The sequence below is a fragment of the Kordiimonas lacus genome, from assembly GCF_001550055.1.
Taxonomy (GTDB): domain Bacteria; phylum Pseudomonadota; class Alphaproteobacteria; order Sphingomonadales; family Kordiimonadaceae; genus Kordiimonas; species Kordiimonas lacus.
The window spans coordinates 1-57,671 of the sequence record NZ_LRUA01000004.1 but is presented as its reverse complement, the minus strand read 5'-3'; the positions used below and the strand labels follow the sequence as shown (position 1 = coordinate 57,671).

Below are 57,671 nucleotides of genomic sequence, written 5' to 3'. Positions count from 1 at the left end.
CCTCACCACCAAAGCGGCAGAATACATCTTGCGCCCGACGGCCTTCCATGACGCCATCGGCAAACTGCCTGAGGATAGCATCCCCCACCAGGTGTCCGTGCTTCAGGTTGATCCGCTTGAATTTATCAATATCCATCATGATCAACGAAACAGGCTCACTGAGACGGCGGGACCGCGCCAGCACTGTCTTGATCACCGTCATGAAGGCGCGCCTGTTCAGCGCGTGCGTCAGCGGGTCCATCATGGCCTGAATGCGAAGGTCCGCCTGAACCCGTTCTGCCGTTGAGACAATCATCGAAACCGTCAGCGCAAGCGCGAACAGCGTCCCTTCGATTTGCGTTATCGATGCAAGAGCCGATTGGTCACCCCCCGCCCCCGGAGCTGTCATCGACTGCAGAACGATACCGCGATACACATTGAAAGCAGCGTGGGCGAAAAATACGCCGGCAATGGTGCTTGTGCCGATGGTCTTGCGTTTGATGATGCCCTTATAAAGGCCGACCCGCCCACCAAGGGCCTGCACGACCGAAAGCGCAGCCCCGGTCGAAAAGACCGCCACAAAGAAAGAATACAGTGCCGCCCGGTTTTCCGGCGTGCCACCCTGCATCACGTTGTTCACCAGTATGATGATGGCAAAGACCATGATGAAGCCGGCGAGATACGTCAGACGCCGGGACCGTTCTTTCCAATAATCCGCTATGCCCAACCAGAACCACAGGTGCCCCATCAATATCAGGAGATCCCCAAGGAGAATCCCAAGCGGCTTGGATGGTCCCGCCGCCATCATGAAGATGACGACCCCCGCGGTTGCCATGCCCATGCCGACCGCAATCCGTCCCAAACCCGCAAAGCTGAAGTTAGCCACCCAATGTGCCGCCAGCACAAAGGTCGACACAGCCAAAATCAGGACTGTCACCAATGTCAATGACGATAGGTCTAGGGCCACATGATTCCCCCAATGTGATACCAGCTCGGGCAACACCTTATGCCATCAATACAAAAAATCAAATCCGCCTTTTCGGGGGTGGGTACTTTTCCGCCTGCGTGAGGCTTTTCAGATTCTTTTGGTTGACGACTTACTACAGCTGTAGTAATCAAACTTCTACACATGTAGTAGAAGGTCCGAGACATGACAGCGAACATTAAACTATCAGATCAACAATATCAGCTCGTCCAAGCACTCTGGAAGCTGGGTGAAGGCTCAGCCAAGGACGTGCAGGCGAAGCTGGATAATCTGGGCCTCGCACATACAACAGTCGGGACAATCTTGTCCCGGCTGGAGAAAAAAGGCGTTCTGGCTTCGGAAACCCGGGGCCGTGAACGTGTCTACAGACCGCTGATCAGCGAAGGCGATGTGAAGCGGTCCATGGTTTCATCGCTGGTATCCACCCTGTTCAAGGGCGACAGCAAAGCTCTCCTCGCGCATCTGGTCAATGAAGGGGAAATCGAAAAAACCGAACTGGACCAAATCAAGCAGTTGATCGATGGGGAGAACAGCTGATGTTTGATCTTTTCTTTGACATGCCGGCCCTGACGCTGGTGCTGAAATTCATGGTTGCCAGCAGCGTCCTTCTTGGCGCGGTCTGGCTGATGGAAAAAACACGACTGCTGAACACGCCTGATCTTGCAGATATGGCCTGGAAGCTGGCCATTGCAGGATCATTCGTCGCGCTTTTGCCCATCGGGGACTGGATATCCAAACCCATCACCATTCAGCATGAAAAGACATCCGCCCTGGTTGACGAATTCAACGAAGGGCGACCGCTCGCTGGCATGGTACCCATGATTGATCCCTTGCCACAGGATATACAAGGCGAACGCACGGCACTTCCTGCCCGCAGGCTGCCCCCATCTCAACAGGAAATGCTTGATCCTTTAGTTGAGCAGCCGCAGGAACAGCAATTGCCTGCGACCAACCAACCGTTGCAGACAAGCCAGCGCGCCCTGCCGCGTCAAACAACCCTTTGGGACTTCCTTGGCACCCTGCGCACCAAGGAGCTGGCGGCCCTGACATGGGCCATGCTGGCGGGCGTTGCCCTGCTGCTGCTCCTCGGCGGGTATGCATTCGCTATCAAGGGCCTTGGCAGCCGCCTGCGGGTCCCGCCAGAGCACGATTCCAATAAAGCACTGCGGGCAATCTGTACCGCAGCCGGCATCAAGCATGTGCCTTACCTTAGCCGGTCAAGCGACATCAAAAGCCCGGTATGCCTGCCCCGGCGTGAAATCTGTTTGCCTGACTGGGCCTTTGACGACCTGCCGGAAAGCGAACTCAACAGCTTGCTGGCTCATGAGGTTGCACACATGGTGCGCCGCGACCCGCATATGCTGATGATCATGCAGGCCTTGTCACGACTGTTTTTCTTTCAACCGCTATTCCTTCTGGCGCGCAAGCGGTTGTCTGACATCGCGGAACTTTCCGCTGATGAATGGGCAGCAACCCATTTGGCTGACGCTAAATCCGTTGCAGCCGCCCTCTACACCTGCGCCACAAAAATACATCAAACACGACAAATACAGTGGGGACTAGCAATGGCTGGTGACAAATCAATGTTAAAATTCAGGGTCGAGCGCCTTATTGGCGCTACCGGCCAACCGTTCAGAAAATCCGGCATGGCGGCCAAAGGTGCCGTAGCCACAGGCCTTCTGGCCATCACGCTGGGCCTGCCCAGCATCCAGTTCGCGGGCGCGCTTTCTGCCGAGATGCCGACATCCATTATGGCAAGCAGCACAGCCCACCCTGACACACCACCAAGCCCGGCGGAAATTGAGGCCGAGATGCGGCGCTCTATTGAAGAAGCAAGGGCCAAGGTGGCTGAGCGGGCGCGCGTGATGGCAAAAGAAGCCAAGGAAACGGGCCATCCGGACGCGCCAACTGAGGAACAGATCGCCGAAGAAATGCGCGTGGCCATTGCCCAGGCAGAGGCTCAAGTCTCGGAAGAAGCACGCCTGATCGCAGAAAGTGCAGAATCGTTCGGCCTTGAGATGTCTTCCCATGACGAGGATGGCCACGTACGGCGTCACATCACAGACGTAGACGGCAACGGCATGATGACCTGGAATGACGGCAAGCGCGAGATCAAGATCCGCTGGGATGGCGATTTCACCCTGACAGATAACGACGAGGCCATCGCGTCCATGGCAGAAGGCGCTATGCTGGACCTGCGCTCCAAATCCGGCGGCAAGACATACCGGGCACGCATTGAAAACCCGGGCGGCAAGCTGGAAACTACCTACTGGAAGAACGGCAAGAAAACCGGCTTCGACAAGGAAGGCGAAAAATGGCTGGCTGAAACCCTGCTGCTGCTTGTTCGGGAAGTGGGCCTGAATGCCGAAGCCCGGATTACCCGCATCATGAACACCAAAGGCACCAGCGGCGTCGTGAAAGAGATCGAGCAGATCGACAGCGACTATGTTGCCCGCGTGTATGCGTCCCATCTGGTGAATATGGCCGACCTTTCCAGGCGCGAGCTTAAAGACCTGGCCGACCGCTTTGCCAAAATGGACGGCGACTATGACATGCGCCTGGCCCTGTCACTGTTGCTTGATGAACCAGAGTTGGACAGAAGCGTGATGCCTAAGATCATGAAGGCCGCTCGCGCGATCGACAGCGACTATGAGCTTCGTCTGCTACTGACGCCTTACATCGCACGGTTCGGCGCTGACAATAAGACAATGGAAGACTTGATCGACGTCGCTCGTTCGATTGAAAGCGACTATGAAATGCGCCTCCTGCTGTCTTCGGCAGTCAGCGGTCAGTCGCTGAGCGATAACAATCTGGAGCGCCTTGCCAATGTGGCTGCGAGCGAGATGGAAAGCGACTATGAACTCCGCCTGCTGCTGAGCTCTTTCGTTGAGCAACTGGGCCAGTCACGCAAGGCGACAACCGTTGTTATCAAGGCAATCGCCAAGATCAGCAGCGACTATGAAAAGCGCCTGGCGCTTGGCTCCGTTGTTTCCCACGGCGCGTTTGACAACCAGAACTGGCTGGCCGCAATTGAAGCCGCTACCACAATCGATAGCGATTACGACAAGCGTCTGGTGCTAAGCGAAATCAAACCGCTGCTCCCTGAAGATAAGAAGATACAGGAAGCCTTCAGCAAAGCTGTCGCGGGCATCGATTCCGACTATGAGCGCAAACTGCTGTCGACCGGCGAAAAAAAGGTGGTGGCCGAAATCCGCGTGCGCGACCTGCCGTCAGGGAGCGAGGCTAGGGTCTCGCCAACTGGCCGCAGCGCTTCAGGCATCAGGGTAGCGACGCAGGTCGCCGTGTCTGACAAGGCCCTTGCTGTATCTCAAAAGACAAAGGTCATGGACGTCACCCCTTAAGCTGCGTTTGCCTTGGGCGCAAAGGCCGGCTGGCAGGGCAGCCTCTAGCCGGAAAAGTCCAGCACGGGCTATCAGGGCTCGCCAAACAGGTTTCCTCCCCTATATTTCATTTAGGGGAGGATTTTTTATGGCTCGTGTTCTCAAAATCACTGTCACCGTCGCGCTATTGGTGCTTCTGGTTGGCTATGTCGGCTTGCGCCTGATCGCAGCACCCATGGCCGACCGCACCATGAACAAACAGGTCGCACACCGGCCCTATAGCTTGAATGCTGACGCCGCAGTCCTCCACCAGTCGCTTCTGGTAATGGACTGGCACGCGGATACGCTTCTATGGGAACGCGATCTGCTGGCCCACAATGATCAGGGTCATGTAGACCTGCGGCGCCTGCAGGCAGGCAATGTTGGCCTGCAGATGTTCACCACAGTCACAAAAACGCCGCGCGGCCAAAACCTGAACGCAAACGACGCTTCAAGCGACAACATCACCCTGCTTGCCATTGGCCAGGGTTGGCCGATCAGGACATGGGGCAGCCTGCTGGAGCGAGCGCTTTATCAGGCTGAAAAGCTTGATAGCGCCATCGAGCGTTCCCGCGGTGGCATGATGTGGGTGCGAACGCAAGCCGAACTTCAGCAATATCTTGAAGCCCGCGCTACACAATCGTCCGGCGCGCCGCTTGGTGCCCTGTTGGGCACAGAAGGGGCCCATCCGCTGGAAGGGGACATTGCAAACATCGACCGGATGTACGATGCCGGCTTCCGCATGGTGGGCTTGGTGCACTTTTTCGACAACCAGCTCGGCGGTTCCTTGCATGGCACGGGGAAAGGCGGCCTTACAGACTTTGGCAAGCAGGTGGTTGAACGCCTGGAAGAACGCGAAATTATCATTGACCTAGCCCATTCATCTGAGCAGGTCGCCTGGGACACGCTCAAGATCGCGACGCGTCCAGTGGTGGTTTCCCACACCGGCTTTCGCGGGCACTGCAATACCCCGCGTAATTTCCCGGACAACCTGATGCAGGCGATTGCCAGCAAGGGTGGCCTGATTGCTGTCGGCTTCTGGGACAAGGCGGCCTGCGGTGACACACCTGATGATATTGCTGCAAGCATCGCCTACGGCATTGACCTTGTCGGCGCCGATCATGTGGTGCTGGGGTCCGATTGGGACGGCACGGTCAAGGCCATCACTGCCGCCGATACCGGGGCCATCACACAGGCCCTGATGAAACGTGGCGTTTCAGAAGATGTGATCCGCATGGTGATGGGCCAAAACAGTATTCAATTCCTGTCCGATTGGTTACCAAAAGTTCAATAAAATCAGCAATCTGGATAAAATTTTATCCATCTCTTCACAAAGGAAACGCCATCTGGCAATAAGTCCCCTGTAACCACAAAAAATCGTCGGATTCGGTTCAGGAGTACTTTATGATCAGCAGCATTTCATCTGGCCCTGCCCTGCAGCTAAATACAGCGGGCATCGCACCACAAAAGAATGGTGGCGGCGCCAAGCTGGATCTCAATGACGTACCTCAGAGCAAGGTAAAACTTGAAGCGCCGCACACCATCAATGGTAAAGGCCTCAAGATCGACATCAAAGTCTAAGGGGTTAGGCATATGTCGGGGAAACGGCGCGGCTCATGGCCTGCGCCGTTTTCTTTTGCCATTCAAACTCTGCGGGTGCTCAGCTGCGTTTGCCTTTTTGTACCGCCAGTTCCAGCGCAGACAGGAAACGGGAACGATCCTTTTGGGAAAAGCTTGCATTGAAGCCCCGATCCTCACCCATGTCCCGCAGCTGGGATTTGAGCTCGCGCATGGCCAGCGCCATGCCGATGTTATCTGTTGTAAACGGCTTGCCGTTATGGCCCAGAACCACTGCACCGGCTTCAATCAGCCGGGCGGCCAACTGGATATCGCCTGTGATGCAGATATCACCCGCTGCCGCATGCTCCACGATCCAGTCATCCGCGGCATCAAAAGCATCTCCCACGACCACTTTCTTGACATTGTCCCCCACAGGAAGACGCAGCCAGGCGTTGGAGACCAGATGAACCCTCATGTCATGCCGGTAGGAAACCTTGAGCACCTCTTCCTTCACGGGACAGGCATCCGCATCCACAAATATTTCCATGCACTCTTACTCTCTGCATTGGGTAAAGCCACCGGTGCGAATTAGCATGTTTCGCCCCAGCAAAACAATGCTATGACACTATGAACAATAAGATATGGAAAGGTTTCTCCATGAAAAAGCTGATCACCACTGCCTTCGCCGCATGCATGGCGCTGACCTTATCCGCCGCTGCACAAGAGGAAAATTCCCAGCCTTCCCAGCAGGACCAAACGGTTAGATCCATACAATATTTGCTGAAGCGCGCAGAATTGGTGCGCATGCTGTCCGCGCAGCACCTGATCTATATCGACGACAACCGCGACAAAGACGAGTTGCATCTGATGGACGACGCCGCACAGGTTATGGCCTTCAGTCTGGTTTGCCAGGATCCGTCATTCGACCCGGCAACATTGAACAAGATTGCCGCAGAAAGCACGCTGCAAATTGCCCTGAAGGTTGAAGGGTCTCCGATTGAAGAGGCCATCTCGGACGCGATGGGCGAGTTGCAGGGGAAAGACCGCATCACACTGATTGCCGATGTGTCATCAAATGTCTTGATGTTCAAGATCGGCCGTCGGCGCGGCTTGTTTGATGCGCTCCTGACCGATTTTGGTACCGCCCGCTTCTGCAAAGGCATGAGCAGCAACATGCGTGCCCGTTATCAAGGACTGGCCGCACACTTCAAAGAAATGCAGCCGGAAAAGTAGCAACGAACGCAATTGACAATCACTGGTTTTAATTTTACCCTTATTAGGTGAAGGAGTGGAGATGCAGTCCTGACGGTTGCAGCCTTCTGGGTTCCCGACACCCAGGCCCCGACCTTCCCTGGCACCATTTCAGCTCGAGGGGCCGCCCCGGCACCACTCTCTCCCAGAGTGGTGCCATTTTTATTTATATAGCTGCCAACATCGCTCTCGCATTGAACTGGTCTTTCAAGACCAGTATGCATAGGCAAAGCGAGGGACTGATGTATGAACAAATTTGAATTCTGGATTGACCGGGGCGGAACCTTCACAGACGTGGTAGCAAGCCACCCTGATGGTAGCCTTTCAAGCCATAAATATTTGTCCGAAAACCCCGGTCAGTATGACGATGCCGCTGTCCACGCCATGCGCGATATCATGGGCGTGGACACAGATGCACCCTTCCCCGCCTCTGACGTTCGTGCCATCAAGATGGGCACTACGGTTGCGACCAACGCACTCCTTGAGCGTGACGGCGAGCCCACCCTGCTTCTGATCACAAAGGGGTTCAGGGATGCGCTTCTGATCGGCCAACAACACCGGGCGGACCTCTTCGCCCTAAAGCCCGAGCGCCCGGCCCCGCTTTACACAGATGTGGTGGAGGCCGATGAGCGCATGGCCGTCGACGGAAGCGTCATTACACCGTTTGACGAGACATCCTGCAAAGCAGCGCTCCAGCAGGCATATGATAAGGGGCTGCGCAGTGTGGCCATCGCCTTCATTCACGCCTACCGCTTCCCGGACCATGAAATTGCAGCCAGCAAGATCGCGGAAGACATCGGCTTCACCCAGATATCGCTGAGCCACAAGGTCAGCCCACTGATGAAACTGGTATCGCGCGGCGACACCACGGTGGCGGATGCCTACCTGTCCCCCATTCTGAAGCGCTATGTGAATCAGGTTGATCAAGCCACAACCGGTTGCCCGCTTTATTTCATGCAGTCGAACGGCGGCCTCGCAGCAGCACACGCCTTTGAGGGCAAGGATGCAGTGCTTTCAGGCCCCGCAGGCGGCATTGTGGGCGCGGCCAAAACAGCCGAACGAGCAGGTTTCTCCAAACTGATCGGGTTCGACATGGGCGGCACCTCCACGGACGTCAGCCACTATGACGGCGCCTATGAACGCGTGTTCGATACGGTGGTGGCTGGCGTACGTATGACCGTACCGATGATGGATATCCACACCGTCGCAGCCGGTGGCGGCTCTATCTGCAGGTTTGAAGACGGACGCTTCCTTGTGGGCCCGGCCTCGGCGGGCGCTTTCCCCGGCCCGGCCGCCTATGGCCGAGGCGGCCCTATCACCATGACCGACTGTAACGTCATGCTGGGCAAGCTGTCGCCAGACCTGTTCCCAACCGTGTTCGGCGAAGACGGCAAATCACCCCTGGATAAAGCCGCGACTGAGGCAGGTTTCAAGTCCATCAAAAAGCAGATCAAGGCCGAAACAGGCGATAGCTTCAGCGTGCAAGAGATCGCAGAAGGTTTTCTGGCCGTCGGCGTGGAACATATGGCACGCGCCATCAAACGCGTCTCAGTAGAACGCGGCCACGACATCAAGAAATACAGCCTGCTAACATTTGGCGGTGCTGGTGGTCAGCACGCCTGCCTTGTGGCAGATGCGCTGGGGATCGACCATGTGATCGTGCCACCCTTCTCAGGCGTTCTTTCGGCCCTTGGGATGGGACTAGCTGACCAAAGGGTGATCACCGACCAGGCACTTGAAAGCCCGCTTGAGGATCTGGACACCATAAACGCAGCGGCAGACCAGGTTCGCGCCTCGGCGCAAACACGCCTGGAAGAACAGGGCATCAAGGAAAACGACCAGCAGGTAGCAGTCCGCGTCCGTTTGAAATACCAGGGCACCGACACCGCTTTGTCGGTTCCGCTGTCAGGCCTCGCCGAAACCAAAGCCGCCTTTGAAGTGGCGCACAAAACCCAGTTCGGCTTCACGGAACCCGACCAAGCCATCTTTGTAGAAGCTGTTGAAGCGGAGGCCGTGGGCGGCGGGGCGGCAACCGCCTTGAACCTCACAGCAAACAGTGACAACACCAAGCCGAAAGGCAGCTACCGCTTCTTCAGTGAAGGCGAGATGCGTGACGCCGCCGTCTATCACCGCGAGCGCCTGAAGCCTGACCATGAAATCATGGGGCCGGCCGTCATTCTGGAAAACGGCGGCACCACGGTTCTTGAGCCTGGCTGGGCCGCAAGCCTCAAGGCTGATGACACCCTGCTGCTGCACCGTGCGGCAGAGCGCTCAAGGCGCGACATCGATACATCGAAGCCCGACCCGATCATGTTGGAGATTTTCAATAATCTCTTTATGTCGGTGGCCGAAGAAATGGGCGGGGTGCTGGCGAAAACAGCCCATTCGGTGAATGTGAAGGAACGGCTGGATTTCTCCTGCGCTGTCTTTGACAAGGCAGGCAACCTGATCGCCAACGCCCCCCACATGCCGGTGCATCTGGGCAGCATGGGCGAAAGCGTCACCAGCATCATTGAGGCGCGCAAGGGCACCATAAAGCCGGGCGATGTGTTCATGCTGAATGACCCCTTCGCCGGCGGTACGCATTTGCCGGACATCACGGTTATCACCCCGGTATTCTTTGAAGGTGACGCAGAGCCACATTTCTATGTTGCGTCGCGCGGCCACCACGCAGATATCGGTGGCATTTCGCCGGGGTCCATGCCGCCAAATTCGAAAACGATTGACCAGGAAGGCATCCGTTTCAGCAATTTCAAGCTGGTATCAGAAGGCAGCTTCAACACGACGGATCTGAGAGACAGGCTCAGTGAAGGCCCATACCCGTCGCGCAATCTGGATCAGAATGTCGCCGACCTGAAGGCGCAGGTGGCCGCGAACGAACGCGGAGTGGCCCTGGTGCGCAAACTGGCCATCGATTTCGGACGAGATGTGGTGGACGCCTATATGGGCCACGTCCAGGATAACGCCGAGGAAGCCGTTCGCCGGGTGATTGACCGGCTGAAAGACGGCAGCTTCACCTACCCGATGGATTGCGGGGCACAGGTGTGTGTGCGCCTGTCCACTAACCGCAATGCCCGCACGGTAACGGTTGATTTCACGGGCACAAGCCCTGTTCAGGACAACAATTTCAATGCGCCCCTGGCTGTAACCAAAGCGGCGGTCCTCTATGTGTTCCGCACGCTGACAGGCGAAGACATTCCGCTGAATGCCGGTTGCCTGAAGCCAATCAACATGATTGTCCCTGAAGGTTCTATGCTGAACCCCACGCCGCCCGCGGCTGTGGTGGCCGGCAATGTGGAAACCAGCCAGGTGGTTACCAATGCCCTGTTTTTAGCGGCAGGCACCATGGCGGCGGCCCAGGGCACCATGAACAACCTGACCTTTGGCAACAGCCGGCATCAATATTATGAAACCATCGCAGGTGGTACGGGCGCCGGACCCACCTTTGACGGCACGGATGCGATCCAGTCACACATGACCAACAGCCGCCTGACCGACCCGGAAGTGATGGAGTGGCGCTATCCCGTGCGGGTCGAAACCTTTGGCATCCGGGGCGGCAGTGGCGGCGCTGGCGCTCACACGGGCGGCAATGGTGCCGTCCGGACCATCCGGTTTCTTGAAGACATGGAAGTGTCGATCCTGTCCGGCCACCGGTCAGACGGACCGCCCGGACTGAACGGCGGCGCACCAGGCAAGCCCGGGGCAACATTTGTCACCCGTAAGGATGGCAGCGAACAGTCGTTGGCGGCGTCAGATGCGGCGGAAGTTGGCCCCGGCGACTGCGTCACAGTTGAAACACCAGGTGGTGGCGGATACGGTGCTCCATAAGAGCCCAGTCCCCCTGCCTTGCACCATCCGTCAATACGTCCTATGCTGGCATCTATAAACCAAAGTGCCTGCTTGGGGCACATATGGTCACGCACAGGGGGCGTGACAGATAGCAGGAGCAATAAACACAGCAGACGCCGCATCAAAGCGGCGCTTCAGTCTTTTTGGGGAAAGAGACTTGTCACGATAGTGGAGCATGAATTCGGAATCTACTTGGGAGATGAAGGGGAAAACCATGCGAACCACACAAAAAGCTGCCTTGGGGCTAATACTGGCGGTAATTATGGGCGCACCAACACCCGCTGCATTCGCAGACGGGGATGAACATGACGGACAATGGCTGACTTCCAGATGCAAGGGCGCGCGCCTTGCCTTCGCAGTGAAGCAAAAGCAGCTGGAAGGCTTCGTCAAAGTCAAATACGACATTCAACCAAATGGCCGGGTCACGAATATCCGGGTGGTCGAAAGCGACCCGCCTGGCGTGATGGACCGGTCTGTTACCAACGCGGTAAGGGGATGGCGCTACTTCGCCTATTTCAAGGACGGCGTTGAAGCCGGCCGTAAGGATGTAGAGCTGACCTTCACATTTGGCGGCAGCCCCGCCGATAAGGAAGCGACCTGCACCCACGTACCTTGGCCCGAGCAGACGACAGCAGAAGCGAAATAAGCCACTTAACCAGACGCGCCAGCAGCCCACCTTTTTGGTGGGCTGCTTGCATTCTGGCCCTGAAAAACACAATGTTGACAGCATGGCATCAATGTATATGTTATATTGTATCAGTATAAATATGGGGTATTCGGGGATGTTGAAGTCAGTATTTTCACGCGCACTTATTTCTATTGTAGCCATGTCTGTGTCGGCCTCCGCAATGGCCGACGAACCACAAAGGCCTTTGGACCCGATGTGGCAAAATTCTGCTTGCGTTAACCCGATGATGCCAAGGCTGGTGATCAAGAAACGTCTGACGGGCCATACCTCTGCCCTGTTTGACATCACAGACGACGGCAAAGTGAAAAACATCAGGATCACGGACAGCGAGCCAAAAGGCGCGATGGACGGCGCGGTGAAGCGGGCACTGAAGCGTTGGTCCTACTTCCTGTATTTTGAGGATGGCTATGCAGCACCCCGTAAGGATGTACCCATCACCTTCACGTTTGGCGAAGGCGGGGACGCAACCTGCACCCATATACCGCTGCCTGAACTGCCGTCCACCGCCGGCGATCCGGTCGATCCGTATGTCCAACTGAAACAATGCACCATGCTGGTGATGCAGCAGAAAGAGGCGCGCAAGGAAATTTCTGGTTCGGTTACCTTGCGCTACGACATCAGCAAGGATGGCAAAGTGGAAAACATCCAGGTGGTCAAGTCCACACCCGAAGGGGTGTTTGATGATAATGCCCAAAGAGCCCTTGAGCGCTGGAAATACCACGAATTCAAAATCGCGGGCGAGCCCATCGAAAGACCCGATATGCAGGTTGACTTCTTCTTTGGCGCCCTGCCCGACGGTGCTTCTGACAATCGCTGTGGATATGCCCCCTGGGATGCAACAAATGTTATAACCGCAATGGAATTCGAAGAAGAACGGCAGCAAAAACCAGGCGTGAAGGTAGGTCGCCCCAGCCCCTCTCACGGCAAGAATTGACAGTCGCATATAGTGCCCTATAGTCATTTTCTAGACTGTTGAGTTCCGTTTATATGGTTTAAACTGGCACACAACACCCTGGGGAGGGACAAAGGCATATGACTGCAGCTGCGACAGAGCGGCCAGCGGCGCGTCTGGAAGATATTCCAGGCGAACGCGGCCTACCGATAATTGGCCACACATTCGATATTATTCGTGATCCGGTTGCCTTCGGCGCCCGCATGCGCAGGGAATACGGGCCAGTTTACCGGACCAACAGTTTTTTTCGCGACAGCGTGACCTTGATTGGTCCTGAGGCAAACGAATTTGTCCTGATGGACAAAGGCAAGAATTTCTCCAGCGAAAAAGGCTGGTGGCCGTATATTGGCAAGCTGTTCCCGCGTGGCCTGATGCTGCTCGATTTCGCCGAACATCGTGCCCACCGCCACATCATGGCAGCAGCGTTTAAAACTGAACCCATGAAGGGCTATCTGGAACGTCTGAATGACGCCATGCCCGAACGGATCAAGGCCTGGGGCGAGGAAGGCCATTTCGAGTTTTACCCTGCCATCAAGAAACTGTCGCTCGATATGGCAACCACCGTCTTCCTGGGCCTGGAGCCGGGCGACGACAGCACCCGCGTCAACAAGGCGCTGACGGACATGGTCGCGGCCAGCATGGGTGTTGTCCGAGTACCCATCCCCGGCACTAAAATGGCGCGCGGCATCCAGGGGCGCCGGTTCATGATCGACTTCCTAGGGTCCCTCATCCCGGAACGCCGGGGGAGTGATCAGACCGACATCTTCACCCAGCTCTGCAAGGCCCGCGATGATGACGGCAATACCTTCACCGATCAGGAAATCATCGATCATATGATCTTCCTGTGGATGGCCGCCCACGACACCATTACCAGTTCTGTGACCACACTGGTTTATGAGCTGGGGCGCCACACGGAGTGGCAGGACAAGCTGCGAGCGGAGATCACTGCCCTGGGGCTGAACGATGGCCGCCTGCCCTATGAGAAAATGAATGACCTGACGCTGACAGAATATGCCTTCAAGGAAGCCTTGCGCCTGAACCCACCCGTTCCCGCCATGCCACGCGAGACAGTGCGCGAGGTTGAATTTAACGGCCACGTTATTCCCAAGGGCACTATTGTAGGCCTCAGCACCGTGACCACGCACCGCGACCCGGAAACCTGGCCAGAGCCCGGAAAGTTCGACCCCATGCGGTTTTCAGCTGAAGGCGGCGTCAAGGAGCGGCACCGCTATGCCTGGGTGCCATTCGGCGGCGGCGCGCATATGTGCCTGGGATTGCATTTTGCCTATATGCAGGCAAAAGTAATCATGACGCATCTGCTGCCGAACTACGAGCTTATCCTGCCGGAAGGCTACAAAACCCGGTTCCAGATCATGCCACTGATCAAGCCGGTAGACGGCCTGCCAATTACACTGAAAGCGATACAATGAGCCAAAAGACATTTGATTATATTGTTGTTGGGGCGGGTTCCGCCGGGTGCGTAATGGCTGCACGCCTGAGTGAAAACAGCGCAGTGAAAGTGTTGTTGATTGAAGCCGGCAAAAAAGACAGTTCGATGGCCATTCACATGCCAGGCATGATTGCCAAGGTCGTGGCGCCGAATAAGCACAATTGGAATTACTGGACAGAAGCGCAACCGCACCTGAATGGCCGGCGCCTCTTTTGGCCTCGCGGCAAAGTGCTTGGTGGCTCGTCATCCATCAATGGCCTTTTGTATGTACGCGGACACGCCCGCGACTATGACGAATGGGCGCAGATCGGCTGCAAGGGCTGGGCGTGGGATGATGTATTGCCCTACTTCAAGAAAGCTGAAGGCAGCGACCGCGGAGATGACGACCTGCATTCTTCAGAGGGGCCACTTCTCACCACCCAGCATACATCGGATAGTCCGCTCAACGTCGGTTTCCTGAATGCAGCCAGTGAAATGGGCCTGCCCTTTACCGATGATTTCAATGGCCCAAGCCAGGAAGGTGTGGGCTGGTACGACCAGACAATCCGCGACGGCCGTCGCCAGAGTGCTGCCAAAGCTTATCTGAGCACCGCGAAAGACCGCCCTAACCTGACGATCCTGACCGAAGCCCAGGTGCGCCACGTGATGCTGAAGGGCAAGAAGGCTGTGGGCATTGAAGTCAGCCGCAAGGGCAAAGTGGAACAATGGCTCGCCGGACGCGAAGTCATTCTTTGTGGCGGCGCCATCAACAGCCCGCAACTGCTGCAGCTTTCCGGCATCGGCGACCCTGAAGACATCCAGGCGGTCGGTTTGCCCGTCATGCATGAACTGAAGGGCGTCGGCAAGAATATGCAGGACCATCTGGACCTCACTGTATATGCCCACCTCAAGGACCCGATCTCTTACCTTCGCTACAAAGCGCCTCACCGGGGCATTGCAGAGATGCTGAAATGGTTCATGGGCAAACCGGGCGTGCTATCTGACTGCGTCACGCCTGTTGGTGCTTTCCTCAAGACAGATCCAGCGCTTGAGCGGCCGGACATCCAGTTCCACATCATGCTGGCCATGGCAGACGAACCGCATGGCTTTGCAGACCCACACGAGCACGGCTTCGGCATCCATATTTGCCAGTTGCGCCCCCACAGCCGCGGCACCATATCGCTTGCATCCAGCAACCCGCTCGAGCCTGCAAAAATTGATCCCAACTATCTGGCTGAAGCCGAGGACCTGCGGGTGATGCGGGAAGGTATCAAGGTCGTGCGCCGCCTGATGCGCCAGCCTGCTCTCGCCGACATGATCGACCGCGAGAAAAGCCCGTGGGACGGGATTGACCTGGATGACGATGCAGCTACGGATGACGTCATTCGCGGCAAGGCAGAGACAATCTATCACCCTGTTGGCACCTGCGCCATGGGCCCCGCCGACAACGTCATGAGCGTGGTTGACCCGGAGTTGAAGGTGATAGGCCTTGAAGGCCTGCGTGTTGTGGACGCATCCGTGATGCCGCGCCTGATAGGCGGGAACACCAATGCACCTACCATCATGATCGCAGAAAAATGCGCGGACATGATCAAGAGCAATCACGCCATGGAACCGGCTTAAATCACCGACTTCATTTGATATCCGTCAAGGCTCCTGTCAAAATAGGGCCTATAGTTGTTTCGAGTTCGGAAAAATCATTTCGAAAAGGGAACGAAAATGAAGAAACACAAGCTTTACCTGGTAGCGGTTGACGGCAGCGAGTGGGGCAACAGAGCGGCCGACCACGCAATACAGACGGCCAAGCTGACCGGCGCCAAGGTCCAGTTGGTTACCGTGGTCCCCTGGTCAGGCTATCAGCCGCTGACAGTGGAGGAGATCGTCAATCGTCCGATTGAGAAAGAACATGAAGAGCAGCGGGCGCGTGAGGAAATTCTCGACCCCGTCCTGGCCAGGCACAAGGATTCTGGCGTGGAAATCAGCAGTGAACTCCACTGGGGCCACCCTGTGGAAGTCATCCGCAAACAGGCCAAGGAAGAAAAGGCCGGCCAGGTATTTATTGGTCGGCGCGGTCGGTCCCGCGTGGCCGATTTAATCCTGGGAAGCGTAGCCAACTCATTGGCCCATTCGCTGGGCGTGCCAATTGTTTTGGTGCCCTAAATTCTGCCCATGATCGGCTGGCTTTGCGCGAAGCGATTGCACGGGCGATCGCTTCCTCAAGCTTACCTGGTTCAACCGGCTTGCTTTGATAGCCGTCCATTCCAGCATTCAGGAACACCTCACGGTCCCCTTTCAGCGCGTGTGCTGTAAGCGCCAGAATTGGTGTCTTTCCGACAGGGCCAAGCAGCGACCTTATCAGGGATGTTGCCTCCAGCCCATCCATCACCGGCATGGCAATATCCATCAGGATAATATCGAATGGCGCTTTGACCTGCACAGCATTTACCGCCTCCTGCCCGTTGGAAACGACGGTCACCTGGTGTCCTTCGCGTTCTAGCTGGGTCCGGAACAACTCCTGATTAACCGGATTGTCTTCAGCCAGCAGAATGCGCCACTTCCGATATCCATGCCTGACGCCAACCTTGGCACCTTGGCCTTTAACCACAACCGCATCCAAAGCCTCGTGGACCGGAACAATCAGCGAGAATGTTGTGCCTTTTTCCAAGGCACTTTCGACCTTCACACTACCACCCAGCAATTCAAGAAGTTCCCGACACAGGAACAACCCAAGGCCTGTACGATTATAGAAACGACCATTATCGACAGTAGGCTTGCTGGGCTCAAACAAAGTACCGATCCGGTTATCCGGAATGCCCACACCGGTGTCTGATACTTGCAGCAACAATTCTGGCTGTTGCTCGCCTTGCCGGAACGCCACTTTCAGGCTGACGCCCCCCTTATGGGTAAACTTGAAGGCGTTATTGAGAAGCACAGCCAAAACCTGCTGCAGCTTTTGGTGGTCCACCATGACATGCTTGGGCACATCTGAAGCAACCTCGAGTATGGCCGGAAGCCCTTTCTGCGACCCTGTGGTCTCGAACATGCCCATGACATCCTGCAGCAGCAGCGGCAGGTCCGTGACCTCTTCCTCTAGCTGCACGCGACCGGCCTCCAGGTAGGACAAGTCGGTTAACTCGTTTACGAACGTCTGTAGCGACTGACCTGCACGAACCAGAAGATCGATATATTTCCGTTGTTCGGTTGTCAGCTTGGTGTCGCGCAAAAGCTCGGCAACCCCGAGCACGCCATTCACTGGCGTGCGTATCTGGTGTCCAACCATGGCAAGAAAGTTCAACCTTTCAGCTTCGGCCCTTTTCACCAGCTCTTCTTCTTCACTGGTCGCAGTGCCGCCTTGCGCGGCAAAGCCAGCACGCAGCGCAGGCAGATTTGTCTTGATCTGCAACAGGCAAAGCTGGTCCACAACTTCCTCGCGGACAGGCCTGAGAGAGTGAACATAATGCCGTGCTTCAAGGGGTTGAATTGTGATGTCGACTGGTTGAGAAGAAAGCGTCAAATCGCCGTCTGCTTGGGGAATGCTGGTGGCGATACCCATATTGATGGCATTGCGCACTTTTTCAATCAACGTAGGCGTGAAAATGGAGGGCAATAATTTATCGGCTTGCTGGTAGCAGGCAGTTTCACTGTCAATGCCCGTGGCTTGTACCATCCATCTGTTCCACAGCCGAATTTCAAGCTTCGGACCAATGACCACGAAACCAACATTCGCTACATTCACAATTTCCTGCAGCACGTATTTCTCCTCGACATCAACGGACGCCACACCAAGTCATGCGGCTTTCCACACTCTTTCCACCTCCCCATTTAAATTATTATATGCGGCCTTTGTTGCCACTTTCGGGCAACCATTGACCAGGTCGCCGCCGTTTCTTCTTTATTACTTCAGATTCCACTGAAGCTACTGTTCACCAATTTATTGGCCCAGCGTAATATTATATTTTACGCAATAGCCGACAGAAAGACAACCATTAGTATTTAAATTATTCTATTATAAATAGTATTAAAATTAAGTTTACTCCACCACTGGGCGCGCCCTTGCTCGTGCAGAAAATTAGTGCTTTAAATTCAGCCTGTTACCAAAAAACAGCGTAAAATCACTGGATTCAGGAATGATCAGCACTCGCAGAACTTTAGTTGCAGCCGGCCTCAATGGCGCCGTTGCCACAGGCCTTGCTGCAGTGGGGGCGCATGCGCTGCCCGCCTCAACACCTGAGGCCGAAAAAGCCATGTTCGCAATGGCGACACAGTTTCACCTGTTTCATGCCCTCGCCCTTCTTGGGCTCGCGGCACTTTCCGCTTCTTCGGGAAATCTACCGCGTATTCATATTCCCGTATGGCTATTCCAAATCGGCATCCTGGCATTTTCAGGAAGCCTTTATGTACGCATTTTATTGGGCCCCGGCAGCCTTGGCGTATTCCATTGGATCACGCCACTTGGCGGGCTTGCGCTGATTGCCGGCTGGCTTTCGCTTCTGGCCCTCAGACCTGGCGACAAGACACAGGTTACTTAGCTGGAAGTTTCAGGATAACCGCCAGACCGCCAAGCGATGCCTTTTCAAGGGCCGCGCTGCCGCCATAAAGCTCGACAATATCCCGTACAATGGCAAGACCAAGACCCGTTCCCGGCACGTGCTCATCCAGCCGCTGGCCGCGTTCGAACAACGCTTCCATTTCAGCTTCATCAACGCCGGGGCCATCGTCTTCGACACGAAACAGCATATAGGGCCGCCGTTGATCTGTGGGTAATTTGTGCGCCGACACAGTGATGTGGCTGGTTGCCCACTTGCCAGCGTTATCGACAATATTGCCGACAACCTCGTCGAAATCCTCTTTCTCGCCGTCAAACTTGAGGTTCGCTTCGATGGCGACATCCACCCTCAGGCCTTTATCCTGATTCAATCGTTCGATCGCACGCGCAATTTTTTCGGCCCGTTCCTGAACCGGCAGGCCCTGCCCGCTACCGCCGCCTGCAATACGCGCCCGCTTCAGGTGGTGATCGATATGCTCACGGATGCTGCGCACCTGCACAGCGATAGCCTGTGCCTTGTCTGACGGGTCGTCATCAACTTCATTTTTGATCACGCTAAGCGGGGTCTTCAGCGCATGAGCAAGGTTGCCCACATGTGTCCGCGCCCGCGACACCAGTTTCTCATTCTGGTCGATCAGCGCATTGACTTCCTGCGCCAGAGGCTTGAGGTCTTCCGGCCAGTCGCCCTCGATCCGAGAGGTCGCGCCCCCGCGCACATCAACAAGCTTGCGCCTCAGGTTACGAAGCGGCCTGAGGCCATAGGCGACCTGCAACACCAGCGCGAGAGAGACTGTCAGCATGATCAGCCCCAGCGCGCTCATCAGCAACCAATTGAAGCGTTGGATGGCTTCGCGCACCTCGGCAGTATCCGTTGCCACCTGGTATCGGAAAATCCGGTCTGCTTCGGGCAGAATAATGTCGCGTTCCGCGATCCTCAGCGTCTGGCCGTCTGGTCCTTCGCCTTCATAACGCTTCAGGGAAAAGGTGCGCACATCCAGGTCGGGCTGCAGTTCATAATCCCACAGCGAGCGGGAGCGGAAAGGTGCTTCACCCGCTTCAGAGATTTGCCAGTACCAGCCTGAATAGGGTGCAGCAAAACGTTGGTCGAGAAGTGGTTGATTGAAACGCAACACGCCTTCCGGCGAAATTTCGCTGATACCCACCATCGTATCGATCAGCAGTTCAAGCTTTTCGTCAACGTCAGACAGCACATAACTTCTGAAGGCATATGAAAGCAGCATGCCGCCAATCACGAGCGCCGCACCAGACCACAAGAGGGCCGACAGGAGAAGTCGCCCCGTAAGCGTACGCAGGAAATGGCGCACACGCCCATGGACGGCCCGTTCTTCCTTTTCCTGAGCTGCGCCCGGTTCGTTCACACCTATTCCTCAACCCATTCCAGACGATAGCCAAGACCGCGCACGGTATGGATAAGGGGGACGTCCAGCTTTTTCCTGACCCGGTTCACAAACACTTCAATGGTGTTCGAATCCCGGTCGAAATCCTGGTCGTAGATATGTTCGGTCAGTTCGGTGCGAGACACCACCTTGCCTTCATGATGCATCAGGTAGCTCAGGAGCTTGAATTCCTGTGCCGTGAGCTTGACCGCACTGCCTGAGACCGATACCCGACCGTTACGCGTATCCAGAATTACTGGTCCGCATTCCAGCTGCGGGCTGGTTTGCCCTGCCGAACGACGAATCAGCGCCCGCAGGCGGGCAAGCAATTCTTCCATGATAAAGGGTTTGGTCAGATAGTCATCAGCCCCAGCATCCAGGCCTTCCACCTTTTCGGTCCAGCCATCGCGGGCTGTCAAAATCAGGACTGGCATAGCCTTGCCCGCCGCGCGCCACTTCTTCAAGATGCTGGTGCCGTCCATAATCGGCAGGCCCAGGTCAAGAATCACCGCATCGTAGGGTTCCGTATCACCCAGGAAATGGCCATCTTCACCGTCTGCAGCGTGGTCAACCGAATAACCGGTATCGATCAGGCTGGACTTCATCTGGTCCGCAAGCGCCTGATCGTCTTCCACCACAAGAATTCGCATTTTTTTCTCCCCGCTTATCGTGTTGCGACTATTTCACCGGTTCGCGCATCGACAATTGCCACCATGACCTTGCCGTCCTTGCGCCGGATTCTAAGATCATATTGCCAGCCTCGATTCGTACGCCTGAGCTTCTGCCCAACCACAACCCCCTGCAGTTTGGCCTCGGCAATACGCTTGATTTTAGCATAGGTCATCAGTTCGCCGCGTTTGATGGCCTGCAGGACATCATCATGTTCGTCGGCCGCTGATACACTGAAAACGCCCGTTCCAGAGGGGAAGGGAAGCGTCAGTTGCACGGCTGACACGGCACCAAAAAAGAGCAGAATACAAATTACACGTTTCATAGAGTATACTTTTAAAATCACAGCGGTGAACGCATGATGAACCAGCTTTGACTAGCATCAAAGACAGAAATGAAACTTCAGGCCAAGCATAGAGTTTGAAAAATGCGAACGGAGGCAACCCCGATGAAGTCAATCCTGCTCCCCCTTACTGCTCACATTCAAGCTGCACCCCTTACCAAGGTTGCCAGCAACCTTGCCCTGCAGTTTCGGTCCAGCCTGACCGGGCTCTTCATCCGGCCCGACCCCCGCTCAGCTATCCCCTTCATGGGTGAAGGCCTCACTGCGGATATGATCCAGACCCTATGTGACAATGCAGAAAAGCAAGGCAAACAAGAGGCCGACAAAGCCGAGAGCGAATTCCGCGCAACAATTGACAAGCAGGGGCTGAAGTGGTTGGCAGAAGGCGACGCCAGCGACAGCGCCAAGGCCAGCTGGACAGTTCTTACCGGTGAAGTTAGTGACCATGTGGGGCGCCGCGCCCGTACGGCCGATATCGCAGTGTGCCTGCAACCGGACAGCGACAGTCCCGACAGCGAAGACATCTTCCACGACCTGATCTTCCGCTCGGGCAGATCTGTTCTTATGGTGCCGGGGTCTTTTGATGGCACCGTCGGCAAACACCTGATGATTGCCTGGAACGGCCGTGCCGAAGGGGCTCGCGCGGTGGCCGGGGCCCTGCCCATGCTCAGAGATGCCCAGAAAGTGACAATCGTTCAGGTTGGTGACATCGGCGAAGACCGCCCTTGTGCAGGTGCCATTGCCCACTATCTGGCCGAACATGCCGTCAAAGCAGAAACCAAACATGCAGACGCCGGCAGTGCATCGGTCGGTGAATGCCTTCTGGAAACTGCAGATACAATCGGTGCTGATACAATTGTGTTGGGGGCTTACTCCCATTCCAGGTGGCGCGAAATGGTGCTTGGCGGTGTAACCAAACATATAACCGCGAAAAGCCAACTGCCCGTATTCATGAGCCATTAGAAAAGGGTTGTATTGCCTTGACGCACGCCCTCGGCAGCAGTACCCCTGAAGAGGTCGCGCGCAGGAGCCTTGGATTGATTAACCCTTTTCGAATCCTACATGTTTTCCCGTCCTTCGAGGTTGGCGGGGCGCAGCGCCGCGTTGTCAGTCAGATCAACGCGAAGACAGGAAATTTCACGCATTCCGTGTTCGCGATGGACGGATGTTACGACGCCCTGTCGCTCATAAAGGATATCGGGCCCATCCCGGAGATGCCCCCTGCCGTCAAGAAGGCAAACATGGCCAGTTCCGTCAGAACCTGCCGCCGCCTATTGGCAGACTATGACCCGGACCTTCTCGTGACCTATAACTGGGGCTCGGTAGAATGGGCTTTGGCCAATCGCTTTGTCAGAATTTGCCCCAGCATCCACATTCAGGACGGCTTCGGGAAAGAAGAACAAAGCAAAGAATTGCCGCGCCGGCGCGTGATCCGGTCATTCGCCTATCGGGGCTGCGACGCTGTAATCGTCCCCTCGCATGCCCTTGAAACCGTTGCCCTTGAGAACTGGCACATCAAGCACGACAGGCTTCATTATGTGCCCAATGGCATTGATATTGACCGCTTTATCTGCCCGCCCGATCCGGTCCTGATGAAAAAGTTCGGGCTCACGCATGATGACCGCATTATCGGCACCGTCGCCGGACTGAGGCCCGAGAAAAATCTGACAAGGCTGATCGATACCTTCAGTAAAATTGCTGGCCTGTATCAGGGGGCTAAGCTGGTCATTGTTGGCAGTGGTAGCGAAGGCCCAGCCCTGAAGGCGCACGCGGAAAAGCTGGGCGTAGCTAACCGCGTGGTCTTCACCGGGGCGCTGGAAAATCCTGAAGCCATTATCCCGACATTTGAAATTTTCGCCCTGTCCTCTGACACGGAGCAAATGCCCCTGTCGGTGATTGAAGCAATGGCTTGCGGCCTCCCCATCGTGAGTACCGATGTTGGTGATATCAGGCAGATGGTTTGCGAAGAAAACCAGCGTTTCATTCAGGGCCGCGACAGCCGGGGCCTGGCGCAGTCGCTATCGGCTATGCTCGAGCGTCGCGATACCGGCCTCCGGATCGGCGCTGCAAACCAGCAGAAAGCCAAACAGGAATTTTCGGTAAAAGCCATGGTGGACCAGTATGAAGCTCTGTTCTGGGAAGCCGTCCGTGACTTTAAAATCTAGCCTGCTGGTAGCCTGGCACCATCGCCTCAATACTCTCCCGCACGCCTGAAAGCTCCGCCTCTTCCAGCGCCTTCGATAGCAGCCTGAGAACCCGCGGGATATGCCCCAGATAAATGGGTTTGCCGTCCCGTTTGCTGAGGCGGACAAAAATCCCTGCAACCTTGGCGTGGCGCTGGGCGCCAAGAAGTGCCATATCGAGTTCAAGCGCCTTAACCTCCGCCGCAGACATGTCTTTTGTATAGTGCACCATCACCGCAGACCGCAGCTCATCCGACACGTCGCGTCGAGCGTCCTCCACCAGGGACACCAGGTCATAGGCCGGCGCACCCAGAAGCGCATCCTGATAATCCAACAGCCCGCAGTGGCTGATATCTTCAAGGCCGCCTGTGATCATCAGGTTATCCACATGATAGTCACGCAGCACCAAGGCATTTCGGGCTTCAGATACCCCTGCCAATGCATCCTGCCAGGCGGCCATATAGCCCCGCTTCTCGGCATCCGTTGGCGCACTACCGCGAAAAGCAGGGACAAACCAATCGACAAACAATTCTGCTTCCCGCAGGAGCGCCGTCATATCATAAGGTGGCAGGTCAATATCAACTGCACGCGGGTGGTCATGCAGGGCCTTAAGCACCTTTGTCGCCAGCAGGTAAAGGGGTTCGGCATCATGGCCGGCATTCAAAAGTCGGGTGAAAGTGGCGTCGCCCATATCTTCGATCAGGGCGAAGCCTGCGTCCAGGTCATGCCCCAGCGTGTCTGCCACCCGCAGGCCCAGGTCGCGCAGGTGGGCCGTGATATCCAGATACGCCTTGAGGTTTTCATGTGCAGGCGGCGCATCCATCAACATACAGCCGCCAGTTTCGCGGCGCAGGCGCGCATAGCTCCGGAACGAAGCATCGGGGGTTAGTGGCTCAACTTCGGCGTCCTGCCAGCCCTGATTTTTCAGGAAGACATCCCGCGCCCCCTGACGTTCCGGTGTGATAGAATGTGCCATTCGGCCCCCTGCTCGCTCCCAAACATGCCTGCCCTTTCTGACGAAGGCCAAGCTTGATTTGGTCATACAACAGGGAACATCATTTGCGCAAACGGTCTGTTCATCGATATATCCGGCGGCAGGATATCCTGCCGCCGGACTTCTGTGGTTATGCTGGCCTATAGACCAGCTTCAAAACCATGTCGCCAGTCATCTCGAACGGATATTCGCTGACCTCTTTAAATCCATACCGACGATAGAAACCGCGCCCGATATGATTTTCCTTGAACACGTCAAGCTTGAGGGAGCCATATAAGCCAGCTGCGTGGTCCATCAGGGCACGCCCGTAGCCAAACCCTATATGGTCGGGATCCAGAAAAATGGCCCCAACTTCCACATCAGCTGGATCGCTTGAAATCAGTGAGATAAACCCGATGAGCGCGCCTTCATGTTCATATACCCAGGTTTCTGTGTTGGGCAGATAAACATCCCGCACCATGGCCCGAACGGTTTTGAGCGTCTCTTCTGTTAGAAAAGGATGAGCCAACTTATTGGCTTTGTACCAGACATCGATAACTGCATCGGTATCTTGCGTACGAAATTTTTTGATCATTGCTTTTATATCCCTGGCCGACCCGACATTGCGGGCACCGGCCTAACGTTTAATTATGAGATGGATACCCGAAAGGCCTGCACGAAATGACTTCGCACAATATCGTAGCGTTTCGGTTCAGGTGGCGGTGACACATCACCGCCCATAATCAACGGGACATAAAAGTCTCTAAAGTTAGTGATGCTTATCTTGTGACAGAAGGCGGTGCTTTACGCAAGCCTGACCGTCGTTCACCAAGCATCCAGGCCAGCCCAAGAAATGCGACCGCAATCGCGTCAACAAGGCAGGCCTTCAATATTGCGTCAGACTGAAAATCAGCGATGGCATACAGCAAAATAAAGCTAATCATGCTGAACAGCCCCGCCGCCATGGCCACTTTCCTGTAGATCGGCAGGAAAGCCGCCACAACCAGTAACCCACCAACAACACCAAACAACAAAGCCCGATGCTGCATCAGGAACAGCAGATCGGGCGAAGAAATGGAGACGCCGTAAAGCGTCTCCAGGTATTTCTGGCCAGCCGCGCCGGGAATGGGAGCCAGATTGACGAGGCCAACCAGAAAATACAGGGCTGTCGTGACACGTTTCTTCATGGTCATGCCGCTGTCAGGGCTGACATATCGATGATGCTATAGAGCAAGCCAACACCCAGGATTTCTGTTCCCAGGAACACAACCGGGATGATACCGGGGCGTTCAATCACCATGCTGACAATGCGCCCAAGCGCCATACCCGCCAGCATTACCATCACGGTCAACAGCACCCCGGGGGCAGCTGCGCCCAGCCAGGGGGCCTCAAACATCACCACTGCAACCGCCAGGCACATGCCGCCGTAGACGGCACGGATTTCATTGCGACCATCGGCTGTTTCAACCGGTACGCCAAAGAGCGCATATAACTTCTTGGGTGCGACAATCCCGTAGATGCCAATCGCAGCCCACACAAGGGCAACAAGAACAAGCTGAATGGACATGATTTCCTCCATCAAAGGTTTTGGTCATGTCCATAGGGTGCCGTGCGCGCCGCGTGGTCTCAATTACGCGGCAGGTAATAAAATCGAAAAAAGTTGAATTTTCAGGCCACGGCCTCGCGCACCAGGCTTTCCATTATCGCGGCGCTGACAGCATCGGCAGGATAGAAAGTCTCCAGCCGGATCTCACCAATCTGGGCATCGCGCGCCGTGCCCACTGTCACCAGTGTGGTCTCGAACCGGGCTTCCACGTCGCCGCGCTTCAGCACCAATGGCAGGTGGGCTGTCGGGCCTTCATCCACGTGATCCAGCACCCGGTGGGGCGCAATACCGCCCGTGGCATCGAACTTCAGCTGTGTCTGCATATAGGTCATGATTTCCTGGATATTCGCGATGGACGTATTCAGGAAACGCGGGTCCATGATCATCTCCACCACCGACAGGCCCTTGAGGGTCACCAGATCAGGCCCCGGCGAGAAATGATTGACCATACGGCGTGCAGCATCGTTGGAAGCCACGATGGTCCAGTCTTCCCGCAGGATGACACTTGGGTTCGGCATCTGCCATTCAAGCATCCGTTCCGCGGCTTCCATCATGCGCCGGGCGGCGGGGTTTGTCTCTGCGTCATGTTTGACAGGGGCGAAACCGGCGGCGATCAACAGCGCGTTATGCTCCATCTGACCAAGGCCCATGGTGGCCACCAGCTGGTCAATGAGCTCCCGGCTCGCGCCGGTGCGGCCAGTTTCAACAAAGCTGAGGTGGCGCTGCGAAATATCCGCCTCGCACGCCAGGTCAAGCTGGCTCATGCCCGCCTGCTTGCGGAAATCCTTGATGAGTGCGCCAACTGAAGGCTTGTCCATGAATGTGCTCCCCTAAACCTGATGCAGCCATTTAAGCACAGCTTTTTGGGCGCGTCATCACTCAGCAGGCAGGGCCGGTGGTACTTTGCCCCACACAACCTCGTTACCTGGTTCAGGCGCAGACGGCACATTGAACGACAGGACAAGGGAAATTGCCGCCATGATGGCGCCAGCGATAAACACCAAGGCAGGTGAAATTGGCCACAGCACGGCACCAAAGACAGCCGGGATGACGACCGCAGCGATATGATTGATCGAAAAACTCACGCTGGACGTGGCCGCAATATCCCGACCATCCGCAATTTTCTGCAGGTAGCTTTTCTGCGCAATCGCGAACGAGAAGAACAGGTGGTCAAGCACATACAGGGCCGCCGCCCAGGCTGATGTTTCAACCATTGCATAGCCGCCAAACACCAGGATAAGGCCGATATATTCAAAGATCAGGGCCCTGCGCTCGCCAAAGCGACTGATAAGCCCACCAAGCTTGGGGGCGAACCAACTGGTGACGATATGATTGATCAGGTAAAGCCCCGTGATCTCAATGACGGAATAGTCGAACTTGGTGACCAGCAGGAACCCTGCGAACACCACAAAAATCTGGCGGCGTGCCCCGCCCATGAAGGTAAGCGCATAATAGAGCCAGTAGCGTTTCCTGAGCACCATATGCTTGTGCTGAACCTCGTGGCCATCGATGCGCGGAAACGCAAGCCAGATGAAAAGCGCAAGCGCCGCCGTAATGCCGCCGCCAATCATATAAAGTACGACATAGAAGTGCTGGCGCCCCTCATCGATCATGGGAGCAATCTCTGTGGTGGCAGGCACCGTTGTTGATGCGTCAATCAGTTCCTGACCGTGGCCCTGCAACTTCGGTTGGCTCATTTCATCGATCATCTCGGGCGCGAGCACAAAGATGGTGGCGAAAATCACACCATAGGCCAGAAGGGACCCGACTGATTTAGCCGACATCTGCCGCCCCAGGGCCCTTGGGGCAACTGCCTTGGGCAGCCACTGCAGCGACAGCGACATCTGGATGGTCTCAAAATAATGGAAGCCAACCGACATGATGATGGTGGTGAAATAGAGGCCATAGGTGGTTGGGAACAGCCCGGTAATCGCCACACCCAAGCCCAGGACCGCCAGCGACAGCACGGCAAAGACCTGTTCCCGAAGCGCCAGCAACACAAACACTGCAGTGAAAGCCAGGAAGCCCGGAATCTCCCGAAGGCTTTGCAGGATGCCGATTTCCGTGCCTGTGAAACCCGCCACTTCGACCGTGAAGTTATTGAGCAGCGTCATCCAGATGGAAAAGGCGAAAGGCGCCGCAGCCGCCATCAAAATCAGACACACCTCAGGGGTTCGCCAGGTGGTTTTTTCAACGGCTTGAGACATAGACAGCGCTTCCTTCAAACAGGCTTTTGGCCAAGAAAAAGCACAATATCCATTTATGAAACCTCTATCTATGGAAAATCGCGCATGGCTGAATTGCACGCGGTGCATGTATTAAATTTCAAACAATATGTAAAAAATACTAGACATTATGTATGACCAACCATACATACCTTACATCAAGCAGGCCCAGACCTGTGCCCATCGAGGCAAAAGCGAGGACAAAGGAGCAGAAGATGCCGAAGCAGGAAAAAATCGCATGGATACTGGGGATCGGCAGCTTGCTGATTGCCAGCCACATGGCAATGGAACTCCCGGGCCTGTTGCATGTTGAGAACGGGCTTGTCACCAGCCATGACGGGCTGATGCGCCTGTGCCTGAAGGTGATCATTGCTGGCATCATGTTCGAATCCATCGGCGAGTTTATCCGCCGCCGCCCCAGCGACGAAGTGGACACGGACGAACGCGACGAGGAAATCCGCGCCACGGCTGATCGCTTCGGCCTCTGGGTTTTCGCAGCCCTGGTTACCAGCAGCATCTTCTCATTGACAGGCTGGCAGATGGCTGGCGTTACGTCTGTGGAAATCCCCACCATGGCGGCCAGCCTGATCCTGATGATGGTAACGTCAAACATTGGTCGGCATATCGCTGAAATCTACCACTACAGGATCGCCTGATGGCCAAGACGAAGCTGACCAACACCATTCGCACCGAACGGTTCATGGCAAATGAGATGACACAGGCGGACCTGGCGAAGCGGGTGGGCGTAACACGCCAGACCATCCTTGCGATTGAGGCCGGGCGCTATTCGCCCTCGCTTGAAGTGGCCTTCAAGATCGCCCGCATTTTCGGCAAACGGGTCGATGACATCTTCGATTACCCGGAAGACATAACAGAATGAAAAAGGGGGCCAACGCCCCCTTCCCCTTTATCCAGACGCGTTAGCGCTAGCCGAAGTTTGGCTGGCGCTTTTGCATGAAGGCCATGACGGATTCGGCAAACTCGCCTGACATAAGCTGCTCGCCGAACAGCTTGCCTTCCTGTTCCATCCGCGCGCCAATCTCCGCGATGTCACCGCGCATCAACGCCTTGGTGCGCTGAACAGATTGCGGTGCCTTGTTCGCAAGCGCCACCGCTGCCTTTTCTGCGGCAGGCAGCAGCTCATCCGCCTTGAGGACGCGGGAATACATACCGATCTCAAGCCCTTCGCGCGCAGTCACCTTGCGGCCCAGCATCATAATCTCGGCGGCCCAGGCGTGTCCTACCCGGCGTGGCAGCAACAATGACGATCCGGCTTCCGGCACCAACGCCAAGTCCACGAAGGGCGCGGTGATCACGGCCTCTTCCGCGGCATAAACAATGTCAGCGTGCAGCAGCATGGTCAGGCCCACACCTACCGCAATGCCGTTCACGGCCATGACAATTGGCTTCTTCGCCGTCAACAGGCACTGCAGGAACTGGGCAACCGGGGCGTCTGGCCCCATTTTCGGGTTATCGCGGAAATCCACCAGGTCATTGCCTGCCGTGAAGGCCTCGCCGGCACCGGTGAACAGCATGGCACGCACACTGTCGTCAGCTTCCGCAGCCTGCATGGCCTCAACCACCTTGGCGTACATGGCGTGCGTCAGGGCGTTCTTCTTGTCCGGGCGGTTGAAGGTAACCTTTAGCACCCGGTCTTTGATTTCTGTGATGATATGATCTGTCATGGTTTCCTCGTCTAATTCCCGTCAGGCTGACTGTTTTTCATCCGGTCTGATCGTACCGATTTCAAATGCGTCGGATTTGGTCATCACGGTTTCCAGGAAGCGGGCGATGGTGGCCTGCTCCGCCTCTGTGAAACCGTCCAATAGATGGTCGTTGGTGGCATGGATCAGGGTGTGGCTTTCCCGCGCGATGGCACGGCCCTTTGGCAGCAACACCAGCTCAAAGCTACGACGGTCCTGGGCACTGGGGCGCCGGGCGATCAGCTCTTTGTGTTCCATGCGGTCCACCAGTCCGGATGTCGCTGCATTCTTCAGCCCGATCGCTGCCGCCACCGCACTCATGGAAGCGCCCTCATTCTTTTCCAGATACAGCAATAGTGCATTCTGAGCGGCCGTGATGTCATGACGCTCTGCCAATAGCCGGTCGGCCGCGCGGAACAATGCCCGGTGGGCCATATGTATCAGGTGGAAAATCTTGGGCCTGCTCATCCCGCTCATCCATATAGTTCGCATCCGAAGTATTTATTTCGTATCCGAACTATAATACTAATGCAAGCAGGAAATCACATCTGTGCCCCTGCCCCGATGTCGCCACAGAGTTGCGTGAGGCTTGTTTTAGCTGTTTAAATGATCCTGTCAGAATTTAGGGCGCTCGCCCGGGATGAGAGACATATGGGGGACTTCATGACCAACCGCATCTTTGCCGCGCTGATGGCCGGCGTTTCCACCGTCGCCACCGGCGCCATCGCCGACGACTTCACCGTTGAGCCAACGATTTCAAAGGTTGTTGTCTACAGGAATGGTGGCGCGACGGTTACCCGAACGGGCACCATCCGCCTGCCCGCAGGGCGCCATACCATCACCGCAGACAAGCTGACGCGAACATTCGAGGACGACCAACTCACCGTCAGCTTCGACAGCAGCGCTGTGCGCCTCTATTCGCTGGATGTTGATACATCCTATTCGGTGACAGCCGGGTCAGACCGGCAGGCCGGCCTTGAAGCTGAACTGGACAAGATAGACGCCAAGGACGCCGAACTGATGGCCGCAGAGCAAGCCAAGAACATGCAGCTCGCGTTCCTGCGCACGCTCAACCAAAACGGCGGCAAGGCCGATCAGGCCCTGCCCTTCTCGGACTGGCAAAATGCCCTGACCTTCATTGGCGACAATTCGGTGAAAGTGCTCGGGGAGATCGAGGCAATCAAAAGCGACCGCAAGGCGCTTAACGAACAGCGCATGAAGCTGCGCCGCGAACTGGCGAATGCCGGCCCCAAGCGCACGGACTATAACAAGGCCACCTTCGAGGTGATGATCCCGACAGCGCAGGACGTCAGTTATGAGCTGTCCTATTTCGTTGAGGACGCAGAGTGGGAGCTGGGCCTTGATGGCGCGCTAGACACCGACGCCAAGTCCCTGTCGCTTTGGTCGCGCGCTGTGGTCTCACAGGAAACTGGTGAGGACTGGACAGATGTGTCCCTCGCGCTTTCGAACAATGAACCAAGCGATGAACTCGGGGAGATTGTGCAACATCCGCGCATCCTGTCACTTGTGAATCCGGAAGAACTAAAGCGGGGACGTTATGAAATGGATGCGGCGGCACCATCACGGCTAATGTCCCCAGCCCAAGATGCTGCACTGGAAGAAGTGGTGGTAACTGGCACCCAACGGGCGCACTCTTCATCCACAACATTTGATCGACTGTACCAGATTTCCGGGACGGTCAGCATTCCATCCACTGACGAAGCTGAATATGTCGATCTATCGGATGTCACCTCTCCGGTCTCTCTCGTTGTGCGCGCCAATCCATCCGTGAATACAACCGCTTATCTGTTTGCAGATACGGAACTGACAGACTTTGAAAGCCTGCGTAACGTCTCGCCCAAATTGCGTCGGGACGGCCATTATGTGGGCATGGGCTACTGGCCCAATCTGGAAGCCGACACAAAGCTGAAGCTGCCTTACGGCGCCGACAATGCCATCAGCATTGAGTATACCGAGCAAGCGCCTGAGGACGGTGACAGCGGCCTGTTTGGCAGCAAGAAGGTGGAAGAAAAGCGCTATGTGATCAGCGTGACCAACAACCACACCAGCCCCATGACGGTGGAGATTTTTGACCAGGTGCCCGTGTCCGGCCATGAAGACGTCAAGGTCAGGACACTGTCGGACGCGACGAAGCCTACTGAAACAGACATGGACGACAAGCAGGGCCTGATGATGTGGCGCAAGACCATGGCGCCGGGCGAGGTGTGGAAGATCAACCACAGCTACAGGGTTACCTATCCTTCTGACATGATGCTGGTTGGCCAATGATAAAATCTTTGCCGCTGGCGCTTTTCCCCGCTATGAAAGGCGCCAGCTAACGAACGTGAGTACCCTGCCGATGAACAAAGCCGCCTAAAAAACCCAGCCCCGCGATACAGCCGGAACGGGCCATCTATATCTGCCATTTTGCAGCAAGGCTTTGTTATGCATACAAAAATCAATCACCCCGATCCGGGCCAGCGCTATCCGCTTGCCCATACCGACCGTGTTGTCTTCCTCAGGAACGTCGTCTCCGGCGCGAATATCGAGGTGGGCGACTATAGCTATTATGACGACCCGAAGGCCCCGGAGGCCTTTCAGGAAAACAATGTTCTGTACCATTATGATTTTGTCGGCGACCGGCTGACCATCGGGCGCTTCTGCGCGCTGGCCACCGGCACCAAATTCATCATGAACGGGGCCAACCACCGGATGGACGGGCCGTCCACCTTTCCGTTTCCGATCTTCGGGGCTGACTGGGCGGATCATATGCCGATGCTGGCAGACCTGCCAACGCGCGGTGACACGGTCGTGGGCCACGATGTGTGGTTCGGGTTTGAAAGCCTGGTGATGCCCGGGGTCACCATTGGGCATGGCGCCATCATCGCCGCCCGGTCGGTGGTGACTGAAGATGTTCCCCCGTTCGCCATTGTCGGCGGCAATCCGGCCCGTGTGATACGGCAGCGTTTTGACGAGGCAACGATTGATCGCCTTCTCAGGGTTGCCTGGTGGGACTGGCCAATTGAGAAAATCAGCCAGCACATTCCGGCTATCATAGCAGGGGACGCGGCGGCGCTTGAGCGCGCTTAGGAAACCAGTTTCAGCGAACCTGCGGTCACACGGCCTTTGGGCCCGTCCTGCAATTCAAAAGACAGGCGCTGTTCTTCCTGAAGCTCAACAAGCCCGGCTTCCTTGACCGCGGAAATATGCACAAACACATCGTCCCCGCCTTCGTCGGGGGCGATAAAGCCAAAGCCTTTGGCTTTGTTGAACCATTTTACCGTACCTGTGCTCACGCTGTCCTCTTATCGTCAAACTGGCCTGAAACTGGGTTAATTCACCATTTTCGCCCCAGCTGCGTCAATAGTCATTCTTATCGCGAAGGGAAATACACTGCGCTCACGTACAATGAAATACAGAGCATCTCTCTGTATCCTCTAGACCTCCCTGAGCGCCAATAGGCGTGACCTCCTCTGTGCCCTTTCAGCCCCACCCCTTCGGGACCCTGAAAGGGCCTTTTTTTTGGAAAATAAATCTTTTTAAAAAACGCATCGTCTTGACCTACATCAAGTAGTAGGCCACTGCGCAGGCGTATACAGAATGTGCCTTCAATGATTGGCGGAGTTGAAAAGCTCCAGACAGGTCAGGGCATGTGATGCAACAGCCAAACCATCTCTCCCGCTGCTGTATCACACTGTTCGGCAGGTTCGCGGTTACAGAATTGCTTCCCTTTGTAGCAGCGCGCCCCGACACAGCCTGACAGGTTTACCAATCACGGGGCGACGACGATATTGGTGTCGGGTTAATCGCTTCCCGCTTCAAACCTACCGCACCAATGGACATCGTCACCCTTTGAAGGTGGGTATCAAGGATATCCTCTTTTGTTCCAGATTGAGCCTGTCCCGGCTGTCCCGCCGGCGGCAGGCTCAGACTTTTCATCGCCCTCCGAAATCTGGTTTCGCGCCTCCCACCTGCAGGTCTTTATAGGCCCCTCGCATTCGCACAAGAACGGCCTCATCATCATGCGCCCCGAAGGCTATGAATGTCCCTGCGCGCAGGGGGGCAAATACCCGCACATAATGACCAATCGTGAAATGCCCACACAACCATTTAACACTCACAAGATATAAAAAACCTCGCTAAGCTTTACTCGTTTAGTTACATTTTTAGCACTTATAACTTGCAACCATACGGGGGAGGTATCGATGGCAAGCTTCAAACGCGCGCTTGTGCTGTCCGGCGGCAATGTAAAAGGCGCCTATCAGGCCGGCGCAATCAAGGCAGTTCTGAACCACACATTTGCGGACGGGTCGATGTTCACACCCGAAGCCATTTATGGCGTGTCGGTGGGCTCCATGAATGGGGGCTTCCTGGCTGACCGTGCGGGCGCCGCCGTGCTGGCAGGCAAACAGCCTGACTGGCCGGAAATCGGCAATGAAATTGAGGCCTTCTGGCGCGACAACATCACCAGCTTCGGCTCCATCGGCAAGAAACGCGGCACCCTTGAACTGGTTGGCGACGTTCTGTTTGGCAAGTTTGACGGCCTCACCACCATGGACGGCGCCGCTGACCTTGCCAGGGCCAACATCCGGCCCGACAACCTGCGCGCCAGCCCGGCCTATTACGCCTGTGGTGTCACCAATATGGCGACAGGTGATTTCTTCGAGGCCAGCGTTGAAACCTTCGGCGACGATATTCTTGACTATGTCATCGCTTCCACCCGTGAGCCGGTCACGATGCCACTGATGTGGATCAATGACATGCCCATGGCGGACGGCGGCATCAGGAACATCGCCCCCCTCAAACCAGCCATCAAGCGCGGCGCAGACCAGATGGCTATCATCGCCATGAAGCCTGAGCAGATGACGCCCGACTATGCCAGAAAGAACTTCAGAAACATCCTGAAGCTTCTGAAGCGCACCATCGGCACGCTGACAAGCGAGGTGATGAACAATGACCTGAATGAAGTGCGCAAGATCAACCACGCCTGTAAAATTGGCGGCCAGGAAATCGCATCCGGTAAGCGCATCATCGAATTCGTTGAGATCAGGCCCGAAGACCGGCTGCCGATCGATGTGACCGATTTTGACTCAGGCGACATCCAGGCCCTGATCAAGATGGGCGAAGAAGAAGCCAAGAAGCAACTGGCTAAAGGCTGGCTCACTGGCGAAGACTAACCTGTCACCCAGCCGTCGCAGCCTTCCTGCGGCGGCTATTCGCCTTGATATTCGTGCAACAGCTCCTTGAGCCTTGCCAACAACTCTTTACGTTGCTGGTCTGACTTCACAGCTTCAAGCTGCCGCCTCAGGTCCAGCGTCAATGCTGCCAGGTCGTTGTGCCAGTCAGGCTTTTCCACCGCTGCAGGATCAAGCCGCCTGATCACCCGGTTCAGCTTCGGCACTTCCTTGCCGTCCTCAAGGGTATAGTCGTCATCCAGTTGCGGGACGATAAGCTGGTCATCCGGGATGCCCGATTCAACGAGCGCCGCCCTCATGGCCTCCAGCGACTGGGCGGAACCGTGACAAAGGAATATATTCCGCCTGACCGGCAACCGTTCCTTCACCCATTCCATCAGCCCATTATGGTCGGCGTGCCCGGAATAGGTATCGATAGTGCGGATATTGGCCCGAACCTCAATTTCCTCTCCCTGTATTTTCACACGCTTCTTACCCTGCTCCAGAAGGCGACCGAGCGTGCCCTCTGCCTGATAGCCAACCAGCAGGACCGTAGACTGCGGGCGCCACAAATGGTCTTTCAGATGGTGCCGAATACGACCGGCATCACACATGCCGGATGCTGCAAGAATGATCATGTTCCCTTTGAAGCGGGCGATGGATTTGCTCTCCTCCACAGTTTCAGTGAAATGGAAACTGCTGTGGTTGAAGAGCGAGCCGCTACAATCAACATCTTCAAGGCTGCATGCATGATCCGCAAACACAGAGGTAACCCGGATGGCAAGCGGTGAATCAAGGAACACAGGCACACACGGTATGTCGCCACTTTTCAACAGAAAGGCGATGTCCAGCAGCAGTTCCTGGGTGCGTTCCACAGCAAAAGCCGGGATCACCAGTGCTCCACCGCCTTTCAGCGCTTCGTTGATTTCGTGCGCCAGAAGTGCGCGGCGTTCCTTGGGCGCCAGGTCTGCGCGCTCACGTCCGCCGTAGGTGGACTCCATAAACAGGTAATCCAGCCCGCTGGGCGCTTCGGGGTCAGGGTGGAACAGCTTGTGATCCGGCCCAATGTCGCCGGAAAACAGCATCCGTTCGGTGCGCCCTTCTTCGTGCGTTACTTCGAGCTCAACCGATGCCGCGCCAAGGATATGGCCCGCGTTCCAAAAGCGCGCGCGCACACCATCCAGTTCACACCAGTCTTCATAATCAACCGCGCGTATTTGCCCAAGGCAGGCTTCAACGTCTTCGCCGGTATAGATGGGCTCGACTTCGTCCCTGCCCCGCTGCCGGTTGCGACGATTAAGGCGGGAGACTTCCATTTCCTGGATATGGGCGCTGTCTGGCAGCATGTAGGTAAGCAGGTCGCGGGAACCCGACGTGGTATAGATAGGGCCTGTAAAACCGTATTTGGTCAGCTTCGGCAGCATGCCCGCGTGATCTGTGTGCGCATGTGTCAGCAGCACAAAATCGATCTCCGCCGGATTGAAGGGGAAGTCGCCATAGTTCAGTTCCTTCACCGACTTCGGCCCCTGAAACATGCCGCAATCCACCAGGAACTGAGTGTCCCTGAACCGAACCCAATAGCAGGAACCCGTTACGGTGCCCGCTGCACCGCAAAATTTTACCTTCAGGGTCATGCGCTGACCTCCCGCGTTAAAGCCTTGGCCAGAAGCGGCGCAAGGGAAATGGCATTTGTGGTGTGCAGGATGCCGTCGCAAGACCGCACCCGGGCGATACCGGCGTCCTTCAGGTGGCCGAGGTCTTTTTCGCCGCACACAGCATGAACGGCCATGGCTTCCACGCGGGAAGCCCCCGCGTCCAATAGAAGACGCGCACAGGCCTGCATGGTTGCGCCGCTTGAAATCAGGTCATCAATGATAACCGCAGGCCGCCCTTTGGCCTGGTCGGCGTCCGGCAGGCAGACCCGCACATCCCGGTCCCCGAAGCGTTCCTTGGTGGCGACGATAAACTCCAGGCCGGAAGCCTGCGCCGCAGCCGCAACCCACTGGCGTGATTCACCGTCAGGGCCAACCAGCACAGCATCCTTGAGCGTGTCATCTGCGGTCACGGCCTCCCCGATCAGCGCTGCGGCGGAAAGCGCATCCGCCTCCCGGCCTGGGAAAACCTCCACAAGTGAAGACACACGGTGCAGGTGGGGATCAACGGTTATGATGCGATCAAAAGACGGCCCCAGAAGCGGCCCCAGAAGCTTCTGTGTAACCGCTTCGCCTTCATGAAAAGCCTTGTCCTGTCGCATATAGCAAAGGTAGGGGCACACCAGCACAACCCGCGCCGCGCCACCTTCGCGCAGCGCCTGGGCAGCCTGCAAAATATGGATCAGCTTGTCATTCGGGTGGTCAAGGCTCGCGTAGATGATGGCCGTGCCCCGCACCGGGGTCACTCGCAACAGGCTCTCCCCATCTGGGAAGGTGTGGATGTTTATATTGTGCGTCTCAAGCCCCAGCTTTACGGCAAGCAAACCTGCGGGCCGGTCCTGGCCTGGGTAGACATGCAGGGATGCGGCCATCATGCGTCGTCCCCAATGGTGTAACCATCGCCTTCCTCCGCAAATTTCAGGGCAAAGCCGAAGTCGGATTCGAAGCAGGCGTGGATGCGGTAAAGCGGTTCACCCATCTCCACAGGGTCACCCACTTTCTTGAACAGGTCGATCCCGGCGCCGCAATCCATCGGCGCACCCGCCAGCCTTGCCAACCGGGCGATGCGGAAGCAGTCGATCCCTGTCACCTTGCCCGGCCCGGACGCCAGGATGTCATGGGTCAATTCGCCGGTGCAAGGAACATCCGTTTTCCGGCCCTGCGCATCAATGATACGGTTCATCGACTTCAGCGCCTCTCCGTTTTCCAGAAGCTGACGCGCCCGAGCATAGCCGGACCCGCCCCTGAGTGCAGGATCATTTTCCAGCAGTGCGCCCGCGAGCTGCAGTGACTTTTCGCGCAAGTCAGCTGGCGCATCGGGGGTGTTCTCCAGCACGGCCATCACATCGCGGGCTTCAAGAACAGGGCCGATGCCGCGTCCAATGGGCTGGCTGCCATCGGTGGTAACCACCTCAACATGCAGCCCCACTTCATGGCCCACATATTCAAACAGTTTCCTCAAGCGCATGGCGTCGCCATGGCTTTTTACCTTGGCTGTCGGTCCGATCGGGATATCAATCACAAGGTGCGTGGACCCCGCAGCCATCTTCTTCGACATGATGGACGCCACCATCTGTTCGCGCGTATCGATCGCAAGCGGGCGCTCGACGGAGATCATCACGTCATCGGCGGGCGACAGATTCACATGACCACCCCAAACCAGGCAGCCGCCGCATTCATCCACCACCTGCTGCATTTCATGCATCGAAAGGTCCACCCGCGCCAGCACCTCCATGGTATCGGCTGTGCCAGCAGGTGACGTGATCGCGCGCGACGAGGATTTCGGGATTGGCAGGCCGTGGGCGGCCACAATGGGCACCACAATCATCGACGTACGGTTACCGGGGATACCGCCAATACAGTGTTTGTCCACCACCACAGGCGCCCGCCAGGTCAGCTTGTTGCCCACTTTGGCCATGGCTTTTGTAAGCGCCAGCATCTCTGCAGTTGTCATGAAACCCGCGCAGGCCACAAGGAAGGCTGCGATTTCCATTTCGGAACAGCGCCTGCCCGCAATGTCGGAAACCACTTCCTCAAGCTGGTGAGGTTCGAGCGTATGGCCCAGTATCTTCTTGCGGATATGGTCAAGGCTGCGCGGCTGTTCAGCTGGTGCAATCGCGGTCATGGCCCCTTCCGGCATGCCAAGACGGCCAAACGCCTGTTCCGAAAGGCCAAGCTCATCTTCGCCCACGATAGAAAGATCATCCACCACCATCAGGCTAGCTAGCAATGTCTGGCCGTCATGCACCACTTTGATCTTGTTAAATGCCTGAAATTCTTCCGGACGATAGATGCTACACGTCCGGGCTATGAACGCCACATTGGCCCCATAGGTATCAATCGCAATACGCCTGAGCTTCAGCATAAAATCCCCTCATCAACACGCTTGATCGTACCCCGGCAGCAGCTTGGCAGCCTTGATAAGCGTCAAGTGAAGGGAAATCATGCCACTGTATGGCGGCACACCCAAGGAAAAGTGGAAGGCCTTCCCGCGGGAAGGCCTTAGCGGATATCAGGATTGACCACTGGCCGCAAAATTGTGGCGATAGGCCTCTATATCACTCGCGGTAAAGGGCACGCCGTCAAACGCCATCCGTCCAGGGTCTTCATTCACGGAATTGTCCTGTTCCGGGTCCGCTCCAATCACCCGCGTAAACGGCTGGAAGATCGTGCCCAGGTCTTTCTCAAAACCCGCCTCTGCCTGCCCCCAGCGCCGCATCTGGGCAAGAAGCCACAGGGCACCCGCCTTGGTTGGCAGACAATCACCGCCAAATTCCAGATACCGCGGCACAAGGGTTTCACCTGCCCCTGGCGCCAACTGAGGCTTGCAGGAAAGAGTTCGCATCAGGATGGGCGCTGGCACATTGAGATAGTCCTTGTTTGACAGGATAAACGCCAGCTCCTCATGATTTTCTTCCTGTCCAGCCCACTCCAAGCCTTGTGCAATGGCTTTCACGGTAGCCTCTGCAACGTCTTGATGGCCCTTAACCCAAGTGTCCCGGAAGGCCAAAACCTTCTCCGGACTGTAGGGATAAAGGTCGGCCTTGGTGGCCACGATATGGCCAATGCCGGCCTCAACCGCCAGCTGGCCCCAAGGGTCACCCACGCAGAAACCATCGATTTCACCAGTCGCCAGTGCTTCCACCATTTTGGAGCGTGGCACAACGATCAGCTCCACATCTGTATCCGGGTCAATGCCGGCGTGCGCAAGCCAGGCGCGCACCTCATAATTGTGGCTTGAAAACGCATGTACGGCACCGATCCTGATTCGCCGCTCTCCGCGCAGTTTGCGTTGCTCGGCAACAAGCCTGACCAGCACACCGCTTTCACCGCGTGGTCCTTCATGCTCGCCACCCAAAAGCGCGACACCTTCTTCATAAAGCTTTGTCGACACCGTAATGGCATTGCCGCCATGGCCCAGCATCAGGGGTGCGCGCACCGGGACGCGCAGGCCGGAAATACCCAGGTGCATCGCAAGCGCCAATGCGCCCGGCATCTGGGCACATTCAAGCTGCTCGAAGGCCAGGCCGTCCCGCACTGCCGTCCAGGATTTCAACAGAACCGGTTCAAGCTTGATGCCCGCCTGGCGGTCAAAACCCAGTTCCTGAGCCACAATAAGCGGCGCACAATCCGTGAGCGCGACATAGCCAGCTCGCACAGCCGAATATTTGTCAAATGGCATCGCGGCCTCCATCCATCAATTGGGCGTCCAGTTCCATCGCAGTGATAATGCTTTGGGCGATATCCACCAGCTTTCGACTTTGCTTCATTGCGGCACCGCGCATCAGCTTGTAGGCGTCATCTTCAGATATCTTTCGGTGCTGCATCAGCAAGCCCTTGGCCCGATCGATGGTCTTGCGGTCAGCCAGCGCATTGCGCGCCGCGTCGCGCTCGTCGGTCAGCCGCTGGAAGGTCTCGAACCGGTTTACCGCCACATCAACCACCGCCTGCACGCGGTCCCGTTTCAGCCCATCAACCACATAGGCGCTGACGCCCGCTTCCACGGCACGCCGGATCATTTCACCGTCAGACTGATCCACAAACATGGCGATTGGTTTCTTGACCGATTTGGTCACCTGAAACATGCCTTCCAGCGTATCCCTGTCAGGGTTCTGCAAGTCGACAATCACCATGTCGGGTGCAAGTGCCGCGATGCGTTGGTGCAGATTGGTGGTGCTCTGAATTGTCACCACATGGGTATAGCCCGCATCCACCAACGCCTCTTCCAGAAGCATTGCTCGGCCTGGATCTTCATCTATCACCAGAATGTTCAGGTCTTTGTCTGCCATAAATGCCGTTCTCTTTGTTTGCAGCCAGGCTGCTGTTTTTTCTACGCGTTATTCAACTGGCCCGGTCGCAGGCTTCAGCTGGACCGGACACACCATCTAACAGCAAGCCGTATGCCAGATTCAGGCATCCCGCCTGCTCGCCTGCAGCAATAACCAGCCTCATGGGTCGGAACCAACCTAACCACTTGAAGTGCATATAGAATTACTAATGCAGTGCCATTAACATGATGATTTTCAATAGAAATTCCATGCAGTAGCACCGTCAGGTTCGTAGGCGGTACCCAAAGGGTAAGCTGCTAACATGATCAATTATTAACCACTGATCATTTTCAAATCACACTCTGGAGGATGCTGGATAAGTTTGGGGCGAGGTCTTTAATGAAGACCTCGCCCCAGGGATAACGGCAGTGGAAGGATCCGCCCCCACCGGACCTGTCACTTGCGTGACATTTGGGAAGGAAGGGAAGGGAAAGTCAGCGAGAGCGGACTGCCGCGGTCGAACTCCCTTAACTATCCTGGAAGGCGTAAACCACTTTGTAGCGCTTGCCAGTCACTGCGACTGGTTCACCTGCATACGTGGCGGGCTCGAACCGGAATTGTTCGATGGCGCGAAGTGTTGACCGCTTGAAAAGAGGGCTCGGGCCATTGTCGACGATCTCGGCATTATATGGCTTGCCTTGCTCGTCGATATCCAGCTCAACAATCACCCAGCCTTCGCGGCCGATTGCTTGTGCGTGGCTTGGATATTCCGGGGATACAGCCTTGATTACTTTGGGAAGGGCATCAGGCTTCACACCGGCCATACCGGCCACCTGCAGCGTATCCGGACCAGCCACCGGACCCGTGTTGCTGACAGCGCTGGCCGGAGCCGCGGCAGCCATAACAAGGCCAAGGGACAGCGTGAATGCGCTCAGTGAAAGTGTCTTTGTCAGACGGTCAGTTGTTGTTACAGGTTTCATTTCAATCTCCATTAGATTCATCTGAAGCCTCGTTGCGATCGCATTATACTTGGGGAGGTACGACCACGCTGAGACGGAATGCATCATGCGAACCTGCTGCGGTCAAACACGATGCGATGTAAAATCAACCCGTCGATGGATCGGAGATGTGAACCGCCCGCTGTGGCGGCTCACCCTATTAATAGCAACCTGCGTGCCAGTTGTTTCTTTACCGCTCCCAAAAAATAAAAATAATCATAAGTCATTGTAATAATTGTATTTATATTTTTTGGAAACCAACAGACACCCCAGAAGCCGTTGCATTTTTAGCCAATACCTCAACAATCGTTGAACACTTTTTAGGCACTGCCGTAAACAACGCCTAATTATGAGGCAGGTTAGTGCAACTTTCCTGATCACCCAATTCCATGCCCAAAAGCAAATCTACTTGTCGACCCCCAACTTTTCCTATAGCTGTATTGTTATACCTAAAGGGGCATAATTCATGAAAAAGTCGCCATCTCAGTGTTTTGGGGAGAGGAACACAGAGGGCACCACTTCCTCACCCTCCATCGCAATAGGCCCACAGTCAGGCCTGTCGCGCCGCAGCTTCATCAAGAATGTGGCGGGCGCCTTCGTCACCGTGAATGTCTTCTCACTCGCGTCCGGCATCGCAGCCCGCGCCAGCGAAGGCACCTGGGAGCCGCCCTTGGGGCGCGACGGCTGGATGGGACCACCCGGTGTGGCCAACGCCCGGATCGACGGTTACGCCAAGGTTACCGGCCAGAAAATCTACGCCCGCGACTATCACGTTTCAGATATGGAAGGGTGGCCAGGCACAGAAGCGCCGGTGATGATCATCCGCGCCATCAATGTAGACGACGCGTTCATTGGCCTCGACATGTCTATGCTCCCCCCAGATCTGAGGCCTGAACGGGTGATCTATGGCGAGCAAGTCGAAGGCAAGGTTGAGCTGACCAACACCATCATCCATGACCAGCACCTGGATCAGGTTGAGGACAGGATGCGGGCGGCCCAGAAAAAGCGGCTGGAAAGCGGCAGCAGTACGTCGGAGACAGAAGGTATCACCCTGCCTGGGGATTTCATGTGGCCCTTTATCGTACCGCGCGGTGCGGGTGCGGCCTTTTATGGCCAGCCTGTAGCCTTCCTGATCTTCAAAGACCGCGCAACCTACCTTGGGGCCAAGAAAAAAATCCAGTTTGTCGACAGCTTCCAGCAGTATGGTGCCCCGGTCAAAGACCCGCTCATCCCCCCCCTGTCGCCGCTGACGAACTATGTGCGCGTTGCCGGCGACGGGCCTGAGGATACCTTCTCATATTCCCAGAATGGTTACGACGACAACTATAATGAGGAAGCCAACAACTATCGGCGTCAGATCGAACAAGCCATTGCCGACAATACGGCGAGTAGCACCTGGAAGGCCTATGGCTCAGACTTTTCCATGCAAGCCATGGACCCCATGTTCATGGAGCCGGAAAGCGGCCTCGGCTGGTATGACGCAAGCACCAAAACCTTGAATCTGGTCGTCGGTACCCAGTCTCCCGACGGGGACATCGGCACCCTTCTTGGCATGTTCGAGGATTCTGAAATCTCAGTATCAACAGTGAACCTCTTCTCTTGCTATCCCGGCGGCGGGTTTGGCGGGCGCGACAGTTCGGTTTTCACCCTGAACCTTGGGATTGCCGCGGTCATGAGCGGTGGCAGCCCCGTTCGACTGGCCTATGACCGGTTCGAACAATTCCAGAGCGGCCTCAAGCGCCACGCCTGCAAGGGCACAACACAGGTGGCCTTCGATACCACCGGCAAGGTACAAGCGCTGACAAGCAACATGCAGTTCGACAGTGGGGGCAGGCGGAACCTCAGCCCCTATGTCGCGCAGCTCGCGGGCGTGTGCGCAGGCGGCAGCTATAATATCCCCTTGAGTGCCATCTTCTCGGAAGCGCTCTATTCCACCAACGTCTCGGGCGGATCCCAGCGCGGCTTTGGTGGCCCGCAAGCCTATTTCATCATTGAAAGCCTGTTCGACGAGGCCGCCCGCGATTTTAGCGTCAGCCCATTCGACATCCGCCGCACCAACATCACAGGCCCCGGTGACCGCACGGTTGTGGGCGGGCCGATCACCCAGTCGCTGCAGTTCGGCAATATCCTGGATATGGCGGAAGCGGACCCCATCTGGCAAAACCGCGCGGCAGACCGCGCACGCTGGGCTCGCGAAGGCCTAAGTTATGGTGTGGGTTTTGCTGTGTCGAACCAGGCTTATGGCACATCCGGTGACGGTGTGCTTGCGGCTGTCGCGATGGACGCTGAAGGCAACTTCACGGTTCGCACCAACGCCGTTGATATGGGCAACGGGTCAGCCACCACGCTCGCGGTCGTCATTGGCGAAACGCTCGGTGCGAACGCCGAGCGCGTGGAGCTTGGAAACGCGGACCTCTGGGACGCGCTTCAGATGCAGTATGGCTCGAAAAACGGCAGTTGGGACGACAATAACTGGACACCCAAAAGCGTTGGCTCTTCCAGCGCCTGCCTCACGGCGTTCCATCAGGTTCATGCCGCCGTCGAAAGCGCCAAGGCACTGTTTGACTGTGGCATCTTCCCCGCCGCCCAGGCGCTGTGGGGCGCCGGCGCAAATGACCTGAAGCCATCCGACACCGCGTGGGTAGACGGCCAGCTGACAGTCAAAGCCGGGGGCTTCCCGGGGCTTACCCACAAGCAGCTCGCCAGCCAGATCATGGAAAGCGGCGGCGTCTCCAGCGTGCTTGGGCACGCCTACTTCCAGGAAACATGGGCCAAGGGCACCTTCAGTGTTCAGGGCACCAGCCATACCTGGGGTCTTGACGGCATTGCCCTGACCTACGGCGCAAACAACAGCTTCACCCCCAACTATCGCACCAGCGTTGTACGAACCTGCCCTGCGGCATCCAGTTATGTCCGCACCGTCTTTGCCCCCTGCGGCAACCTGATCGGTGTCACCGTGGACCCGCGCACTGGCGATGTGGTGATGCGCGCCTCCGCCAGCTTCCTGAACGCGGGCAAGATCCATGTGGAAGGACTGGTGTCAGGCCAAAGCCAGGGTGGGGTCGCCATGGCCATGGGCTGGACGCTTCTGGAGGACATGCCACCCGGCCCCGAGGGCCCGGCGTCTGGCGACTGGAACCTGAACCGCTATTTCGTTGCCAAAGCCAAGGACGTGCCACTGGACCAGCGCCTGATCACCCTGACGCCCGAAGGCGATGAGAAGACAGGTCGCGGCATTGCCGAAGCGGTGATGTGCTCGGTCGCCCCCGCTATCTCAAACGCGATTTATGACGCAACAGGCGCGCGCATGCGGGACCTGCCCATAACGCCACAGAAAATGCGGGAGGCGCTCAATGGCTGATATCAGCTTCATCCTGAACGGCACAGGCGTCACCGCCTCTGCCAATCTCAGCGACCTGCCGCTGGTGGATTTCCTTCAGGAAGACCAGGGTCTGACCGGCACCAAATTCTGTTGCGGCATCGGCGTATGCCGGGCCTGCACCGTGTCTGTGCGCCGCGCGCCCGGCGCGCCCCCCGAAGTTTTGCTGGCCTGCTCGACACCGCTCAGCCAGATGGCAGGGCTTGAGGTCTATACGGTCGAAAGCGTGGCCACGGACGGCATGTTGCACCCACTGCAGGAAGCCCTTCTGAAGGGTTTCGCCTTCCAATGCGGCTATTGCACACCCGGCTTCCTGATGGCAGCTATCACGCTGTGGGACCGCCTGAAGGCCGCGCCCATTCCGGCAAGTGCCCTTGACGCAGCCATCGACCAGGCCATCGGCGACCATATCTGCCGCTGCACCGGTTATGTGCGATACTATGAGGCCATCAAGCAGGCCATTCTGAATGAAGGAGGGCTTGTGTCATGAAACATCTGTTGATCATCGTCGGCCTTGGCATCATAGGCTTTCTGGCCTACCTGGCGCTTGCGCCTGCGGCCCGGACGCCCTCAAAGGTTGCGCCGAAGAATGTGAGCGCCACACAGACGCTGGCTGAATACGGCCAGATGTGCAAGGCCGCTATCAAGGACGTGCCGTCCTTCAACTGTCTGGATGGCGAACTAATCCCGATCACGGTGAACGGCCTCGTGCCTGCAAGCTACACACCGAACATGGACTGCGACCGCCCGGCCCTGTTGCCCCTTGGTGAAAGCGGCCACACGGGCACAGACGGCCAGTGCGTGCCCTATTCCCGTATCTTCAATTTCTCTGACGGCATCAATCAGGTGGTGGCCGCCTGCAGGCAGAAGATCATCCGCAGCGAGGCCAGCACCCAGTTTGACGAAATTGATGTGATTACCCACAGCGTGGCGGACGGCAGCACCTGCTGGTTCCAGGCCACCGGCGACGGAGACGCGGGCCTTGACGGCACCAAGGTGCCCTCGCCCACCGAAGCTACGCCCGAGCCGGGGTACCCGGCCCCTGCTGATTTCTGGAACAGCCCCGCCGCGGTCGCGAACGAACAGCCTGTCAACTGCGGCTTCTGCCATGATAACGACCCCTTCATGTATAGCCCCTATGTGGCCCAGGTGTGGGACATGGTACCTACCGACCCGTTCGGCTGGTACAAGCATATCGGGCCGGATTTCAAGTGGTGGCCCACCACATCGCTCAGCACCCGCGACAATACCTGTGTTGGCTGCCACCGGATCGGCATCACCTTCACCAGCGGCCAGGGCGCCAAGGAAGCAACAGGACTTGTCCACATCCCGAACACGGACGAATGGGCGAACACCTATCCGCAAACCCACTGGATGCCGCCCGGCAACTTCCATTCCGAAGCCCAGTGGGACACGATCTACAAGCAAGCCGTCCAGGATCTTCTGGACTGCAACGAAGACCCGGCCCTGCCGAAATGTATCGTCACTGAAATCACCGGCCTTCCCGAATAGCGACTTCTGCAGCGCTTCATACGCTGCAGGCTTTATCCCGGTGATGAAATCTGCCTAAATAGCGGTTTGTCATCACAAGCGGACTGTCCATGGAGTTTTCCTTCACCTCAGAAGCCTGGCCTATTGCAGGCACCTTCACCATCTCGCGCGGCGCCAAAACCGAAGCGCTGGTGGTGACAGCCACAGTCAGCCATGAAGGCTGCAGCGGGCGCGGCGAATGCGTGCCCTACGCACGCTACGGCGAAACCGTGGAAAGCGTGCTGGGTGCCCTTCGGAGTGCGACGGCACATATCATGTCGCCGCACGACCACCACAAACTCCCCGCCCTGCTGCCTGCGGGCGCCGCACGGAACGCGCTGGACTGCGCCCTGTGGGACCTGCGCGCCAAATTGTCTGGCACCCGCGTTTGGGACCTCATCGGCATGGCCGCGCCGGAACCCGCCACCACCGCCTTCACCTTGTCGCTGGCACCGCCGGACGAGATGTTTGCCAAGGCCAAAGCCAACAGCGACCGTCCGCTGTTGAAGCTGAAGCTTGCGGGCGACGGGGACCTTGACCGCGTGTGGGCTGTCCGCGAAGGCTCGCCGGATGCCGCCATCATCGTGGACGCGAACGAGGGCTGGCGCCGAGAGCACTATCACGCGCTGGTGCCGGAACTTCAGCGTCTGGGCGTCGCCGCAATCGAGCAGCCCCTTCCGACGGACGACGATGACATGCTGGCCTCACTAGACCGCCCCATACCGGTGATCGCCGACGAAAGCTGCCATACGGCCGATGACATCCCGCGCTTGAGCGCACTTTATCACGGGGTGAACATCAAGCTGGATAAATCCGGCGGCCTCACCGAGGCCCTGAAAGTACGCGAAGCCGCGATGAATGCAGGGCTGCAGATCATGGTGGGGTGCATGGTCGGCACGTCGCTTGCGATGGCGCCAGCCATGCTGCTGACCGCCGGGGCGACGTTTGTCGATCTGGATGGGCCGCTATTGCTGGCGCGCGACCGGGCCCCGGGCCTCGAGTTTTCAGGCAGCGTCATCGGCATCCCATCCGCAGCGCTCTGGGGATAAAAAAGCCGCAAGCAAGGCCCGTTACTCAAATGTTTATACAGGCCGTAAAAAGCGGGCCGTCAGGCGGCCAATTATTACGAATTAATCTCACTTGCAGCCAATCAAGCCCGCCACAGGCAACATTACTCCCAGAAAGCGCGGCTCCTTGAGGCCTCCTTTGACGCGTTGGCCCTAGATGGCATCCAACGGGATTTTCAGGTACCGCACACCGTTGTCCTCTGCCGGCGGCATATGCCCGGCACGCATGTTCACCTGCACGGACGGCAGGATCAGCCGCGGCATATCCAGCGTGGCGTCGCGCTTGGTACGCATATCCACGAACTCTTTTTCCGTCACACCTTCATGGACATGAATGTTGCGCTGGCGTTCGTCGCCCACCGTGGTTTCCCAAAGGAAATCCTCCCGGTCGGGCGTTCCATAGTCGTGACACATGAACAGCCGCGTCTCGTCCGGCAGCGCGAAAATCTTCTGCACCGATGCGAACAGGGTGGCCGCATCACCGCCCGGAAAGTCGCAGCGCGCGGTTCCGTAATCCGGCATGAAAAGCGTATCGCCCACAAAACCCGCGTCCCCGATCACGTAGGTCATGCAGGCAGGTGTGTGGCCCGGTGTGTGGATGGCTTTAGCCGGGATAGAACCAACAGCGAACTCGTCACCATCTTCAAACAACACATCAAACTGGCTGCCGTCGCGACCAAAGTCATGGCCCGCGTTAAACAGTTTGCCAAACACATCCTGAACCACAGTGATGTTGGCGCCAATTGCCAGCCTGCCGCCCAGCTTCTCCTGAAGATACGGCGCAGCGGACAGATGGTCTGCATGGACATGGGTTTCAAGAATCCATTCCACCTCAAGACCATTTTCCTGCACAAATGCGATGATTTCATCGGCAGCGCCCGTGTTCGTGCGCCCGGAGTTCGCAGCATACTCAAGAACTGAATCGATGATCGCGCATTTCCCTGTTGCCGGGTCTGACACCACATAACTGAAGGTGAATGTGGGTTCGTCAAAAAACTTTGTCACCGTTGGTTTCATGTCAGGCCTCCTGTCAATCTGAGTGCTTGTAAGCGCTGCTGCACTGTGATTGTGGCGGCCCCGCGGCTGCACCACAATCTTTCGCCATTCCGGCATATTGCGGTCCGGGTTTGACCACAATTAGCAGTGAAAGTTACACATACATACTTCTAATCATGGGGGAAGTCATGCGCAGCATTGTCGCACTCATACTCTTCACAGCCATCTGTTTCACCGCCGCTCCAGCACCAGCCTTTGGGGCCGACCTGACAGGCATCACTGCACCAACCGTGCTCAAGGACCGCTCCGCCGACGCCGAGCGATTGCTTGAGGACGCACAAGCACGCGCGAAAGAACTGGAGGCGTATGAGGCAGCCCAAAATGTTGACGGGCTGAACCTGTCGGACGCCTTCAAGGAAGACATGCCGGACATCCTCCCCGAAACAGACATCAAGGCCTTCAGGAAGCGCCACCGGATCGAGCTTCGGCTTGCCAAGTTCCACAGCCGGCCCTACGCGTGGCGCGATGCCGCCGAGGCCTGGATGAACGCTGGCCGCCCTGAAGATGCTTACGGCGCGGCGTGGCGGCTGCTGGATATGGCAAAAAGCGAGCGCGAGCGCGCCGCTGCCCTGGATGTCTATGTCAAAGTTCTCCTGGCCGAAAGGAAACCCGAAGAAGCCCTGACAACGCTTCGGGAAGCGCAGGCCATCCACCGAGACAACCCGCGCCAGACATGGCTGAACACAATTGAAGGGCGCTTCACGCTGCGGGTGGTTGACCAGCTGATTGATGTGGAAGGCCGCACCCCACGCGCCTGTCTTGTGCTGTCTCACGCGATTCTGGACCCGCTGCCCATAGAGCTAAAGGATTATATCCGCTTCGACAGCCCGCGCGACATTGCCGTGCGCGGCGAAGGGGACCGCATCTGCCTGACCGGCATGACCTACGGCGACACCTTTGGTGTCACGCTCCTGGCTGGCCTGCCGGGCCATGACGGCGCCAAGCTTTATGACGACGCCAGGCGCAGCTTCACTGTGCCCGACCGGGAGGCCCGCGTGATGTTCGGCAACGGCACCTATATCCTGCCCAAAGTGGGCGATGAGACCGTACCGCTCAAGAGCGTCAATGTGGAAACCGCATCGCTTGGCCTGCTGCGCGTGCCCGACGGCGGCATCGTCCCCTGGATGAAGTCCGGCCTTGAGGGCCAGAACCTGAACGAATGGGCACAGCGCAATCTGGGCAACGACCTGGGCGAGCGCGTCTGGGAAGGCACGGTGGACATCGACAGTGTCAAGAACGAGGAGGTCACAACCCTTGTGCCCATCCGCGACATCCTTGAGACCGTCAAACCTGGCATCTACGCCCTGGTCGCGGCACCAAAATCAGACGAAAAGCGTCAGCGCTGGGTGCGCTGGCAAACCCAGTGGCTGGTGATCTCCGACCTGGGCGTGCTGTCCCTTCGGGGCGCAGACGGCATGCATGTGTTCGTCAATTCGCTGGAAAGCGCAAAGCCGGTCCGCAACGCCACGGTCAGGGTCATTGCCCGCAACAATGACACGCTGGGCGTTGCCACAACGGACCGCCAGGGCCAGGCCACCATCGCCACCGAACTGTTGCGCGGCACCGGCGGCAACACGCCGATGGCACTCACAGTCAGCACAGACGAAGGTGACTATAATTTCATCAAGCTGCAGGGTGCCGCGCTGGACCTCAGCGACCGGGGCACTGAAGGGCGCTATGCCACCGGCCCACTGGACGCCTTCCTTTATGCCGAGCGCGGCATCTACCGCCCCGGCGGGACCGTGCGGCTGTCAGGCATGCTGCGAGACCAGGCAGCGCGTGCGGTCCCCGACCTGCCGCTCAGCCTTGTGATCACCCGCCCGGACGGCGTTGAAGCGCTGAAGGAACGGGTCACCGGCGACAGCCTCGGCACCTATGCGCTTGACTATAGCCTGTCGCCTGCCGCCCGCACGGGCCAGTGGCGCGTGACCCTCTATGCCGACGATGAAAAGAGAAGCGTGGGCAGCACCCACTTTCAGGTGGATGATTTCGTCCCCGAGCGCCTGACCGCCAAGCTGGAAACCGTTGAGGATAAGCTGGCCGAAGGCACGCCGCTTGAGGTCCATGTGCAGGCTGATTTCCTCTATGGCGCACCGGGGGCCAACCTTGAAGGCACGCTCTATGCGTCGCTGGAGCCTGACCCCACGCCGTTCCCGGATTGGAAAGACTATCAGTTCGGTCTGGCACAGGATGAATTCACCCAGGAAAAGCTGACACAGATGTTCTTCAAAACCGGTGAGGATGGCCTGGCGCGCGTTGCCTTGACGACTGAAAGGCTGCCCCAGACCACCCTGCCCTTGCGCGCCAAACTGACCGCCGAGGTACAGGATGTGGGCGGCCGGTCAGTCCAGGACGGCAAATGGCTGCCGGTGGGTCGCGCGCCTGTCATGCTGGGCGTGCGCCCTGACGGCCGAGGGCATTTCGAATCCAGTGAAGACGCAGGCCTTACCATTGTTGCGGTCGATGCTGATGGCAAACCGCTCGAAGGCCGGAAACTGACCGCCGTTTGGGTGAGAGAACATTATAACTATACCTGGTACCAGTCCCGCGGCCGCTGGCAGTATCGCACCACACACTATGACGAAACCCTGGGCGAAGAAGAGCTGACAAGCGGCGCAGACGGGACTGTGCACGTCTCGCGCTTGCTGCCCTGGGGCCGCTACCGCCTGGAGGTGATCGATGAGGCAGGCAACGCTGCCTCCAGCCGGCGCTTCTATGTGGGCTGGTGGATGTCTTCCCAGAACCCGGACGTGCCCGACGGGCTTGAGCTGACGGTGGAGGAAACCGCGCTTGAAAGCGGTGACCGGTTGCGCGGGTTCGTGAAAGCACCCTTCGAAGGCGTGGCAATCCTGACCATCGCCAACGACAAGGTGCGCGAAACAAAAACCATCGAGCTGAGCAAGGACGGCGCCAAATTCGATTTCAAGGTGAAAGCCGACTGGGGCCCGTCGGCCTATGTGCTGGCCACTGCCATCAGGCCAAATGCCGGCGCCATTTCCCGCCTGCCTGTGCGCGCAACCGGCCTGGCCTGGTTCTCTGTCGACAAACAAAAGCGGTCCAGGAGGATCGTGATCGATGTGCCGGAAACAGCGCTGCCGAGCCGGCCGGTGACCATCCCGATCAAGCTGGACGGCCCGCGCCCCGAAGGCCCCGTCAAGGTGACGGTGGCTGCCGTGGATGAAGGCATCCTCAACATCACCCGCTACAAGGCACCCAACCCGAACGATTTTTATTTCGGCAAACGGGCCTTCACCTTCGATGTTCGTGACATCTACGGCCGGCTGATCCGGTCAGAAGAAGGCAAGCGCGGCACGATCCGCACCGGCGGTGACGGCCTTGAGGACGTAATGGTAACCGGCTCGCGCCTGCAAACCGAAGACGGTAACCTCTTCAGCCCCATCACCCGTACCACCAAAGCCGTGTCGCTGATGGCGCGGGATATCGAACTTGACGAGAAGGGCGAAGCCAGTGTCACGTTTGAGCTGCCCGACTTCATGGGCAGCCTGCGCCTGATGGCTGTCGCCACAGCAAAGGACGCCGTGGGCACAGGCAGTGCCAACCTGACCGTGCGCACCCCTGTGGTGGCGGACCTGATCACGCCGCGCTTCCTGGCGCCGGGTGATGCCTCACGGGCCACCTTCACCATCCAGAACCTGTCCGGCAAAGACGGCGGGTTTACGGTAAGCTTGGCGGCCAGTTCGCCCGTCATCAGCCTGCAAGCGCCTGAAACGCATGTCACCCTCAAGGACGGCGAGCGCCGGGATATTGTGGTGCCGTTGAAGGGCCTGACTGTGGGCGACGCCGGGATCGCGCTTTCGGTCACAGGCGCAGGCCTGCCGGAAGTATCCCGCCACTATGACATTTCTGTGCGCCCTGCATGGCCCTATGTGACCCAGCGTGCGCGCATGGCCCTGGCACCGGGGGAAACCAGCCCGGTTGAGGCCATAGATCTGGCCGGCTTCTACTCAGGCACCGTGAGCCAATATATGACGGTCTCGTCGCGCCCCAACCTGGAGGCCGGGCGGCTGTTCGAAGAATTGCGGTCTTACCCCTACCGGTGCAGTGAACAGACCGTATCGCGCGCCCTGCCGAGCCTCTATTTCAGTGAACTGAACAAGCTGTATGGCCTGTCGCTGAATGAAGGCGAGGCCGCGAACGCCATTGAAAATGCGGTGATGGTGCTTCTGGACAGGCAACGGCAAGACGGCAGTTTCGGCCTGTGGGGCAGCCATGGTTCTTCCTATGAATGGCTCGACGCCTATGTCACCGACTTCCTCCTGCGCGCCAAAGGCAGGGGCTATTATGTGCCGGACGGCGCCATCACCCTGGCCTTTGGCCGGCTGAAAGGCATGGTGGCAAGGCGCGGACGCGGGCTACTGGAGGCCACAGCCTATGCCCACTACATCCTCGCCCGCCACGGCGAAGTTTCCGCCAGCGAAGTGCGCTATTTTACCGACCAGTTCGGAAAGAAACTACGGACGCCATTGGCATCTGCCCAGCTTGCCGGCGCCTTGAGCACGGTTGGCGAGACTGAGAAGGCGGAAGAATTTTTCGTGCGGGCCATACGCGGTCATCGACCCAACTATTCGGTGCACGGCGATTATGGCTCCCGCCTCCGGGACGTGGCAGCGCTGACCACCATCCTCGCGGAAACCGGCACCAATGCCGCGCATATGGCGAAGCTGGCGGAAGAACTGGAAGCCAGCGTGGCAAAAGACCAGTGGCTGAGCACCCAGGAGAAGGCGTGGCTGGCCCGCGCCGCGGCATCCTATGCCGCTGACGGCAGCAGTGCGACGGTCTTCGAGATCGACGGCGAGCAAACCAAAGCAGCCAATGGCTTCTGGCAGCAGGTGCTGGCCGCTGACGCGGGTCTGAATGCGGCGCAGGTCAGCAACACAGGCGACCTACCGATCCGTGTCGTCCACACGCTTCGGGGCGTCAGCAAACAAGCGCCAGAGAAAAGCGCAAACGGTTTTGCCTACAGCCGGACCTTCTATGACCTCGAGGGCGCGCCGATCAGCCCAGACACCCTGCCCCGCAATGGCCGCTTCGTCGTGCTGCTGTCCGGCACCGTAAAAGCGGAAGCCGTGCGGGACCCGCTGCTCGTTGACCTGCTGCCCGCGGGGCTGGAGATCGAAAGCACGGACACCAGCGGTGTGTCCTTCCTGAAGAACCTGACACGGACAGCCTTCGCCGACGCCCGCGATGACCGGTTCGTGGCGGCGATTGAAGTCCCAAGCTATCAGCGCGGCAAGGGCCGTTCGTTCCATGTGGCCTATATTGTGCGCGCCATCACACCCGGGACCTATGTGATGCCAGGCCCGTTTGTCGAGGATATGTACAAGCCTGAGTTCCGCTATCAGGGTGCAGCCTCAAGCCTGGAGGTTACCGATTGATGCCAACGGGGCTTAGGGCATTGGGGCTGAAGGGCTGGCGCACAAAGCTGCGGTACGCTGCCATGACGTTGATGGCGTGCCTGGGGCTTACCGTGGCCACCTTTTTCATCCTCGACGCCGTTTACCCACCGAAGCTGGACCGCTTCAACACTGTCTCAAGCGAAGTGGTTGGGGCTGACGGCAGCCTGCTGAGGCTGTTTCCGGTTGAGAACGGCCGCCTGCGCCGGGCCGTGACGCTGGATCAGGTTGATCCGCTGTTTGTCGACATGCTGATCGCCTATGAAGACAAACGCTTTCACGACCATACAGGCGTTGATTTGCTTGCCGTGCTGCGGGCCGGTTGGCAGGCCCTTGCGGCACAGGAAGTGGTCTCCGGCGCGTCAACCTTGACCATGCAGGTGGCGCGCCTTCTGGAACCCCGCCCCCGCACCCTGCCGTCAAAACTGATTGAGATGTTCCGCGCCCTGCAGCTGGAGCGCCGCCATAGTAAGCAGCAGATCCTTGAAATGTATCTGACGCTGGCGCCCTATGGCGGCAATGTGGAAGGCATTCGCGCCGCCAGTCTGGCTTATTTTGGCCATGAGGCTGATCGCCTGACCCCGGATGAGGCGGCGCTTCTGGTGGTGTTGCCGCAGTCACCCACCGGCCTCCGGCCTGACCGCTACCCGGCCCGCGCCCGTGCCGCGAGAAACAAGGTCCTCGCCCGTGTGGTAGGGGGTATCGGGCTGGACGCCCATCTGGCAGCACTGGCAGCGCGTGCCCCGGTGCCCCCCATGAAACAGCAACCTGAACTGAGCGCGCCCCATCTGGCAGCAAGGCTCCGGGCCGATGGTGGCGCGCCCCTGAAGCGGACACACATTGACGCGATCTTGCAGAAACAGATGGAGGCACTCGCGCTGGCCAGCGCCCGACGCCTTCAGGAAAACGCCAGCCTTGCCATTCTGGTGGTGGAAAACAAAAGCCGGAAGGTGATCTCTTACGTAGGCTCGGCTGATTTCACCAACACGGCCCGCGACGGCTTTGTCGATATGGTCACGGCCATCCGCTCCCCGGGTTCCACCCTGAAGCCCTTCATTTACGGCATGGCGTTCGACCAGGGCATGGCGCACCCGCGCACCCGCATCATGGATGAACCGCGCCGGTTCGGAACCTACGCCCCCAATAATTTCATGGATACTTTTTATGGCGAGGTAACCATTTCGGAAGCCCTGCGCCGGTCCCTGAATGTGCCCGCCGTTGCCGTGCTGGACCGCCTTGGTCCGGTGCATTTTACCGAAACCCTGCGCCACGCGGGCGCCAGACTTGCCCTGCCCGGTGAAGAAAAGCCCGGTTTGGCAGTTGCCCTTGGCGGTGTTGGCATGTCGCTTGAAGACCTTGTCATGCTGTATGCGGCGCTGGCGGATGACGGGCAGGTGCGCCCGCTGAAGCTGTTGGATGCACCAAATCAGACCGCTCCAGCGACGAACACAACGCTACTGGGGGCAGATGCCCGCGCGGCGCTCAGGCACATCCTGACAGGCATTGGCGCACCCGGTGACAGACTGCCGCGCAAATACCAGCAGAACCCGCGCCATATCGCTTTCAAGACGGGCACCAGCTACGGCTTTCGCGATGCCTGGGCCGTGGGTTATGACGGCGGCTATACAGTTGGCGTGTGGATCGGCAGGCCGGACGGCACGCCCATGCCCGGTCATTTTGGCAGCAACACGGCGGCCCCCGTACTGTTCGACGCGTTCGGATACCTGCCACAGGCGCCAGTGACGGCACCGTCCAGCGGCTTCTTGACCGCCCAAGCCCTACCGCCGGGCCTGAAGTATTTTGATCGCCCGCAGCTTTCCGTGCTGACCGGCAAACGGGTGGCACCCCTCACCCTCGCCTTCCCACTCGCGGACAGCGTTGTCGCCCTGACGGGCGGCACCACCCCCATAACCTTTGCAGCCCAAGGCGGCGAACTGCCGCTGCAGTGGTTCATGGACGGCAAGCCGCTACCTTCCAGCCGCTGGTCAAGGAATGCCACGCTGATGCTGGAAGGCCCGGGCTTCTACCGGGTCAGCGTAACAGACAGGAACGGCCACCAAGTCTCCGCCCGCTTCAGCGCGCAGGACACGTTGCGGTAAACCCGCGCAGGCAGACGACTGGTAATCCCGGGAAAAGCGAAAATGTCGGTTTTCACAGTTAGTGAGAATTTCAGCTACAGAGTTCTGCGGTTTTAAAAGGCCGTTTTCACAGAAACTGAGACAGTTTTTCACAGTTAGTGAGAATAACATCTCAATTTTCACGAATACTGAGAATTACCAAAAAGGCAATTTGGAGCCTATACATCCAAAGCGGACGTTTCCCCGGCAGCCCATAAACATTCCCTCCTGACCCGAAGCGGTCATTTGGTCACCACCCATTTGCATACGCATGCCAAAGGTGTTGCCTCTTTGGTGTGTGTCACCATCGGTGCTGAAGTCGGTAGCGCCAATCATCAGGCGCAAACTCTCTGTCGCGTACCAATTCAGGGAAGCAGCCCACGTATGACCATAGGTGCCCTGCCCCCTGTCCTGCAGGTCCAGGCGGCTATAGCGCACGGACACCTCCCACGCACCTGCGCCGTGGCCAAGGGGCTGGGCTGGCACCAACGCAGCAACGGTGCCGGATGCAGCGTCATAGGGCCGATGCTCCCCCGTCAGCACATAGCTGGCTGCGACATAGCCACCATCATAGGTGTAGGTCTCTGTGCCCTTTGTTCTGAGGCCGCCATATTCGGCCTGTATCAGCCAAGGGCCACGGGAGCCCGCCACCTCAATATTCGCATGCCGATACCGGTCTGCCGGGGTAAGGCTGCTTGTGAACACGTCATCCCCGTCCAGCCAGGCTTCTGGCTGTGCGGCTAGGGACAGCATGTCATCCTTCTCATTGCGGTGATAGACCGACAGCCCAACATGCAGGAAGCTGGTGCCTGACAGGATCGGTGCATAGGTGGCACGGACATGCAGGCCCCAGCCATCGGTGTCTTCGGTATCCTCATTCAGGTCATCAAGCGACACCCCTGTCTGCAGGCTCCAGCTATCGCCGTAGCTGTGAAGGAAGGCCCCAAGCTGGCCCCCTGTACCTACCTCAAAGGCGTCCGAGACCATGCTACGTTCCGGCAGGCCGCCATCGCGTTCGCTCGTGGCTGCAGACATGGTGTGATAAACCTTATAGTGACCAAGCGACAGCGATGTGTTTTCCGTCACCCTATAGTGCAGGTAGCTGTCATCCAGGCTGACGTTGCCGCCTGAGGGCATCGCCAGTTCCACCTGACCGCCCAGCCGGTCTGACACCTCAACCCCAACCCCGGCCTTCAGACTGCGCAACACATCCCCCGCCGACAACATCGGTGCACCCGCAGGGCTCACGTCCGTGGCGTCCAACTGAAGCTGACCGAAAAAATCAACCTCGGACGCCT

48 protein-coding genes (1 of these 48 running past the window's edge) are annotated in these 57,671 nt (G+C 57.6%); 25 read left to right on the top strand and 23 right to left on the bottom strand.

Annotated elements, in window-relative coordinates; translation table 11 throughout:
• Positions 1-946 carry the 5' portion of a GGDEF domain-containing protein gene (locus tag KORLAC_RS06910; protein ID WP_139167661.1) on the bottom strand. The gene continues 266 nt to the left of window position 1, outside the view, so only the first 946 of its 1,212 coding nucleotides appear in the window; its start codon is at positions 944-946; its stop codon lies off the left edge, out of view.
• Positions 947-1,129: 183 nt separating this feature from the next.
• On the opposite strand from KORLAC_RS06910, the gene KORLAC_RS06905 reads away from it, so the two are divergent.
• From KORLAC_RS06905 to KORLAC_RS18870, 4 genes are all read left to right on the top strand, one after another.
• On the top strand, positions 1,130-1,501 hold the full coding sequence (locus tag KORLAC_RS06905) for a BlaI/MecI/CopY family transcriptional regulator (RefSeq protein WP_068304800.1): 372 nt from the start codon (positions 1,130-1,132) through the stop codon (positions 1,499-1,501).
• Entirely contained in the window at positions 1,501-4,326 is a 2,826-nt protein-coding gene (locus KORLAC_RS06900) for a M56 family metallopeptidase (RefSeq protein WP_068304798.1), read from the top strand. Before KORLAC_RS06905 ends, KORLAC_RS06900 begins: the two co-directional genes overlap by 1 nt.
• Before the next feature lie 127 nt (positions 4,327-4,453).
• The gene (locus tag KORLAC_RS06895; protein ID WP_068304796.1) at positions 4,454-5,638 is read left to right on the top strand and encodes a dipeptidase; all 1,185 of its coding nucleotides are present in this window, start codon (positions 4,454-4,456) and stop codon (positions 5,636-5,638) included.
• 110 nt (positions 5,639-5,748) lie between these two features.
• A complete protein-coding gene (locus KORLAC_RS18870) occupies positions 5,749-5,925 on the top strand; it encodes a hypothetical protein (protein WP_156432052.1) in 177 nt (58 codons plus the stop codon).
• 79 nt (positions 5,926-6,004) lie between these two features.
• Here the strand turns inward: KORLAC_RS18870 and KORLAC_RS06890 are convergent, their stop codons facing one another.
• Positions 6,005-6,451, bottom strand: coding sequence for a YaiI/YqxD family protein (locus KORLAC_RS06890; protein WP_068304792.1), 447 nt, complete (start codon positions 6,449-6,451; stop codon positions 6,005-6,007).
• 110 nt (positions 6,452-6,561) lie between these two features.
• On the opposite strand from KORLAC_RS06890, the gene KORLAC_RS06885 reads away from it, so the two are divergent.
• The 7 genes from KORLAC_RS06885 (at position 6,562) to KORLAC_RS18650 (ending at position 16,233) form a co-directional block, all read left to right on the top strand.
• Positions 6,562-7,137: a hypothetical protein gene (locus KORLAC_RS06885; protein WP_068304790.1), complete on the top strand. Its 576-nt coding sequence runs from the start codon at positions 6,562-6,564 to the stop codon at positions 7,135-7,137.
• 264 nt (positions 7,138-7,401) lie between these two features.
• The gene (locus tag KORLAC_RS06880) at positions 7,402-10,983 is read left to right on the top strand and encodes a hydantoinase B/oxoprolinase family protein (RefSeq protein ID WP_068304786.1); all 3,582 of its coding nucleotides are present in this window, start codon (positions 7,402-7,404) and stop codon (positions 10,981-10,983) included.
• Positions 10,984-11,218: 235 nt separating this feature from the next.
• On the top strand, positions 11,219-11,650 hold the full coding sequence (locus tag KORLAC_RS06875; protein ID WP_160328609.1) for an energy transducer TonB: 432 nt from the start codon (positions 11,219-11,221) through the stop codon (positions 11,648-11,650).
• Between the two features lie 82 nt (positions 11,651-11,732).
• Positions 11,733-12,626, top strand: a complete 894-nt coding sequence (locus KORLAC_RS06870; protein ID WP_160328608.1) for an energy transducer TonB — start codon at positions 11,733-11,735, stop codon at positions 12,624-12,626.
• Positions 12,627-12,724: 98 nt separating this feature from the next.
• Positions 12,725-14,074, top strand: coding sequence for a cytochrome P450 (locus tag KORLAC_RS06865; protein ID WP_068304780.1), 1,350 nt, complete (start codon positions 12,725-12,727; stop codon positions 14,072-14,074).
• Positions 14,071-15,696 (top strand): GMC family oxidoreductase, encoded by a 1,626-nt coding sequence (locus KORLAC_RS06860; protein WP_068304778.1) that lies wholly within the window; start codon positions 14,071-14,073, stop codon positions 15,694-15,696. The genes KORLAC_RS06865 and KORLAC_RS06860 overlap by 4 nt, the downstream gene beginning before the upstream one ends.
• A gap of 96 nt (positions 15,697-15,792) precedes the next feature.
• Positions 15,793-16,233 carry a universal stress protein gene (locus tag KORLAC_RS18650; protein WP_074519497.1) on the top strand — a complete coding sequence of 147 codons (441 nt, stop codon included), beginning with the start codon at positions 15,793-15,795 and terminating at the stop codon, positions 16,231-16,233.
• Here KORLAC_RS18650 and KORLAC_RS06855 read toward each other — a convergent pair.
• Positions 16,130-17,824 carry a response regulator gene (locus KORLAC_RS06855; protein ID WP_139167663.1) on the bottom strand — a complete coding sequence of 565 codons (1,695 nt, stop codon included), beginning with the start codon at positions 17,822-17,824 and terminating at the stop codon, positions 16,130-16,132. The two genes, KORLAC_RS18650 and KORLAC_RS06855, sit on opposite strands and share 104 nt — an antisense overlap.
• A 376-nt stretch (positions 17,825-18,200) precedes the next feature.
• Between KORLAC_RS06855 and KORLAC_RS06850 the strand changes: the two genes are divergently transcribed.
• Positions 18,201-18,602, top strand: coding sequence for a DUF423 domain-containing protein (locus KORLAC_RS06850; RefSeq protein ID WP_068304774.1), 402 nt, complete (start codon positions 18,201-18,203; stop codon positions 18,600-18,602).
• Here the strand turns inward: KORLAC_RS06850 and KORLAC_RS06845 are convergent.
• The 3 genes from KORLAC_RS06845 to KORLAC_RS06835 are packed head-to-tail and all read right to left on the bottom strand — an operon-like array spanning position 18,595 to position 21,010.
• Entirely contained in the window at positions 18,595-19,998 is a 1,404-nt protein-coding gene (locus KORLAC_RS06845; protein ID WP_068304773.1) for a sensor histidine kinase, read from the bottom strand. The genes KORLAC_RS06850 and KORLAC_RS06845 overlap by 8 nt on opposite strands.
• 2 nt (positions 19,999-20,000) lie before the next feature.
• Positions 20,001-20,666, bottom strand: coding sequence for a response regulator transcription factor (locus KORLAC_RS06840; RefSeq protein ID WP_068304771.1), 666 nt, complete (start codon positions 20,664-20,666; stop codon positions 20,001-20,003).
• Positions 20,667-20,680: 14 nt separating this feature from the next.
• Complete coding sequence (locus tag KORLAC_RS06835) at positions 20,681-21,010, bottom strand: PepSY domain-containing protein (RefSeq protein ID WP_068304769.1); 330 nt, start codon at positions 21,008-21,010, stop codon at positions 20,681-20,683.
• A gap of 123 nt (positions 21,011-21,133) precedes the next feature.
• Here KORLAC_RS06835 and KORLAC_RS06830 point away from each other — a divergent pair, with 123 nt between their 5' ends.
• Together KORLAC_RS06830 and KORLAC_RS06825 are read left to right on the top strand one after the other, a co-directional pair.
• Entirely contained in the window at positions 21,134-21,991 is an 858-nt protein-coding gene (locus KORLAC_RS06830) for a universal stress protein (protein ID WP_068304767.1), read from the top strand.
• Between the two features lie 74 nt (positions 21,992-22,065).
• Positions 22,066-23,193 (top strand): glycosyltransferase family 4 protein, encoded by a 1,128-nt coding sequence (locus KORLAC_RS06825; protein ID WP_068304765.1) that lies wholly within the window; start codon positions 22,066-22,068, stop codon positions 23,191-23,193.
• Here the strand turns inward: KORLAC_RS06825 and KORLAC_RS06820 are convergent.
• From KORLAC_RS06820 to KORLAC_RS06795, 6 genes are all read right to left on the bottom strand, one after another.
• Positions 23,183-24,187, bottom strand: a complete 1,005-nt coding sequence (locus KORLAC_RS06820) for an aminoglycoside phosphotransferase family protein (RefSeq protein ID WP_068304763.1) — start codon at positions 24,185-24,187, stop codon at positions 23,183-23,185. The genes KORLAC_RS06825 and KORLAC_RS06820 overlap by 11 nt on opposite strands.
• A 148-nt stretch (positions 24,188-24,335) precedes the next feature.
• Entirely contained in the window at positions 24,336-24,779 is a 444-nt protein-coding gene (locus KORLAC_RS06815) for a GNAT family N-acetyltransferase (RefSeq protein WP_068304761.1), read from the bottom strand.
• A gap of 184 nt (positions 24,780-24,963) precedes the next feature.
• A complete protein-coding gene (locus tag KORLAC_RS06810; protein WP_068304759.1) occupies positions 24,964-25,371 on the bottom strand; it encodes a hypothetical protein in 408 nt (135 codons plus the stop codon).
• Positions 25,372-25,373: 2 nt separating this feature from the next.
• Positions 25,374-25,751: a DUF4345 family protein gene (locus KORLAC_RS06805; RefSeq protein WP_068304757.1), complete on the bottom strand. Its 378-nt coding sequence runs from the start codon at positions 25,749-25,751 to the stop codon at positions 25,374-25,376.
• A 101-nt stretch (positions 25,752-25,852) separates the two neighbouring features.
• Positions 25,853-26,608: an MmyB family transcriptional regulator gene (locus tag KORLAC_RS06800; RefSeq protein ID WP_068304755.1), complete on the bottom strand. Its 756-nt coding sequence runs from the start codon at positions 26,606-26,608 to the stop codon at positions 25,853-25,855.
• 57 nt (positions 26,609-26,665) lie between these two features.
• Positions 26,666-27,997: an MFS transporter gene (locus tag KORLAC_RS06795; protein ID WP_068304752.1), complete on the bottom strand. Its 1,332-nt coding sequence runs from the start codon at positions 27,995-27,997 to the stop codon at positions 26,666-26,668.
• Between the two features lie 233 nt (positions 27,998-28,230).
• On the opposite strand from KORLAC_RS06795, the gene KORLAC_RS06790 reads away from it, so the two are divergent.
• Positions 28,231-28,671: a hypothetical protein gene (locus tag KORLAC_RS06790; protein ID WP_068304750.1), complete on the top strand. Its 441-nt coding sequence runs from the start codon at positions 28,231-28,233 to the stop codon at positions 28,669-28,671.
• Positions 28,671-28,895, top strand: coding sequence for a helix-turn-helix transcriptional regulator (locus KORLAC_RS06785; protein WP_206594875.1), 225 nt, complete (start codon positions 28,671-28,673; stop codon positions 28,893-28,895). The genes KORLAC_RS06790 and KORLAC_RS06785 overlap by 1 nt, the downstream gene beginning before the upstream one ends.
• Before the next feature lie 46 nt (positions 28,896-28,941).
• Here KORLAC_RS06785 and KORLAC_RS06780 read toward each other — a convergent pair whose 3' ends face one another.
• Both KORLAC_RS06780 and KORLAC_RS06775 read right to left on the bottom strand, forming a co-directional pair.
• Positions 28,942-29,700, bottom strand: coding sequence for an enoyl-CoA hydratase (locus tag KORLAC_RS06780; protein WP_068304746.1), 759 nt, complete (start codon positions 29,698-29,700; stop codon positions 28,942-28,944).
• Positions 29,701-29,721: 21 nt separating this feature from the next.
• Entirely contained in the window at positions 29,722-30,186 is a 465-nt protein-coding gene (locus KORLAC_RS06775; protein ID WP_068304742.1) for a MarR family winged helix-turn-helix transcriptional regulator, read from the bottom strand.
• Between the two features lie 195 nt (positions 30,187-30,381).
• Here KORLAC_RS06775 and KORLAC_RS06770 point away from each other — a divergent pair, with 195 nt between their 5' ends.
• Both KORLAC_RS06770 and KORLAC_RS19155 read left to right on the top strand, forming a co-directional pair.
• Complete coding sequence (locus KORLAC_RS06770; protein ID WP_068304739.1) at positions 30,382-32,007, top strand: mucoidy inhibitor MuiA family protein; 1,626 nt, start codon at positions 30,382-30,384, stop codon at positions 32,005-32,007.
• A gap of 156 nt (positions 32,008-32,163) precedes the next feature.
• Positions 32,164-32,808 carry a CatB-related O-acetyltransferase gene (locus tag KORLAC_RS19155; RefSeq protein WP_068304738.1) on the top strand — a complete coding sequence of 215 codons (645 nt, stop codon included), beginning with the start codon at positions 32,164-32,166 and terminating at the stop codon, positions 32,806-32,808.
• On the opposite strand, the gene KORLAC_RS06760 is transcribed toward KORLAC_RS19155, so the two are convergent.
• Entirely contained in the window at positions 32,805-33,014 is a 210-nt protein-coding gene (locus KORLAC_RS06760; RefSeq protein WP_068304737.1) for a cold-shock protein, read from the bottom strand. The genes KORLAC_RS19155 and KORLAC_RS06760 overlap by 4 nt on opposite strands.
• Before the next feature lie 909 nt (positions 33,015-33,923).
• Here KORLAC_RS06760 and KORLAC_RS06755 point away from each other — a divergent pair.
• The gene (locus KORLAC_RS06755; protein WP_068304735.1) at positions 33,924-34,895 is read left to right on the top strand and encodes a patatin-like phospholipase family protein; all 972 of its coding nucleotides are present in this window, start codon (positions 33,924-33,926) and stop codon (positions 34,893-34,895) included.
• A 35-nt stretch (positions 34,896-34,930) separates the two neighbouring features.
• Here the strand turns inward: KORLAC_RS06755 and KORLAC_RS06750 are convergent, their stop codons facing one another.
• The 6 genes from KORLAC_RS06750 to KORLAC_RS06725 form a co-directional block, all read right to left on the bottom strand.
• A complete protein-coding gene (locus tag KORLAC_RS06750) occupies positions 34,931-36,526 on the bottom strand; it encodes an MBL fold metallo-hydrolase RNA specificity domain-containing protein (protein ID WP_068304733.1) in 1,596 nt (531 codons plus the stop codon).
• Positions 36,523-37,419 (bottom strand): ribose-phosphate diphosphokinase, encoded by an 897-nt coding sequence (locus KORLAC_RS06745; RefSeq protein ID WP_068304731.1) that lies wholly within the window; start codon positions 37,417-37,419, stop codon positions 36,523-36,525. Before KORLAC_RS06745 ends, KORLAC_RS06750 begins: the two co-directional genes overlap by 4 nt.
• Complete coding sequence (locus KORLAC_RS06740) at positions 37,416-38,909, bottom strand: thymidine phosphorylase family protein (protein ID WP_068304729.1); 1,494 nt, start codon at positions 38,907-38,909, stop codon at positions 37,416-37,418. Before KORLAC_RS06740 ends, KORLAC_RS06745 begins: the two co-directional genes overlap by 4 nt.
• A 147-nt stretch (positions 38,910-39,056) precedes the next feature.
• A complete protein-coding gene (locus KORLAC_RS06735; protein ID WP_068304727.1) occupies positions 39,057-40,226 on the bottom strand; it encodes a CmpA/NrtA family ABC transporter substrate-binding protein in 1,170 nt (389 codons plus the stop codon).
• Positions 40,216-40,833, bottom strand: coding sequence for an ANTAR domain-containing response regulator (locus tag KORLAC_RS06730; protein ID WP_068304725.1), 618 nt, complete (start codon positions 40,831-40,833; stop codon positions 40,216-40,218). The genes KORLAC_RS06735 and KORLAC_RS06730 overlap by 11 nt, the downstream gene beginning before the upstream one ends.
• Before the next feature lie 506 nt (positions 40,834-41,339).
• Positions 41,340-41,792, bottom strand: a complete 453-nt coding sequence (locus KORLAC_RS06725; RefSeq protein WP_160328607.1) for an energy transducer TonB — start codon at positions 41,790-41,792, stop codon at positions 41,340-41,342.
• 484 nt (positions 41,793-42,276) lie between these two features.
• Here KORLAC_RS06725 and KORLAC_RS06720 point away from each other — a divergent pair, with 484 nt between their 5' ends.
• The 4 genes from KORLAC_RS06720 (at position 42,277) to dgcA (ending at position 47,768) form a co-directional block, all read left to right on the top strand.
• On the top strand, positions 42,277-45,171 hold the full coding sequence (locus KORLAC_RS06720) for a xanthine dehydrogenase family protein molybdopterin-binding subunit (RefSeq protein ID WP_068304721.1): 2,895 nt from the start codon (positions 42,277-42,279) through the stop codon (positions 45,169-45,171).
• Positions 45,164-45,679 (top strand): (2Fe-2S)-binding protein, encoded by a 516-nt coding sequence (locus KORLAC_RS06715; RefSeq protein WP_068304719.1) that lies wholly within the window; start codon positions 45,164-45,166, stop codon positions 45,677-45,679. Before KORLAC_RS06720 ends, KORLAC_RS06715 begins: the two co-directional genes overlap by 8 nt.
• A complete protein-coding gene (locus tag KORLAC_RS06710) occupies positions 45,676-46,701 on the top strand; it encodes a hypothetical protein (RefSeq protein WP_068304716.1) in 1,026 nt (341 codons plus the stop codon). The genes KORLAC_RS06715 and KORLAC_RS06710 overlap by 4 nt, the downstream gene beginning before the upstream one ends.
• An 89-nt stretch (positions 46,702-46,790) precedes the next feature.
• Positions 46,791-47,768, top strand: coding sequence for an N-acetyl-D-Glu racemase DgcA (dgcA, locus tag KORLAC_RS06705; RefSeq protein ID WP_068304714.1), 978 nt, complete (start codon positions 46,791-46,793; stop codon positions 47,766-47,768).
• Positions 47,769-47,939: 171 nt separating this feature from the next.
• Here the strand turns inward: dgcA and KORLAC_RS06700 are convergent, their stop codons facing one another.
• The gene (locus tag KORLAC_RS06700; protein WP_068304711.1) at positions 47,940-48,803 is read right to left on the bottom strand and encodes an MBL fold metallo-hydrolase; all 864 of its coding nucleotides are present in this window, start codon (positions 48,801-48,803) and stop codon (positions 47,940-47,942) included.
• Between the two features lie 167 nt (positions 48,804-48,970).
• On the opposite strand from KORLAC_RS06700, the gene KORLAC_RS06695 reads away from it, so the two are divergent.
• Together KORLAC_RS06695 and pbpC are read left to right on the top strand one after the other, a co-directional pair.
• Entirely contained in the window at positions 48,971-54,238 is a 5,268-nt protein-coding gene (locus KORLAC_RS06695; RefSeq protein WP_068304710.1) for an alpha-2-macroglobulin, read from the top strand.
• On the top strand, positions 54,238-56,355 hold the full coding sequence (gene pbpC, locus KORLAC_RS06690; RefSeq protein WP_074519499.1) for a penicillin-binding protein 1C: 2,118 nt from the start codon (positions 54,238-54,240) through the stop codon (positions 56,353-56,355). Before KORLAC_RS06695 ends, pbpC begins: the two co-directional genes overlap by 1 nt.
• A gap of 174 nt (positions 56,356-56,529) precedes the next feature.
• Here the strand turns inward: pbpC and KORLAC_RS06685 are convergent.
• On the bottom strand, positions 56,530-57,671 hold a 1,142-nt coding region (locus tag KORLAC_RS06685; RefSeq protein ID WP_068304708.1), incomplete at its 5' end, for an OprO/OprP family phosphate-selective porin.

Bases quoted from the DNA above. Each gene is read 5' to 3' on its own strand.
- KORLAC_RS06805 (WP_068304757.1), bottom strand. From the start codon at position 25,751: ATGTCCATTCAGCTTGTTCTTGTTGCCCTTGTGTGGGCTGCGATTGGC.
- KORLAC_RS06815 (WP_068304761.1), bottom strand. From the start codon at position 24,779: ATGATCAAAAAATTTCGTACGCAAGATACCGATGCAGTTATCGATGTC.
- KORLAC_RS06745 (WP_068304731.1), bottom strand. From the start codon at position 37,419: ATGATGGCCGCATCCCTGCATGTCTACCCAGGCCAGGACCGGCCCGCA.
- KORLAC_RS06715 (WP_068304719.1), top strand. From the start codon at position 45,164: ATGGCTGATATCAGCTTCATCCTGAACGGCACAGGCGTCACCGCCTCT.
- KORLAC_RS06735 (WP_068304727.1), bottom strand. From the start codon at position 40,226: ATGCCATTTGACAAATATTCGGCTGTGCGAGCTGGCTATGTCGCGCTC.
- KORLAC_RS06700 (WP_068304711.1), bottom strand. From the start codon at position 48,803: ATGAAACCAACGGTGACAAAGTTTTTTGACGAACCCACATTCACCTTC.
- dgcA (WP_068304714.1), top strand. From the start codon at position 46,791: ATGGAGTTTTCCTTCACCTCAGAAGCCTGGCCTATTGCAGGCACCTTC.
- KORLAC_RS18650 (WP_074519497.1), top strand. From the start codon at position 15,793: ATGAAGAAACACAAGCTTTACCTGGTAGCGGTTGACGGCAGCGAGTGG.
- KORLAC_RS06865 (WP_068304780.1), top strand. From the start codon at position 12,725: ATGACTGCAGCTGCGACAGAGCGGCCAGCGGCGCGTCTGGAAGATATT.
- KORLAC_RS06790 (WP_068304750.1), top strand. From the start codon at position 28,231: ATGCCGAAGCAGGAAAAAATCGCATGGATACTGGGGATCGGCAGCTTG.
- KORLAC_RS06800 (WP_068304755.1), bottom strand. From the start codon at position 26,608: ATGGACAAGCCTTCAGTTGGCGCACTCATCAAGGATTTCCGCAAGCAG.
- KORLAC_RS06755 (WP_068304735.1), top strand. From the start codon at position 33,924: ATGGCAAGCTTCAAACGCGCGCTTGTGCTGTCCGGCGGCAATGTAAAA.
- KORLAC_RS06860 (WP_068304778.1), top strand. From the start codon at position 14,071: ATGAGCCAAAAGACATTTGATTATATTGTTGTTGGGGCGGGTTCCGCC.
- KORLAC_RS06695 (WP_068304710.1), top strand. From the start codon at position 48,971: ATGCGCAGCATTGTCGCACTCATACTCTTCACAGCCATCTGTTTCACC.
- KORLAC_RS06810 (WP_068304759.1), bottom strand. From the start codon at position 25,371: ATGAAGAAACGTGTCACGACAGCCCTGTATTTTCTGGTTGGCCTCGTC.
- KORLAC_RS06730 (WP_068304725.1), bottom strand. From the start codon at position 40,833: ATGGCAGACAAAGACCTGAACATTCTGGTGATAGATGAAGATCCAGGC.
- KORLAC_RS06795 (WP_068304752.1), bottom strand. From the start codon at position 27,997: ATGTCTCAAGCCGTTGAAAAAACCACCTGGCGAACCCCTGAGGTGTGT.
- KORLAC_RS06900 (WP_068304798.1), top strand. From the start codon at position 1,501: ATGTTTGATCTTTTCTTTGACATGCCGGCCCTGACGCTGGTGCTGAAA.
- pbpC (WP_074519499.1), top strand. From the start codon at position 54,238: ATGCCAACGGGGCTTAGGGCATTGGGGCTGAAGGGCTGGCGCACAAAG.
- KORLAC_RS06725 (WP_160328607.1), bottom strand. From the start codon at position 41,792: ATGAAACCTGTAACAACAACTGACCGTCTGACAAAGACACTTTCACTG.
- KORLAC_RS06780 (WP_068304746.1), bottom strand. From the start codon at position 29,700: ATGACAGATCATATCATCACAGAAATCAAAGACCGGGTGCTAAAGGTT.
- KORLAC_RS06870 (WP_160328608.1), top strand. From the start codon at position 11,733: ATGGCATCAATGTATATGTTATATTGTATCAGTATAAATATGGGGTAT.
- KORLAC_RS06885 (WP_068304790.1), top strand. From the start codon at position 6,562: ATGAAAAAGCTGATCACCACTGCCTTCGCCGCATGCATGGCGCTGACC.
- KORLAC_RS06770 (WP_068304739.1), top strand. From the start codon at position 30,382: ATGACCAACCGCATCTTTGCCGCGCTGATGGCCGGCGTTTCCACCGTC.
- KORLAC_RS06785 (WP_206594875.1), top strand. From the start codon at position 28,671: ATGGCCAAGACGAAGCTGACCAACACCATTCGCACCGAACGGTTCATG.
- KORLAC_RS18870 (WP_156432052.1), top strand. From the start codon at position 5,749: ATGATCAGCAGCATTTCATCTGGCCCTGCCCTGCAGCTAAATACAGCG.
- KORLAC_RS06905 (WP_068304800.1), top strand. From the start codon at position 1,130: ATGACAGCGAACATTAAACTATCAGATCAACAATATCAGCTCGTCCAA.
- KORLAC_RS06830 (WP_068304767.1), top strand. From the start codon at position 21,134: ATGAAGTCAATCCTGCTCCCCCTTACTGCTCACATTCAAGCTGCACCC.
- KORLAC_RS06835 (WP_068304769.1), bottom strand. From the start codon at position 21,010: ATGAAACGTGTAATTTGTATTCTGCTCTTTTTTGGTGCCGTGTCAGCC.
- KORLAC_RS06850 (WP_068304774.1), top strand. From the start codon at position 18,201: ATGATCAGCACTCGCAGAACTTTAGTTGCAGCCGGCCTCAATGGCGCC.
- KORLAC_RS06775 (WP_068304742.1), bottom strand. From the start codon at position 30,186: ATGAGCAGGCCCAAGATTTTCCACCTGATACATATGGCCCACCGGGCA.
- KORLAC_RS06750 (WP_068304733.1), bottom strand. From the start codon at position 36,526: ATGACCCTGAAGGTAAAATTTTGCGGTGCAGCGGGCACCGTAACGGGT.
- KORLAC_RS06880 (WP_068304786.1), top strand. From the start codon at position 7,402: ATGAACAAATTTGAATTCTGGATTGACCGGGGCGGAACCTTCACAGAC.
- KORLAC_RS06895 (WP_068304796.1), top strand. From the start codon at position 4,454: ATGGCTCGTGTTCTCAAAATCACTGTCACCGTCGCGCTATTGGTGCTT.
- KORLAC_RS06740 (WP_068304729.1), bottom strand. From the start codon at position 38,909: ATGCTGAAGCTCAGGCGTATTGCGATTGATACCTATGGGGCCAATGTG.
- KORLAC_RS06720 (WP_068304721.1), top strand. From the start codon at position 42,277: ATGAAAAAGTCGCCATCTCAGTGTTTTGGGGAGAGGAACACAGAGGGC.
- KORLAC_RS06820 (WP_068304763.1), bottom strand. From the start codon at position 24,187: ATGGCACATTCTATCACACCGGAACGTCAGGGGGCGCGGGATGTCTTC.
- KORLAC_RS06710 (WP_068304716.1), top strand. From the start codon at position 45,676: ATGAAACATCTGTTGATCATCGTCGGCCTTGGCATCATAGGCTTTCTG.
- KORLAC_RS06840 (WP_068304771.1), bottom strand. From the start codon at position 20,666: ATGCGAATTCTTGTGGTGGAAGACGATCAGGCGCTTGCGGACCAGATG.
- KORLAC_RS06875 (WP_160328609.1), top strand. From the start codon at position 11,219: ATGCGAACCACACAAAAAGCTGCCTTGGGGCTAATACTGGCGGTAATT.
- KORLAC_RS06890 (WP_068304792.1), bottom strand. From the start codon at position 6,451: ATGGAAATATTTGTGGATGCGGATGCCTGTCCCGTGAAGGAAGAGGTG.
- KORLAC_RS19155 (WP_068304738.1), top strand. From the start codon at position 32,164: ATGCATACAAAAATCAATCACCCCGATCCGGGCCAGCGCTATCCGCTT.